The sequence below is a fragment of the Cellulomonas sp. EB106-03-03-XG116 genome, from assembly GCF_058792015.1.
Map to the genome: position 1 here is coordinate 1 of NZ_JBYTEP010000027.1, position 53,264 is coordinate 53,264.

General features: G+C 75.1%; 46 protein-coding genes, 1 tRNA gene, 4 pseudogenes and 1 riboswitch. Of the genes and pseudogenes, 20 read left to right on the top strand and 31 right to left on the bottom strand.

What is annotated here, in order from left to right; genetic code table 11:
• The first annotated feature begins 90 nt into the window (after nt 1–90).
• Genes AC3WUG_RS11405 through AC3WUG_RS11415 form a run of 3 tightly spaced genes read left to right on the top strand, consistent with a single transcriptional unit; the run spans nt 91 to nt 3,339 of the window.
• Nucleotides 91–1,011 carry an ABC transporter permease gene (locus AC3WUG_RS11405; RefSeq protein ID WP_492327764.1) on the top strand — a complete coding sequence of 307 codons (921 nt, stop codon included), beginning with the start codon at nt 91–93 and terminating at the stop codon, nt 1,009–1,011.
• A gap of 31 nt (nt 1,012–1,042) precedes the next feature.
• On the top strand, nt 1,043–1,858 hold the full coding sequence (locus AC3WUG_RS11410) for an ABC transporter ATP-binding protein (RefSeq protein WP_492327765.1): 816 nt from the start codon (nt 1,043–1,045) through the stop codon (nt 1,856–1,858).
• A 50-nt stretch (nt 1,859–1,908) separates the two neighbouring features.
• Nucleotides 1,909–3,339, top strand: a complete 1,431-nt coding sequence (locus AC3WUG_RS11415) for an AAA family ATPase (RefSeq protein WP_492327766.1) — start codon at nt 1,909–1,911, stop codon at nt 3,337–3,339.
• Here AC3WUG_RS11415 and bla read toward each other — a convergent pair.
• The 10 genes and pseudogenes from bla to AC3WUG_RS11465 form a co-directional block, all read right to left on the bottom strand.
• Nucleotides 3,327–4,352, bottom strand: coding sequence for a class A beta-lactamase (gene bla / locus AC3WUG_RS11420; RefSeq protein ID WP_492327767.1), 1,026 nt, complete (start codon nt 4,350–4,352; stop codon nt 3,327–3,329). The two genes, AC3WUG_RS11415 and bla, sit on opposite strands and share 13 nt — an antisense overlap.
• On the bottom strand, nt 4,342–4,791 hold the full coding sequence (locus tag AC3WUG_RS11425) for a heat shock protein transcriptional repressor HspR (protein WP_158370677.1): 450 nt from the start codon (nt 4,789–4,791) through the stop codon (nt 4,342–4,344). Before AC3WUG_RS11425 ends, bla begins: the two co-directional genes overlap by 11 nt.
• Before the next feature lie 69 nt (nt 4,792–4,860).
• A complete protein-coding gene (locus tag AC3WUG_RS11430) occupies nt 4,861–5,871 on the bottom strand; it encodes a DnaJ C-terminal domain-containing protein (RefSeq protein ID WP_147795252.1) in 1,011 nt (336 codons plus the stop codon).
• 127 nt (nt 5,872–5,998) lie between these two features.
• A complete protein-coding gene (locus AC3WUG_RS11435) occupies nt 5,999–6,628 on the bottom strand; it encodes a nucleotide exchange factor GrpE (protein ID WP_147795251.1) in 630 nt (209 codons plus the stop codon).
• Nucleotides 6,625–8,487 (bottom strand): molecular chaperone DnaK, encoded by a 1,863-nt coding sequence (dnaK, locus tag AC3WUG_RS11440; protein WP_492327768.1) that lies wholly within the window; start codon nt 8,485–8,487, stop codon nt 6,625–6,627. Before dnaK ends, AC3WUG_RS11435 begins: the two co-directional genes overlap by 4 nt.
• Nucleotides 8,488–8,852: 365 nt before the next feature.
• Nucleotides 8,853–9,431 carry a GNAT family N-acetyltransferase gene (locus AC3WUG_RS11445; RefSeq protein WP_492327769.1) on the bottom strand — a complete coding sequence of 193 codons (579 nt, stop codon included), beginning with the start codon at nt 9,429–9,431 and terminating at the stop codon, nt 8,853–8,855.
• Nucleotides 9,432–9,489: 58 nt separating this feature from the next.
• Complete coding sequence (locus tag AC3WUG_RS11450) at nt 9,490–9,792, bottom strand: cold-shock protein (RefSeq protein ID WP_374225992.1); 303 nt, start codon at nt 9,790–9,792, stop codon at nt 9,490–9,492.
• Nucleotides 9,781–9,987, bottom strand: a pseudogene (locus tag AC3WUG_RS11455) (cold-shock protein); the annotation flags it as partial. The pseudogene AC3WUG_RS11455 and the gene AC3WUG_RS11450, both read right to left, overlap by 12 nt.
• 57 nt (nt 9,988–10,044) lie before the next feature.
• Nucleotides 10,045–10,239: pseudogene (locus AC3WUG_RS11460) on the bottom strand (cold-shock protein); the annotation flags it as partial.
• Nucleotides 10,240–10,245: 6 nt separating this feature from the next.
• A pseudogene (locus AC3WUG_RS11465) lies at nt 10,246–10,449 on the bottom strand (cold-shock protein); the annotation flags it as partial.
• 101 nt (nt 10,450–10,550) lie between these two features.
• Between AC3WUG_RS11465 and AC3WUG_RS11470 the strand changes: the two are divergent.
• The 3 genes from AC3WUG_RS11470 (at nt 10,551) to AC3WUG_RS11480 (ending at nt 13,660) form a co-directional block, all read left to right on the top strand.
• The gene (locus tag AC3WUG_RS11470; protein WP_147795247.1) at nt 10,551–10,934 is read left to right on the top strand and encodes an HNH endonuclease; all 384 of its coding nucleotides are present in this window, start codon (nt 10,551–10,553) and stop codon (nt 10,932–10,934) included.
• 40 nt (nt 10,935–10,974) lie between these two features.
• Nucleotides 10,975–12,009 carry a hypothetical protein gene (locus AC3WUG_RS11475; RefSeq protein WP_492327770.1) on the top strand — a complete coding sequence of 345 codons (1,035 nt, stop codon included), beginning with the start codon at nt 10,975–10,977 and terminating at the stop codon, nt 12,007–12,009.
• 112 nt (nt 12,010–12,121) lie between these two features.
• Nucleotides 12,122–13,660: an SDR family NAD(P)-dependent oxidoreductase gene (locus AC3WUG_RS11480; protein WP_492327771.1), complete on the top strand. Its 1,539-nt coding sequence runs from the start codon at nt 12,122–12,124 to the stop codon at nt 13,658–13,660.
• Nucleotides 13,661–13,670: 10 nt separating this feature from the next.
• Here AC3WUG_RS11480 and AC3WUG_RS11485 read toward each other — a convergent pair whose 3' ends face one another.
• Nucleotides 13,671–14,540, bottom strand: a complete 870-nt coding sequence (locus AC3WUG_RS11485) for an AraC family transcriptional regulator (protein ID WP_492327772.1) — start codon at nt 14,538–14,540, stop codon at nt 13,671–13,673.
• A gap of 162 nt (nt 14,541–14,702) precedes the next feature.
• On the opposite strand from AC3WUG_RS11485, the gene AC3WUG_RS11490 reads away from it, so the two are divergent.
• From AC3WUG_RS11490 to AC3WUG_RS11505, 4 genes are read left to right on the top strand one after another with little or no spacing between them, the layout of a single operon-like run.
• A complete protein-coding gene (locus tag AC3WUG_RS11490; RefSeq protein WP_492327773.1) occupies nt 14,703–15,116 on the top strand; it encodes a PadR family transcriptional regulator in 414 nt (137 codons plus the stop codon).
• A gap of 1 nt (nt 15,117) precedes the next feature.
• Nucleotides 15,118–15,483 (top strand): DUF1048 domain-containing protein, encoded by a 366-nt coding sequence (locus AC3WUG_RS11495; protein ID WP_492327774.1) that lies wholly within the window; start codon nt 15,118–15,120, stop codon nt 15,481–15,483.
• On the top strand, nt 15,480–16,271 hold the full coding sequence (locus tag AC3WUG_RS11500) for an ABC transporter ATP-binding protein (protein ID WP_492327775.1): 792 nt from the start codon (nt 15,480–15,482) through the stop codon (nt 16,269–16,271). Before AC3WUG_RS11495 ends, AC3WUG_RS11500 begins: the two co-directional genes overlap by 4 nt.
• On the top strand, nt 16,268–17,044 hold the full coding sequence (locus AC3WUG_RS11505) for an ABC transporter permease (RefSeq protein ID WP_147795241.1): 777 nt from the start codon (nt 16,268–16,270) through the stop codon (nt 17,042–17,044). Before AC3WUG_RS11500 ends, AC3WUG_RS11505 begins: the two co-directional genes overlap by 4 nt.
• 14 nt (nt 17,045–17,058) lie before the next feature.
• Here AC3WUG_RS11505 and AC3WUG_RS11510 read toward each other — a convergent pair whose 3' ends face one another.
• The 4 genes from AC3WUG_RS11510 to AC3WUG_RS11525 all read right to left on the bottom strand — a co-directional run bounded on the left by AC3WUG_RS11510 (nt 17,059) and on the right by AC3WUG_RS11525 (nt 20,832).
• Entirely contained in the window at nt 17,059–17,898 is an 840-nt protein-coding gene (locus tag AC3WUG_RS11510) for a class II glutamine amidotransferase (RefSeq protein ID WP_492327776.1), read from the bottom strand.
• A gap of 86 nt (nt 17,899–17,984) precedes the next feature.
• Complete coding sequence (locus tag AC3WUG_RS11515; protein WP_492327777.1) at nt 17,985–18,653, bottom strand: TetR/AcrR family transcriptional regulator; 669 nt, start codon at nt 18,651–18,653, stop codon at nt 17,985–17,987.
• A 223-nt stretch (nt 18,654–18,876) separates the two neighbouring features.
• A complete protein-coding gene (locus AC3WUG_RS11520; RefSeq protein ID WP_492327778.1) occupies nt 18,877–20,136 on the bottom strand; it encodes an Nramp family divalent metal transporter in 1,260 nt (419 codons plus the stop codon).
• 54 nt (nt 20,137–20,190) lie between these two features.
• Nucleotides 20,191–20,832, bottom strand: a complete 642-nt coding sequence (locus tag AC3WUG_RS11525; protein WP_492327779.1) for a hypothetical protein — start codon at nt 20,830–20,832, stop codon at nt 20,191–20,193.
• A 127-nt stretch (nt 20,833–20,959) separates the two neighbouring features.
• Here AC3WUG_RS11525 and AC3WUG_RS11530 point away from each other — a divergent pair, with 127 nt between their 5' ends.
• Nucleotides 20,960–22,087: a GNAT family N-acetyltransferase gene (locus tag AC3WUG_RS11530; protein ID WP_492327780.1), complete on the top strand. Its 1,128-nt coding sequence runs from the start codon at nt 20,960–20,962 to the stop codon at nt 22,085–22,087.
• A gap of 101 nt (nt 22,088–22,188) precedes the next feature.
• Here AC3WUG_RS11530 and AC3WUG_RS11535 read toward each other — a convergent pair whose 3' ends face one another.
• From AC3WUG_RS11535 to AC3WUG_RS11545, 3 genes are read right to left on the bottom strand one after another with little or no spacing between them, the layout of a single operon-like run.
• The gene (locus AC3WUG_RS11535; protein WP_492327781.1) at nt 22,189–23,244 is read right to left on the bottom strand and encodes an ABC transporter ATP-binding protein; all 1,056 of its coding nucleotides are present in this window, start codon (nt 23,242–23,244) and stop codon (nt 22,189–22,191) included.
• Complete coding sequence (locus AC3WUG_RS11540; protein ID WP_492327782.1) at nt 23,241–25,013, bottom strand: ABC transporter permease; 1,773 nt, start codon at nt 25,011–25,013, stop codon at nt 23,241–23,243. Before AC3WUG_RS11540 ends, AC3WUG_RS11535 begins: the two co-directional genes overlap by 4 nt.
• A 15-nt stretch (nt 25,014–25,028) precedes the next feature.
• Nucleotides 25,029–26,141, bottom strand: a complete 1,113-nt coding sequence (locus AC3WUG_RS11545; protein WP_492327783.1) for a thiamine ABC transporter substrate-binding protein — start codon at nt 26,139–26,141, stop codon at nt 25,029–25,031.
• Between the two features lie 73 nt (nt 26,142–26,214).
• A riboswitch (TPP riboswitch) is annotated at nt 26,215–26,348 on the bottom strand.
• A 113-nt stretch (nt 26,349–26,461) separates the two neighbouring features.
• On the opposite strand from AC3WUG_RS11545, the gene AC3WUG_RS11550 reads away from it, so the two are divergent.
• Nucleotides 26,462–26,746, top strand: coding sequence for a DUF4235 domain-containing protein (locus tag AC3WUG_RS11550; protein ID WP_154728452.1), 285 nt, complete (start codon nt 26,462–26,464; stop codon nt 26,744–26,746).
• 105 nt (nt 26,747–26,851) lie between these two features.
• Nucleotides 26,852–27,634, top strand: a complete 783-nt coding sequence (locus AC3WUG_RS11555) for a class I SAM-dependent methyltransferase (protein WP_492327784.1) — start codon at nt 26,852–26,854, stop codon at nt 27,632–27,634.
• A 7-nt stretch (nt 27,635–27,641) separates the two neighbouring features.
• On the opposite strand, the gene mnhG is transcribed toward AC3WUG_RS11555, so the two are convergent.
• From mnhG to AC3WUG_RS11585, 6 genes are read right to left on the bottom strand one after another with little or no spacing between them, the layout of a single operon-like run.
• A complete protein-coding gene (gene mnhG / locus AC3WUG_RS11560; protein WP_492327785.1) occupies nt 27,642–28,046 on the bottom strand; it encodes a monovalent cation/H(+) antiporter subunit G in 405 nt (134 codons plus the stop codon).
• Nucleotides 28,043–28,666, bottom strand: coding sequence for an MrpF/PhaF family protein (locus AC3WUG_RS11565; RefSeq protein WP_492327786.1), 624 nt, complete (start codon nt 28,664–28,666; stop codon nt 28,043–28,045). Before AC3WUG_RS11565 ends, mnhG begins: the two co-directional genes overlap by 4 nt.
• Complete coding sequence (locus AC3WUG_RS11570) at nt 28,663–29,244, bottom strand: Na+/H+ antiporter subunit E (protein ID WP_492327787.1); 582 nt, start codon at nt 29,242–29,244, stop codon at nt 28,663–28,665. Before AC3WUG_RS11570 ends, AC3WUG_RS11565 begins: the two co-directional genes overlap by 4 nt.
• Nucleotides 29,241–30,791 carry a Na+/H+ antiporter subunit D gene (locus tag AC3WUG_RS11575; protein ID WP_147795228.1) on the bottom strand — a complete coding sequence of 517 codons (1,551 nt, stop codon included), beginning with the start codon at nt 30,789–30,791 and terminating at the stop codon, nt 29,241–29,243. Before AC3WUG_RS11575 ends, AC3WUG_RS11570 begins: the two co-directional genes overlap by 4 nt.
• A complete protein-coding gene (locus AC3WUG_RS11580) occupies nt 30,788–31,330 on the bottom strand; it encodes a Na(+)/H(+) antiporter subunit C (RefSeq protein ID WP_147795227.1) in 543 nt (180 codons plus the stop codon). Before AC3WUG_RS11580 ends, AC3WUG_RS11575 begins: the two co-directional genes overlap by 4 nt.
• The gene (locus AC3WUG_RS11585; protein ID WP_492327788.1) at nt 31,327–34,428 is read right to left on the bottom strand and encodes a Na+/H+ antiporter subunit A; all 3,102 of its coding nucleotides are present in this window, start codon (nt 34,426–34,428) and stop codon (nt 31,327–31,329) included. Before AC3WUG_RS11585 ends, AC3WUG_RS11580 begins: the two co-directional genes overlap by 4 nt.
• A gap of 309 nt (nt 34,429–34,737) precedes the next feature.
• Between AC3WUG_RS11585 and AC3WUG_RS11590 the strand changes: the two genes are divergently transcribed.
• Nucleotides 34,738–37,017, top strand: a complete 2,280-nt coding sequence (locus AC3WUG_RS11590) for a heterodisulfide reductase-related iron-sulfur binding cluster (protein ID WP_492327799.1) — start codon at nt 34,738–34,740, stop codon at nt 37,015–37,017.
• 134 nt (nt 37,018–37,151) lie between these two features.
• On the opposite strand, the gene AC3WUG_RS11595 is transcribed toward AC3WUG_RS11590, so the two are convergent.
• Nucleotides 37,152–38,702, bottom strand: a complete 1,551-nt coding sequence (locus tag AC3WUG_RS11595) for an MFS transporter (protein WP_492327789.1) — start codon at nt 38,700–38,702, stop codon at nt 37,152–37,154.
• A gap of 83 nt (nt 38,703–38,785) precedes the next feature.
• Here AC3WUG_RS11595 and AC3WUG_RS11600 point away from each other — a divergent pair, with 83 nt between their 5' ends.
• The 3 genes and pseudogenes from AC3WUG_RS11600 (at nt 38,786) to AC3WUG_RS11610 (ending at nt 43,294) form a co-directional block, all read left to right on the top strand.
• Nucleotides 38,786–39,304 (top strand): TetR/AcrR family transcriptional regulator, encoded by a 519-nt coding sequence (locus tag AC3WUG_RS11600; protein WP_492327790.1) that lies wholly within the window; start codon nt 38,786–38,788, stop codon nt 39,302–39,304.
• Between the two features lie 483 nt (nt 39,305–39,787).
• Nucleotides 39,788–42,523 (top strand): annotated as a pseudogene (locus AC3WUG_RS11605) (cation-translocating P-type ATPase); the annotation flags it as partial.
• Nucleotides 42,515–43,294, top strand: coding sequence for a type II toxin-antitoxin system Phd/YefM family antitoxin (locus tag AC3WUG_RS11610; RefSeq protein WP_492327800.1), 780 nt, complete (start codon nt 42,515–42,517; stop codon nt 43,292–43,294). The pseudogene AC3WUG_RS11605 and the gene AC3WUG_RS11610, both read left to right, overlap by 9 nt.
• A 49-nt stretch (nt 43,295–43,343) precedes the next feature.
• Here the strand turns inward: AC3WUG_RS11610 and AC3WUG_RS11615 are convergent, their stop codons facing one another.
• The 6 genes from AC3WUG_RS11615 to AC3WUG_RS11640 all read right to left on the bottom strand — a co-directional run bounded on the left by AC3WUG_RS11615 (nt 43,344) and on the right by AC3WUG_RS11640 (nt 49,536).
• The gene (locus tag AC3WUG_RS11615) at nt 43,344–44,144 is read right to left on the bottom strand and encodes an SDR family NAD(P)-dependent oxidoreductase (RefSeq protein ID WP_492327791.1); all 801 of its coding nucleotides are present in this window, start codon (nt 44,142–44,144) and stop codon (nt 43,344–43,346) included.
• Between the two features lie 70 nt (nt 44,145–44,214).
• Nucleotides 44,215–46,110, bottom strand: coding sequence for a glycoside hydrolase family 15 protein (locus tag AC3WUG_RS11620; protein ID WP_492327792.1), 1,896 nt, complete (start codon nt 46,108–46,110; stop codon nt 44,215–44,217).
• Between the two features lie 13 nt (nt 46,111–46,123).
• Nucleotides 46,124–47,017 carry an SDR family oxidoreductase gene (locus AC3WUG_RS11625; protein WP_492327793.1) on the bottom strand — a complete coding sequence of 298 codons (894 nt, stop codon included), beginning with the start codon at nt 47,015–47,017 and terminating at the stop codon, nt 46,124–46,126.
• A 147-nt stretch (nt 47,018–47,164) separates the two neighbouring features.
• The gene (locus tag AC3WUG_RS11630) at nt 47,165–48,262 is read right to left on the bottom strand and encodes a hypothetical protein (protein ID WP_492327794.1); all 1,098 of its coding nucleotides are present in this window, start codon (nt 48,260–48,262) and stop codon (nt 47,165–47,167) included.
• Between the two features lie 7 nt (nt 48,263–48,269).
• On the bottom strand, nt 48,270–48,845 hold the full coding sequence (gene dcd / locus AC3WUG_RS11635; RefSeq protein ID WP_492327795.1) for a dCTP deaminase: 576 nt from the start codon (nt 48,843–48,845) through the stop codon (nt 48,270–48,272).
• 160 nt (nt 48,846–49,005) lie between these two features.
• Complete coding sequence (locus tag AC3WUG_RS11640) at nt 49,006–49,536, bottom strand: hypothetical protein (RefSeq protein ID WP_492327796.1); 531 nt, start codon at nt 49,534–49,536, stop codon at nt 49,006–49,008.
• A gap of 209 nt (nt 49,537–49,745) precedes the next feature.
• Between AC3WUG_RS11640 and AC3WUG_RS11645 the strand changes: the two genes are divergently transcribed.
• The 3 genes from AC3WUG_RS11645 to AC3WUG_RS11655 all read left to right on the top strand — a co-directional run.
• Nucleotides 49,746–52,238 carry a glycoside hydrolase family 94 protein gene (locus tag AC3WUG_RS11645; protein WP_492327797.1) on the top strand — a complete coding sequence of 831 codons (2,493 nt, stop codon included), beginning with the start codon at nt 49,746–49,748 and terminating at the stop codon, nt 52,236–52,238.
• A 122-nt stretch (nt 52,239–52,360) separates the two neighbouring features.
• A tRNA-Gly gene (locus AC3WUG_RS11650) sits at nt 52,361–52,431 on the top strand.
• A 183-nt stretch (nt 52,432–52,614) separates the two neighbouring features.
• Nucleotides 52,615–53,264, top strand: a 650-nt coding sequence (locus tag AC3WUG_RS11655; protein WP_492327798.1) for a hypothetical protein, incomplete at its 3' end; no start/stop codon positions are given.

The window sequence follows — 53,264 nt, forward strand, 5'->3', positions numbered from 1 at the left end:
CCCCCCCCCCCCCCCCCCCCCCCCCCCCCCCCCCCCCCCCCCCCCCCCCCCCCCCCCCCCCCCCCCCCCCCCGCCCGCGAGGGAGACCCCATGACCAGCACCGAGGCCACCCCGGCCGCCCCGGCGACCGCCGCTGCGCCCGCCCGGGCCGCGCAGGCCCCCGCTCCCGCCGCCCCGGCGCCCGAGCGCCCCGCCCGCGCCGCCCGCCGCCGCCCCCGCGTCGGCCCGCTCCTGCTCGCGCTCCCCGTGCCCGCGCTCGTCCTGGTCCTGTGGACCGTCGGCGTGCAGCAGGCGTGGGAGCTGCCGTTCGGCATCAAGATGGGCTTCCTGCCCACCCCGCTGGAGGTCGGCCGCCGGCTGGTCGACCTGGCGGTCGGGGGCATCGTGGACGACGCGTTCAGCGGCACCCTGCTCGCCCACCTGTGGGCCTCGACGCAGCGCGTGCTCGCCGGCTTCGCCCTGGCGGTCGCCCTGGCGGTGCCGCTCGGCGTCGTGATGGGCCGGTTCTCGCTCGCGTTCCGGATGCTGGAGCCGACGGTCAACCTGGCCCGGCCGATCCCGGTCACCGCGTGGGCGCCGCTGACGCTGCTGATCATCGGGTACGGCGACGGCTCCGCGATCTTCCTGGTGTTCCTCGCGGCGTTCTTCCCGGTGCTGCTCAACACGATCGCCGGCGTGCGCCAGGTGCCGGTGCGGCTCCTGGAGGCGGCCGCGATGCTCGGCACGAAGAAGGCCCAGGTGCTCTACAAGGTGGTGCTGCCCGCCTCGATGCGGTCGATCGCCAGCGGGCTGCGCGTGGCGCTTGGCCTGGCGTGGGTGATCCTCGTGGTCGGCGAGACCGTCGGCATCAACACCGGGCTCGGCGCCATGATCACGCAGGCCCGCGACCAGTCGAAGACCGACCTCATCGTCGCCGGGATGGTCGTCATCGGCCTGTGCGGCTTCGTGGCCGACCGCCTGCTCACCGGCCTCCTCGCGCTCGCGACCCGCGGCCGCCCCACCCTGACCTGACGCGCCCCGCCCGACCCGACAGGAGACGACCATGCCCCGCATCGGCACCGTCCGCCCCCGCCAGCCCGCCGACGTCCGCGTCGCCGGCCTCGGCAAGCAGTACCCCACCCGGTCCGGCGCCTCCGTGGCCGCGATGGCCGACGTCGACCTCGACGTCCCGGCCGGCGAGTTCGTCTGCGTCGTCGGCGCCTCGGGCTGCGGGAAGAGCACGCTGCTGCGGATCCTCGCCGGCTTCGAGGACGCGACGTCCGGCACTGTCGCGGTCGCCGGTGCGCCGGTCACCGGACCGGACCCCGAGCGCGGCGTCGTGTTCCAGGACTACGGCCTGTTCCCGTGGCTGTCCGTCCGGGAGAACATCGCCTACGGCCCGAAGCAGGCCCGGCTGCAGCGCTCCGTCGTCACCGAGCGCACCGACCGGTTCCTCGGGGCCGTCGGGCTGACCCGGTTCGCGGACAAGTACCCGAGCGAGCTGTCCGGCGGCATGCAGCAGCGCGTCGCCATCGCCCGGGTGCTCGCCAACGACCCGTCCCTGCTGCTGATGGACGAGCCGTTCGGGGCCCTTGACGCCCTCACCCGGTCGACGCTGCAGGGCGAGCTGTCCCGGATCCACCGGGAGACCGGCACGACCGTCCTGTTCGTCACGCACTCCATCGAGGAGGCCGTGTTCCTCGCCGACCGCGTCGTGGTGATGGCGGGCGGCGCGTCGCACGGGGTCCCGGGCCACGTGAAGCAGATCGTCCCGATCGACCTCGCGGGCGACCGGGACGTGACCTCCGCGGAGTTCAACGCCCTGAAGCGCCGGATCTCCGCGCTGGTCCACGAGGAGGTCGCGGCCCCGGCGGCGTGAGCCGAGGAAAACGGCCGCGCGCGGGCCGGTCGGGTGGCTAGCGTCGGGCCATGACCGACGGAACCCCGGGGGTCGTGGCCCCCGACCCGGACCCCGCCCGCACCGACGCGTTCCTCGACGCCGTCGGCACGCTGATCGAGCGGGTCAACGACCGCGCGCAGCGCCGGCGGTCCGGCGACGCCACGCCGATCGCCGAGGTGCTCCGCGAGCACCTCGGCACCGACCCGCGCGGGCTGGCCGTCCTGACGGAAGAGGTCGGGGCGCTCCGCGCGGTCGACGCCGACGTGGCGCTCGAGGTCGTGGTCGGCGCGGCCGGTGGCGGGCGGCTCGTCGGGGTCGGCGGCGGCGAGCAGCGCCGGCACTCGTCGTTCTCCGAGATCGTCGAGCACTCCGGCGCGTGGGCGCAGTTCCCCGTCGGCGCCGTCGACTACGTCCGCGTGCCCGTCGGACCCGACGCCGACCGCCGGGTCGTCGCGTTCGGCGTGCACCTGTTCCGGTTCGGGGGCGCCCCGGTCGCCCTGCTGCAGCGGGCGGCCGCGCCCCAGCAGGGGCAGGAGGCGAAGCTCGAGGCGATGTCGCCCGACGAGGACGCGGCGGCGGCCGCGCTGGCCGCGGTCCGGGAGGCGATGCTGAGCCACTCGGTGCTGCGCGGCCAGGTGGTGAGCTTCACGCCCAGCCCGTACGGCCAGTCGGCGGGCGGGGTCACGTTCCTGCCGCGGGTGCGGGTCCCGGCCGAGGACGTCGTGCTGCCCGAGGGCACCCTGGAGCGGGTCGAGCGGCAGGTGCTCGGGGTCGCCCGGCACCGCGACCGCCTGCGGGCCGCCGGCCAGCACCTCAAGCGCGGCGTCCTGCTCTACGGGCCGCCCGGGACGGGCAAGACCCACACGGTCAGGCACCTCCTCGGGGCTGACGCGGGGACCACGGCCATCGTGCTGGCGGGCCAGTCGCTGGGCCTGGTGCGGCTCGCGACCGAGACCGCGCACGCGCTGCAGCCGGCCGTCGTCGTGCTGGAGGACGTCGACCTCATCTCCGAGGACCGGTCGCTGCACGCCGGTCCGCAGCCGCTGCTGTTCGAGGTGCTCGACGCGATGGACGGCCTCGGCGGGGACGCCGACGTCGCGTTCCTGCTCACCACCAACCGCGCCGACCTGCTGGAGCGGGCGCTGGCGCAGCGTCCGGGCCGGGTGGACCTCGCGGTGGAGATCCCGCTGCCCGACGACGAGGCCCGGCTGCGGCTGTTCCGCCTCTACGCCGACGGGCTGCCGCTCACGCCCGGGGCGCTGGGCGACGCGGCCGGGGCCACGGCCGGCGTGACCGCGTCGTTCGTCAAGGAGGTGATCCGGCGGGCCGTGCTGCTCGCCGCCGAGGAGGACCGCACCGTGGACGACGCCGCCCTCGGCGCGGCGGTCGCCGAGCTCACGGACGACACGCAGCGCGTCACCCGGTCCCTGCTGGGGGCGGGTGCGGGTCAGCCGGAGTAGGCGGCGAGCACCGTCCGGGCCGCCGCCGCCAGCACCGCGTCGTCCGGCTCGGCGGCCTCGTCCGGGTGGTCGGTCAGCACCGCCAGCACGAGCGGGGCGCGCCCGGGCGGCCAGAGGACCGCGACGTCGTTGCGGGAGCCGTACCGGCCGGCGGTGCCGGTCTTGTCGCCGACCACCCAGCCGTCCGGCGTCCCCGCGCGGATCGCGTCGAGGCCCGTCGTGCTGGCGGTGAGCCAGCCGACGTACGCCTCGCGCACCGCGGGGTCGAGGGCGTCGCCGACGGCGTAGGTCGCCAGCCCGTCGGCTAGGGCGCGCGGGGTGGAGGTCCGGGCCGGGTCGCCGGGCGTGAACCGGTTCAGCTCCGGCTCGGCCGCGTCGACCCGGGTCGTGGTGTCGCCGCGCGCCGCGAGCGCCGCCTGCAGGGCGGCGGGCCCGCCCAGGTGCCGGAGCAGCACGTTGAGCGCGCCGTTGTCGCTGTCGGTGACCGCCGCCGCGCCGAGCGCGCCGATCGTGAGGTCCGTGCCCGCCGCGCCGGCGGTGACCGGGGCGTGGCCCACGTCCGCGACGTCCTCGGCGGTCACGGTCAGCGGCCGGTCGAGCACCGACGCCGGCTGCCCCGCCAGCACCTCGCCGGCGGCCAGCGCCTTGAGCGTCGACGCGTAGCCGAACCGCTCGTCGGCCCGGTACGCCACCGTGTCGCCGGTGCCGGTGTCGTGGGCGTACACGCCGACCCGGCGGCCGGTCGACCGCTCGAGCGCCGCGAGGTCGGCCTCGACGGCGGCGGTGAGGTCGGCGGGCGCGGCGGCGGTGGGAGCCCCGGTCGGTGTCGGTGCGGGGACCTCGGCCGCCCGTCCGTCGCGCCCGCCGGGCGGGTCGGGCGCGCACGCCGCGGCGGTCAGCGTGAGGGCCATCGCGAGCGCCGCACGGGCCAGCGCCGCCGCGGGCAGCCCGGCACCAGCCCGGCGCTCGGCGCGCACCCAGCGCCCACCGCGCACCCGGCGCTCAGCGCGCACCCGGCCGCCAGAGCACGATCGCCCCGCGCGCGCCCACGGCCCGCGGATCCTCCGAGGGCGCCCCGCCGTCCGCGGCCCCGCGCCGGCGCTGGCCGCGGCCCATCGCCACGACGTCGCCGGACGGGTGCGCCGTGAACACGCGCCGCCCGGGCTCCGCGAACGCGCGCAGGTACTCCACCTGGCGGCGCAGCCGCTCGACCTCGGACTCGAGCTCGAGGATCCGCTTGATGCCGGCGAGGTTCACGCCCTCCTCCTGGGAGAGGCGCTGCACCTCGCGCAGCGTCGCGATGTCGCGCAGCGAGTACCGGCGGCCGCGCCCGCGGGTGCGGCCGGGCTGCACCAGCCCGAGCCGGTCGTACTGCCGCAGGGTCTGCGGGTGCATGCCCGCGAGCTCGGCGGCGACCGAGATCACGTACACCTGCGCGTCCTCCGAGACCATCCCCGCCACCTCCTCCGGTCGGTCGGTCGGTCGGCGCGCGCGGGGCGGTGCCCCGAGCGCGCCGGCCCGTCAGTCCTTGGCCCGCGCCAGCAGGTCGGCGCGCGGGTCCTCGCCGGACGTCGCGATGCCGAACGCCTGCACGGCCTCCTTCGCGGCGGCGCTGAGCCGCTGCGGGACGACGACCTGCACCGTGACCAGGAGGTCCCCGGTGCCGCTCGCCGTGGTGACGCCGCGGCCCTTGACCCGGAGCGTCCGGCCCGACGGGGTACCCGCCGGGATCTTCAGGCGCACCTGCCCGCCGTCGAGGGTCGGCACGGGCACCTCGGCGCCCAGCGCGGCCTCGTCGAAGGCGACCGGCAGGGTCACCCGTAGGTTGTTGCCGTCCAGCGCGAACACCGGGTGCGGCGTCACGCGCACGGTGACCTCGAGGTCGCCCGCGGGCGCGCCGTTCTCCCCGGGGCGGCCCTTGCCGCGCAGCCGGATCTTCTGGCCGTCCCGGACGCCGGCGGGGATGCGGGCCTTGACGGTCCGCCCCTCGACGCCGAGCGCGACGGTCGAGCCCTCGACCGCCTGCCGGAACGGCAGCGTGGTCACGGCCGCCAGGTCGGCGCCGCGCCGGGCGGTGCGGCCCTGGCCGAAGCCGCCGCCCCCGCCGAACAGGCCGCCCAGCAGGTCCTCGAACCCGCCGTTGCCGCCCGCGGTACCGCCGCCCGCGCCCTGCGGGAACCGCACGCGGGTGCCGCCGGCGCCGCCGCCGAACACCCCGCCGAACAGGTCCTCGAAGCCGCCGTTCGCGCCGCCGGCACCACCCGGGCCGCCCGCGCCCGCGCGGAACCGCGCGCCGCCGGCCATCGCCCGGAGCTGGTCGTACTGCTGCCGCTGCTCGGGGTCGGAGAGCACCGCGTAGGCCTCGCCGACCTCCTTGAACTTCGCCTCGGCCGCCGCGTCCCCCGGGTTGTGGTCGGGGTGCATGGTGCGGGCGAGCTTGCGGTACGCCTTCTTGATCGTGGCCGCGTCCGCGTCCTTGGCGACGCCGAGCACGGCGTAGAAGTCCTTCTCCAGCCAGTCCTGACCGCTCACGACGCCTCCTTCCGCTCTCTCGTCCGGTTCCCCGGGGCCCGCGTCCGGCCCCGGACCGGGGTGGACCCCACGGCCGGGGCCGCGCCGTGACGACGCGGCCCCTGCCGGTGGGTCCTGATGATGCCCGTCACGCCTCCGGGTCGACGACCGCCACCCGGGCGGCGCGGATCACGCGCTCGCCCATGCGGTAGCCGGGCTGCAGCACCTGCTGCACCGTCGGCTCCGTGACGTCGGCCGAGTGCCCGTGCATGAGCGCCTCGTGCACCTGCGGGTCGAACGGCTCGCCGGCGGCGCCGTAGCGCTCGATGCCGAACCGCCCCAGGGTGCCCTCGAGCTTCTCCGCGATCGACGCGAACGGGCCGACCAGGTCGCCGTGCTGGCGGGCCAGCTCGATGTCGTCGAGGACGCTGATGAGCGCCTCGGCGACGGACGCGACGCCCTGGTCCCGGGCGGTGACCGCCTCGGACTTGGACCGCTTCACGTACGCGGAGTACTGCTGCTCGAGGTTGAAGTAGTCGGCGTTCCGCCTCTGCAGCTCGTCGAGCCGCTCGGCGGCGAGCTTCTGCGCCTCGACCAGGCCCTCCAGCACCACGGCCTCCTCGGCGGCGGTCGCCGCCGCCTCGGCCTCGGCCAGGACCTGCTCCTCGGCGGTCGGCTCGCGCAGCTGCCCCGTCTCCGGGTCGATGCGCCGCTTGTCGGTCACGCGCGGGGCCTCCTCCTCGGGATCGCGCCCCTGCGGGTTCGGCTGGTCGGTCACTTCTTGTCGCCCTCGTCGTCGACGATCTCGGCGTCCACCACGTCGTCGTCCTGCGCGGACGACGCGTCCGCGGCGGGCTGCTCGCCGGCCGGGGCGCCCTCGGGCTGCTGGTTCGCCGAGTACAGCGCCTCGCCGATCTTCTGCGACGCGGTGACCAGCGCGGTCTGCTTCGCGGTGACCTCGGCCAGGTCCTCGCCCTCGAGCGCCTTCTTCAGGTCGTCGACGGCAGAGCGGACCTCGGACTTCACGTCGTCGGACAGCTTGTCGTCGTTGTCGGTGAGCAGCTTCTCCGTGGAGTAGACCAGCTGCTCGGCGGAGTTGCGGGTCTCCGCCTCCTCGCGACGCTTCTTGTCCTCGGCGGCGTGCGCCTCGGCCTCCTTGACCATGCGGTCGATCTCGTCCTTCGGCAGGCCGGAGCCGCCGGAGATCGTCATCGACTGCTCCTTGCCCGTGCCGCGGTCCTTGGCGGACACGTGCACGATGCCGTTCGCGTCGATGTCGAAGGTGACCTCGATCTGCGGGACGCCGCGCGGGGCCGGCGCGATGCCGGTCAGCTCGAACGTGCCCAGCGGCTTGTTGTCCCGCGCGAACTCGCGCTCGCCCTGGAACACCTGGATCAGCACCGACGGCTGGTTGTCCTCGGCCGTCGAGAAGATCTCGCTGCGCTTGGTCGGGATGGCCGTGTTGCGCTCGATGAGCTTGGTCATCACGCCGCCCTTGGTCTCGATGCCCAGGGACAGCGGGGTCACGTCGATCAGCAGGACGTCCTTGCGGTCGCCCTTGATGACACCGGCCTGGAGCGCGGCACCCACGGCCACGACCTCGTCCGGGTTGACGCCCTTGTTCGGCTCCTTGCCGCCGGTCAGCTCGCGCACGACGTCGGCCACGGCCGGCATGCGGGTCGAGCCGCCGACGAGCACCACGTGGTCGATGTCGGCCAGCTTGATGCCCGCGTCGCGGATGACCGCGTTGAACGGCGCCTTGGTCCGCTCGAGCAGGTCGGCCGTCATCTGCTGGAACTGCGCCCGGGTGAGCTTCTCGTCCAGGTGGATCGGGCCGTTCTCGGACATCGAGAGGTACTGCAGGCTGATGTTGGTGCTGGTCGCGGACGACAGCTCCTTCTTGGCCTGCTCCGCCGCCTCGCGCAGCCGCTGCAGGGCGATCTTGTCCTTCGAGAGGTCGACGCCGGTGGAGTTCTTCACCTGGCCGACCAGCCACTCGACGATCCGGTTGTCCCAGTCGTCGCCGCCGAGGCGGTTGTCGCCGGAGGTCGCGCGGACCTCGATGGTCGAGAAGTCGTCGTCCTTGCCCACCTCGAGCAGGGAGACGTCGAACGTGCCGCCGCCGAGGTCGAAGACGAGGATGAGCTCGTCCTCCTTGCCGCGCTCCAGCCCGTAGGCGAGGGCGGCCGCGGTCGGCTCGTTCACGATGCGCAGGACGTTGAGGCCGGCCACCTGGCCGGCGTCCTTGGTCGCCTGGCGCTCGGCGTCGTTGAAGTACGCCGGGACGGTGATGACCGCGTCGGTGACGGGCTCGCCCAGGTACTCCTCGGCGTCGCGCTTCAGCTTGCCGAGCACGCGGGCCGAGATCTCCTGCGCGGTGTACTTCTTGTCGTCGATCTCGACGGACCAGTCCGTGCCCATGTGGCGCTTGACGGACGAGATCGTGCGGTCGACGTTGGTGACGGCCTGGCGCTTGGCCACCTCGCCGACGAGCACCTCGCCGGTCTTGGAGAACGCGACGACCGACGGGGTCGTCCGCGAGCCCTCCGCGTTGGCGATGACGGTGGGCTCCCCGCCCTCGAGGACGGCGACCACGGAGTTCGTGGTGCCCAGGTCGATGCCGACTGCTCGTGCCATGTCTGTGCTCCTTCGTTCGTGCTGCGTGGTCGGGCGCTGCGGCCGTCCCGAGCCGGGGCGGTGGCGCCTTGAGCCTGCTGCGCTCAAGTCTGCGCCGCGGTCGGTCGCGGTGCAACTCCGCGGCTGCGAACTTGAGTCTGCTTGGCTCAACTCCTCGCCCGCGCGGAATGTTCCCGGCCCTTACCCCTCCCCTGCCCCGCCCCTGCCCGCCCCACACCCGCCCCACACCCGCCCCTCCCCCTGCCCCGCGCCCCACCTCGGGCACGCCGGCGCCGAGATTGCAGAAGATGCGGGGTTCGACGTGCGCGAACCCCGCATCTTCTGCGATCTCGGCGAGGCTTGATCCCCGAGCCCCAGGGGTGACGTCAGGCGCCGGCGGCAGCACGCTGCTGCCACTGCTCCCGGGTGATCTCGTACCGGTAGCCGCCGAGGTCTGCACCCTCGACCGCGAGCATGTCGTCGGGCGTCGGCAGCGGCTGCGTCACGGCCATGCCGACCTTTTCCATGACGCGCTGGGACGCGTGGTTCAGCGCCATCGTGGCGCCCCACACGACGCGGACGCCGAGGTCGGTGAACGCGCGCTCGACCAGCGCGGCGGACACCTCCGTCGCGTAGCCGCGGCCCCACGCGGCGCGACGGAGCCGGTAGCCGAGCTCGACCTCGTCCAGCGGCCCGTCGCGCTCCGGGCGCAGGCAGAACCACCCGAGGAACGCGCCGTCGGCCGTGTCGTGGGCGGCGAACAGCCCGAACCGCCCGGCCCACCGGTCGTAGCCGGCGAGGACGCTCGGCAGGTCGCGCTCGCGGACCAGCTCAGGCGCGGTCGGCTCGCCGCCGGACAGGTAGCGCATCACCGCGGGGTCGCTGTCGAGCTCGATCAGCAGGTCCGCCTCGTCCGGACCGAAGGGCCGCAGCGTCACGCGCTCGGTGCGCAGGTACGTGTCCACGGCGGCCAGCATGCCGGAACGGCCGGCCGGGGCGGCGGTGCCCCGGCCGGGCACGACGTCAGATCAGCTCGACGCGGTCCGCCTGCGGGCCGCGGTCGCTCTGCCGCACCTGGTACCGGACGCGGTCGCCCTCGTAGAGCGCCTCCTCGCGCTGGAGGACCGACACGTGGACGAACAGATCCGGCCCGCCGTCGTCGGGTGCGATGAACCCGAAGCCGCGCTCCGCGTCGTAGCGCGCGACGACGCCCTGGCCGCCGCGCTGCGGGGTGCGGGACGAGCGGTCCTGGCCGCCGTGCGACGGGCGGTCGCCGCGGGACGGCGCGCCGCGCCCGCCGCGCCCGGAGCCGCCGACCAGGCGCACGCCCTGGGCCTGCAGGCCCTTCTCGCCCTCCGAGGCGCGGTAGCTCACCCGGTCGCCCTCGGCCAGCTCGGTCAGCCCGCCGGTGAGCGTGCGGGCGTGGACGAAGACGTCCTGGTCGCCGGAGTCGGGGGTGATGAAGCCGAAGCCCTTGCCGGCGTCGTACCAGGTCACGGTGCCGTCGGCGCCGTCGTTCAGCGCGGCGCCCCGGGGCGCGCCCGCGCCGGCGCCGGCCGCGAGCGGCAGCACGTGGTCGGCCTGCGGGCCCTTCTCGCCGTCGACGACCAGGAACGCGACCGGCTGGCCGTCGGTGAGCACGCCGCCACCGACGACCGCCGAGCTGTGCACGAAGATCTCCTGGCCGTCCTCGCGGGTGAGGAAGCCGTAGCCCTTGGCCGGCTCGTACCAGTTGACGGTGCCGAGCACGCCGAGCGCGGCGTCCGCCGGCACGTCGCCCGTGACGCGGACCTGGCGCGCCTGCGGGCCGCGGTCGCCCTCGCCGACCTCGAACTCGACGGACTGCCCCTCGCGCAGCGACGTCGGACCCTCCTGGCCGACGATCTCGGACGCGTGGACGAACAGGTCCTCGGCGTCGTCGCCGAGCGCGATGAAGCCGAACCCTCGCTCGGTGTCGAACCAGCGGACGGTTCCCTGCGGCACGGTGGTACTCCTCGTGGTGATGGCGGTTGCTGCCCCCAGTGTCCCCCCGACGCCCGCGCGGGACGAACTGCCCCGGGGTGGCGGGGCGGTAGCGTCGCGGCGTGGTCCGCCGTCGCAAGGTCTCGTCCGGGGCGTCGCCGTCGACCCGCGCGCGCTACGCGAAGCGCCGCCGGCGCCGGGTCGCGCTCGCCGACAACGACCTGACCGCGACCGACTGGGCGGACCTCGTCGCCGCGTGGGGCGGCGCGTGCGCGTACTGCGGGGCCCCCGGCCCGGCGCTGCAGCGCGACTGCGTCCTGCCGATCTCCCGAGGGGGCCGCTACACGCTCGAGAACGTCGTGCCGGCGTGCGCGTCCTGCAACGCGAGCAAGCACAACGACGAGGTCACCGGCTGGTTGCGGCGCAAGAAGCTCGACGAGCGGGCGTTCCTGGTCCGGCACGCGACCGTCCTGCGCACCCTCGCGGGGTCGTCCGACCCGGCCTGAGCGGTCGCCGCCCGGGCGACCCGCGGATACGTTGACGCGGGTGGACCCGATCCGCGTCGGCCTGGTGGCCGATCCCGCGTCACCCACCGAGATCGCCCAGCAGATGGGCGACCTCGACCCGCCGCGCGGACCGGACCGCGCGAGCTGGGACGTCGACGTGGTGAGCGAGCCGTTCACCGTGGGCTCCGAGGAGGTCGGCACCGCGATCGACCGGCTGGCCGAGCACGCGAGCCGGCACGGCTGGGACCTCGTGGTCGGCCTCACCGAGCTGCCGCTGCGCGACGACGACGGCCGGTACCTGCTGACCAAGGTGGACCCGGGCGGCCGGGCGGCGGTCCTGTCGCTGCCCGCCCTCGGCGGCCTCCGGATGCACGCGCGCGCCCGGCACGCGGTCCGGGAGCTCGTCGGCGGCATGGCGGACGCCACCTCGTCCGACGACGAGCGGGTGCCCCTGCCGCGCGTCCGGGGCCGCGGGCGGCTCCTCGTGGGCATGGTGCTCGCCAACCGGCCGTGGCTGCTCGTGCCCGGCCTGAAGTCCGCGCTCGTCGCGGCGCTCGCGACCGGTGCCGTCGCCACGATCAACTCCACGGTGTGGCTCCTCGCCGGGTCCCTGTCGACGTGGCGCCTCGCGGTGGCGACGGTCGCCTCCGTGGCGCTCGTCGTCGGGTGGCTCGTGGTCGACGGGCAGCTGTGGGACCGGCCGGAGGACTCCTCCCCGGAGGCCCGCGAGCGGTCCCGCCTCTACAACACCTCGACGCTGGTGACCCTCGTCATCGGGGTGGTCGTGTGCTACCTCATGCTCTACGTGGTCAACCTGGCCTGGGCGCTGTTCGTCCTCGACCCCGCCGTGATGGGCGGCTACCTCGGCACCACGCTGGGGTACGGAGACCTGTTCCTGCTGTCCTGGTTCGTGGCCTCCGCGGCCACCGTCGGCGGCGGCCTCGGGTCGGGGCTCGAGTCGGACGACGCGATCCGCGCGGCCACGTACTCGAAGCGCGAGGAGGAGCGCCGGGCGCGGCTCGCGGGCGACAGGCGCGGGCGGCGGGGTCGGCGGAGTCGCGAGCGCCAGGGCTGATCCGACGGCGGTGTGACCAGACGCACCGTGGGCTCGCGGCGGTCCGCGCCGTAGGATCCTCCGGGCCCCGCGCGACCGCGGCGCCTTCTCCCCACCCCAGGACGGACGGCGCATGAGCGCGCAGACGACCACGCCCGCGCAGCACCCGGACGGGCCCGCCGACGAGGACCTCGACCTCGTCGCGGCGGCCGACGTGCCCGGCGTCGACCCCGCCGAGTTCGCCACCTTCCTGCGCGTCGCCGACCAGGTCGCCGCCCTGCCGCAGACGCACCCGCAGCACGCCGCCGCCCGCCGCGCCGCGTCCGCGATGTTCAAGGCCGCGAAGAAGCACCGCCGCGGGGAGAAGCGCCGGCTGGTCGCCGAGGCCGACGCCGCGGTCGTCGCCGCCACCGCGACCGGCAGCCCCGGCCGCATCGACGACGAGACCGCCGGCATCCAGATCACCTCGTCGGCGACCGGCGCCATCGCGGGGACGCTCATCCGCCCGCGCGCCTGCTACGTCTGCAAGCAGGACTACACGGTCGTCGACGCCTTCTACCACCAGCTCTGCCCCGACTGCGCGGCGCTGCACCACGCCAAGCGCGACGCCCGCACCGACCTCACGGGCCGCCGCGCGCTGCTCACCGGCGGCCGCGCGAAGATCGGCATGTACATCGCGCTGCGACTGCTCCGCGACGGCGCCGACCTGACGATCACCACCCGGTTCCCCAAGGACGCGGTCCGCCGGTTCAGCGCGATGGACGACTCGGCCGACTGGATCGACCGGCTGCACGTCGTCGGCATCGACCTGCGCGACCCGGCGCAGGTCGTGTCGCTGGCGGACCACGTCGCCGCCCAGGGCCCGCTGGACATCCTGATCAACAACGCCGCGCAGACGGTGCGGCGGTCGCCGGGCGCGTACGCGCGGATCGCGGACGCCGAGGACGCCCCGCTGGACGCGGACGCCGCGCGGATGATCACCACCTTCGGCCGCACCAGCGACGCGCACCCGCGCGCGCTCGCCGGGTCGGTGAGCGACCTGACCAGCCCCGCGCTGGCGATCGAGCGGGCCGGGCGCGCCGCCGCGGAGGAGCTCACCGCGCTGTCGCTGACCGCCGAGGCGGCCAGCCTGGAGCGGCTGGTCGCGGGGACGTCGATCGACGCCGGCGGCCTCATCCCCGACGTCGCCGAGACCAACTCGTGGGTCGCGACGGTCGACGGCGTGGACCCGATGGAGCTGCTCGAGGTGCAGCTCTGCAACCAGACGGCCCCGTTCATCCTGGTCAGCCGGCTGCGCGCCGCCATGGCCGCGTCGTCGGCGCGGCGGACCTACATCGTGAACGTGTCGGCGATGGAGGGCGTGTTCGCCCGCGGGTACAAGGGCCCCGGCCACCCGCACACGAACATGAGCAAGGCCGCGCTCAACATGCTCACCCGGACGAGCGCCGGCGAGATGTTCGCCGACGGCATCCTCATGACCGCGGTCGACACCGGGTGGATCACCGACGAGCGCCCGCACCCGACCAAGGTGCGGCTCGCCGAGGAGGGGTTCCACGCGCCGCTCGACCTGGTCGACGGGGCCGCCCGGGTGTACGACCCGATCGTCCGCGGCGAGGCCGGCGAGGACCTGTACGGCTGCTTCCTCAAGGACTACGCGCGCTCGCAGTGGTGACCTGTGCCCGTCAGGCCGGCTCGACCGGGAGCCAGAGCTCGACGGTCGCGGTGCTGAGGTCGTCGGCGCGCTCGAGGACCGCCACGACCTCCGGGCCCGGGCGCAGGCGCCAGGGGTTGGACGGGAACCACTCGGTCGCGGTCGCGGCCCACAGGCGCTGCAGCGTCTCCGGGTAGGGCCCGGCAGCGCGGAAGACCGCCCACGACCCCGCCGGCACCGGGAGGACGTCGAGGTCGTCCGGCACCTCGACCGCGTCCGAGACGGCGACGCCGTGCAGGTAGGTCAGCTCCGTGCCCTCGCGGCGGTCGGGGTCGAGGTCGGCGCTCACGGCGAGCAGCCCGGCCGGCTCGGCGTCGCCCAGCACCTTCAGCCGTGCGTGCTCCTCGGCGGGGAGCGAGGCGACGTGCCGCTGGATCGCGGGGTTGACCCCCTCGTGCACGAGGGGGACGCGGGCGGCGTGGCCTGCGAGGCGGAAGTCGGGGCGGGAGACGAGTCGGACGTCCATGGGTGCTGCTCCTTCGACGGTCAGGCGGAACCTGAGGCGGGGTTGGGTCCGGAGGGGGCCGCCATCGCGCCGGGCCTGCCCCGGGCTCACGCCGTGCACCGCGCGGAACGCCCGGCCGAACGCCTCGGCCGAGCCGTAGCCGTGCCGCACGGCGATGCCGAGCAGGTCGCCGCGGCCGTCGACGACCTCCGCCGCAGCGACGGTCATCCGGCGGCGGCGCACGTAGTCCGACAGCGGCATCCCGGCCAGCGACGAGAACAGGCGCCGCAGGTGGTACTCGGTCGTGCCGAGCGTCCCTGCGAGGTCGGCGACGTCGAGGTCGTCGGTGAGACGGTCCTCCACCACGTCGACGAGCCGGTTGAGCGAGGCGATCACGGTGCTCCCTTCCGCGGCCCAGCCTGCCGACCGCGCGCACGACGCCGCCCGACCATCCTGGCCCGATCCGATCAGGACTCGTGGGTATTCAGTGTTGCCAAGTACCGGTACCTAGCGTTACGTTGTACCGGTAGTCAGCGACACCGAGTACAGGAGCCCACGATGGCCAACCAGATGACCGAGATGCTCAAGGGCACGCTCGAGGGCATCGTCCTCGCGATCCTCGAGGCGCGGCCCGCGTACGGCTACGAGATCACCGCGCAGCTCCGCGACGAGGGGTTCGCGGACCTGGCCGAGGGCACCGTGTACGCGCTCCTGGTCCGGATCGAGCAGCGCGGTTTCGTCGACGTCGAGAAGGTCCCGTCCGAGAAGGGCCCGCCGCGCAAGGTCTACTCGCTCAACGCCGCGGGCCGGGACCAGCTCGACGAGTTCTGGGCCACCTGGGCCTTCCTCACCGGGCGGATCGAGCACCTCCGCGCCGCGCACGCCGACCGCACCGGTTCCACCAACACCGACTCCGGCACCACCCACCGCACCACCGACCGCACCACCGACCGCACCGAAGGGGACGACTGACATGGTCGCGAAGTGGATCGAGGCCCTCACCGGCTCGCTCGAGCAGAAGAAGCAGTACCGGCAGGACATGGCCCGCATCAAGGCGCTGCCGGAGCCCTACCGCACCGCCGCGAAGGCCACGCACCGGTACCTCATGTACTCCGGCGGCGTCACGGACGGCGACACCATGATCACGATGTTCACCGATCTCGCGGACCTGTGGGAGCGCGCGGCCACCGACGGGACCCCCGTCCGCGACGTCGTGGGCGACGACCCGGTCGAGTTCGCGGAGACGTTCGCCCAGGCGTACGTCGGCGAGCGGTGGATCGACAAGGAGCGCGCCCGCCTGACGAAGGCGATCGACGAGGCCGAAGGGGACGTCCGGTGACCGCCGGGTCAGCGGCGCCCGCCGTCGCCGTCCGCGGCGTCGAGAAGTCGTTCGGCGACCTGCGCGTGCTCCGCGGCGTCGACCTCGAGGTGGCACCCGGGACGATCGTCGCCCTGCTCGGCTCCAACGGGGCGGGCAAGACGACCCTCGTCCGGATCCTGTCGACCCTGCTGAAGCCCGACGCGGGCACGGCGACGGTCCACGGCTTCGACGTCGTGGGCCAGGCCGCCGAGGTCCGCCAGTCCATCAGCCTCACCGGCCAGTTCGCGGCCGTCGACGGGATGCTCACCGGGCGGGAGAACCTCCGGCTGGTCGCCCGGCTCCGGCACCTGCCCGACCCGGGCGCGGTGGCGGACCGGCTGCTCGACCGGTTCGCGCTCACCGAGGCGGGCGGGCGCCGGGCGTCGACCTACTCGGGCGGCATGCGGCGCCGGCTGGACATCGCGATGAGCCTGATCGGCGACCCGCCGGTGATCTTCCTCGACGAGCCGACGACCGGGCTCGACCCGCAGGCCCGCACCGAGGTGTGGCGGACCGTCGAGGAGCTCGCCGGCGGCGGCACCACCGTCCTGCTCACCACGCAGTACCTGGACGAGGCGGAGCGCCTCGCCGACCGGATCGCGATCCTGCACGAGGGGACGATCATCCAGGACGGCACGCTCGCCGAGCTCAAGCGGCTGCTCCCGCCCGCCCGGGTGGAGTACGTCGAGAAGCAGCCCACGCTCGAGGACGTCTTCCTCGCCCTCGTCGGTGCCGGCAGCACGCCGACCGGGAAGGACCCGCGATGAGCGCCACCGCCACCACCCACGTCGTCGGCGACACCGTCGCCCTCACCGACCGGTCGCTGCGGCACATCCTGCGCAGCCCCGACACGATCATCACGACCGCGGTCACCCCGGTCGCCCTCATGCTGCTGTTCGTCTACGTGTTCGGCGGGGCGATCCACGGCGGGTCCACCGCGTCGTACGTCGACTACCTGCTGCCCGGCATCCTGCTCATCACGGTCGCGTCCGGCGTCGCGTACACCGCCTACCGGCTGTTCCTCGACCTGCAGGGCGGCATCGTGGAGCGGTTCCAGTCCATGCCGATCGCCCGGCCGAGCGTCCTGTGGGCGCACGTGCTGACGTCGATGGCGGCCAACCTGACGTCGGTCGTCCTGGTCGTCGGGATCGCGCTGCTCATGGGGTTCCGCACCGGGACGACCGTCCTCGCGTGGCTCGCCGTGGCCGGCATCCTGGTCCTGTTCACGCTCACGCTGACCTGGATCGCCGTCCTCGCCGGGCTGTCCGCGAAGACCGTCGACGGGGCGAGCGCGTTCTCCTACCCCCTGATCTTCCTGCCGTTCATCAGCTCGGCGTTCGTGCCGACGGACTCGATGCCGACCGCAGTCGCGTGGTTCGCCGAGCACCAGCCGGTCACCGCCGTGGTCGACTCGATCCGGGCGCTGTTCGCCCAGGAGCCGGTCGGCGGCGACCTGTGGGTGGCGCTGGCGTGGCTGGTCGGGATCCTGGTGCTCGCGTACGCGCTGTCGGTGCGGGCGTACCGGCGCAAGGTGGGCTGACCCCGGGCGGGGGGTCAGGCCGTCGCCAGGACGGGCGCGAAGGGCACCAGCTCCTCGCGCCCGTCCTCGACGACCAGGCAGGTGCTCTCCGGGACCTCCAGCCAGGCGCCCTTGAGGTCGCCCAGCGGCTCCGAGACCACGATCCGGGTGTCGTCCGACAGGCCGTGCAGCACCGGGTTGTCCGGGTACTGCGCCCGGAGCACCGCGACGTCCCGGTTCCGGAACAGCGACCGCGACCGGCCCTCGGAGGAGTACCGGAACGTCCACAGCCGCTGGCCGTCCGTCGTCGCGAACGTCCCCTGCACCGGGAACGCCACGCCGTGCCGGAGGGCCACGTCCTCGATCAGGCCGACCGCCCGGGCCACGGCGGCCGGCGGGTCGTCGGTCAGGCCGAAGGTCAGCGCCAGGTAGAACAGCGTCTCCGAGTCGGTCGAGCCCTCGATCAGCGGGTAGAGGGTCGGGTCGACGGCCATCCGCAGGTCCCGCTTGAGGGTGCTGAACCCGTTGATCACGCCGTTGTGCGCGAACAGCCACTGCCCGTGCCGGAACGGGTGGCAGTTGGTCTGCTGCACGGCGGTCCCGGTCGTGGCGCGGATGTGGGCGATGACCATGCCGGAGCGGATGTGCTGCGACAGCTCGCGCAGGTTCCGGTCGCTCCACGCCGGCTCGATGCTGCGGAACAGCCCGGGGATCGGCGAGTGGTCGTCGTACCAGCCGACGCCGAACCCGTCGCCGTTCATCGGCTCGACGCCCAGCCGGCTGTGCCGGCTCTGCATGACGAGCGAGTTCTCCGGCTTGTAGAGCAGCTCGTCGAGCGTCACCGGCGAACCCGTGTACGCGAGCCAACGGCACATGGCGGCCTCCCCCTCCGGGTGGGGCCGGCGCCGTCGCGGGCCCTCGGGGCCACTGTGCACCGGGGCCTCGCAGGGAGCGGTCGGGCCTACGCCTCGGGGTCCCAGCGCGACGGGACCAGGTCGGCCAGCAGGGTGCGGTGCGCCCACCGGGCCCACGCGAGCGCGCTCCACCCGCCCCGCCGCACCAGCGCGTTCCACGTCTCGGGCCCGAGGACGAGCGCCACCACGTCGGTCGCCCGCTCGACGTCGAGCCCCGGCCGCAGGACCCCGTCCCGGTCGCACGCCTCGACGAGCAGCCGGTGCACGGAGCGCCGGCGGGCCTCGTCCCGCTCCCACGCCGCGTGCAGCACCGGGTCGCCGACGGCGTGCGCACGCACCAGGTCCTGCACCCCGGCGGCGCGGCCGAGCAGCTCGGCGGACCCGCGCGCGTGCAGGAAGACCCGGCGGGCGGGGTCCGGCTCGGCGACGACGGCGCGCACCCACGGCTGGTCGGCGAGGTCGGGCGCCGCGTCCCGGCGGTCGGCGCCGTCGACGGCGTGGTCCAGGCAGCCGACGAGGATGTCGGACTTGGACGGGTAGGAGTAGTAGACGGTCTGCACCCCGAGGCCGGCGGCGCGGCCGACGGCCGTGATCGTCGTCGGGCCGTACCCGTCGGTGAGGAACAGCCGGGTGGCGGCCTCGGCGATCCGCGCCCGCGAGGCGGCGGCCCGGGCGGCGCGCCCGTCCCGGGGTATCGCGGTGTCGCTGCTGGTCACGCGGGTAACCGTAGCAGCACTACGCATACCTTCCCGTAGCGCCGCTCCGACAACCACCGCCCGGCCCGGCGCCGACCCGCGCGCCTCGACGCCACCCCGCCACGGATCGTCCGCCGAGATGGCGACTTTCGGCTGTGATCAGGGCGTTCACGGCAGCCGAGAGTTGCCGTCTCGGCGATGGTCAGCCCGCGGGGTTGTGGGAGTTGCGCTACGGAAAGCGCGGTCAGTGGCCCGTCGCCAGGAGCAGCAGCAGGGCCAGGTTGAGGGCCACGACCAGGGCGACCACGACCACCAGCACCGCCTGCAGCCGCGGGCCGTTCGCGTGCCCGCCCATCAGCGACCGGTCCCGGTTCAGCCGGACCAGCGGGATGACGGCGAACGGGATGCCGAAGCTCAGCACGACCTGGCTCACCACCAGCGTCCAGGTCGGGTCCGCGCCGACGCCGAGCAGCACCAGCGCCGGGACCAGCGTGATCGCCCGGCGGACCAGCAGCGGGATGCGCTTGTGGATCAGGCCCTCCATCACGGCGGCCCCGGCGTAGCAGCCGACCGATGTGGACGCGAGGCCGGACGCGAGAAGCCCGATCGCGAACACCACGCCGACGACCGGGCCCAGGGCCCCGCTGATCGCCGCGTGCGCGCCCTCGATGGTGTCGGTGCCCTCGACGCCGCGGAGGTTCGCGGCCGCGAGCAGCAGCAGGCCGATGTTCACGGTGCCGGCGAGCGTCAGCGCCGCGCCGACGTCCCACCGGGTCGCCCGCAGCAGCCCGGACCGCGCCGACTCGTCCGGCACCCGGCCGAACCGGTCCCGGCTCAGAGCGGAGTGCACGTAGATGGCGTGCGGCATGACCGTGGCGCCGAGCATCGAGGCCGCGAGCAGCACCGAGTCCGTGCCGGCGAACCGCGGGACCAGCCCGCCGAGCATCTCGCCCGGGTCGGGCGGGCCCACCAGCAGGCCGGCGAGGAACCCGACCACGATCACGAGCAGCAGGCCGACGATCACCGTCTCGAACCGCCGCTGCCCGTACCGGTTCTGCGTCGCCAGGAGCAGCATCGAGACGCCGCCGACGATCAGACCGCCGACCACCAGCGGGAGCCCGAACAGCAGGTTCAGCGCGATCGCGCCGCCGACCACCTCGGCGATGTCGGTGGCCGCCGCGACGACCTCGGCCTGCGCCCAGTACGCCAGCCGCGACCGGCGCCGCAGCCGCTGCCCCAGCACGCCGGGCAGCGAGTCTCCGGTGACGATGCCGAGCTTGGCGGACTGGTACTGCACCAGGACCGCCATCACGTTCGCACCGACCAGCACCCACAGCAGCAGGTAGCCGTAGCGCGCGCCGGCAGTGAGGTTCGCCGCGACGTTCCCCGGGTCCACGTAGGCGATCGCCGCCACGAAGGCAGGGCCCAGCAGGGGCAGCACGCGGCCGCGCCGCACGGCCTGCCGATCGGTCGTGGTGGTCACCGCACCTCCAAGTTCGGACATCCGAACTCAGTGTAGGCACACGAGTTCGGCTGTCCGAACTCTCCGTCCGGCGGGTCAGGCCGCGGCGGCCTCGACCTCCCGGCGCCACCGGCCGTCGACCCGCGCGAACCCGACGCGCTCGAGGTACGGCCCCGTGTCCCGCGCGTCCTCGGCGACGACGAGCGACCGCAGCCCCGTCCCGGCGAACACCCCCGACCGCCGGTAGACGAACTCGCCCGGCGCGAAGTCCCGGAACCGCGGGGTGACCCAGTCCAGCTCGACCTCGCCGATCCCGTCGCCGGCGTCCCGGACGACCACGACGCCGACGGTCTCGTCGCCCCGCAGGACCAGGTACGCCCATCGCGAGTCACCCGCAGCATCACCCGGAAGGCCGAACGACGGGTAGTAGCGGGCGATGTCGTCCGCGTGCACCCCGAGCACGTGCCGCAGGTAGTGGTCGCCCGCGCCGACCGGCACGACCTCGTACACGTCGGCGTCGTGCCGCTCCAGCGTCAGCCGCCACAGCCAGTACGCGTCGATCACCGCGATCACGCCGTTCATCGCGGCGAACGGCCAGATGCCGACGATCGTGTTGTACGCGGTCGCGATGACGGATCCGGCGAAGTTGAGCCACCGGAACCGCAGGACGCGGGCCTGCATCAGCGACACGACGACGAGGACGGACCCGACCCACCCGATGATCTCCAGGACTGGCATGGCGCGAACCGTACCGGTCGGCGGGGCGCCCGGCCCCGGACCTGGTTCTCGTAGCGGCGCTCCGGGAACCGCGAGCCGACCCGGAAATCCGTGGCCCGCCGCGACCGCCCCGACGACCATGGGCGCCATGACCGCCTCCGCCGCCACCCGGCCGCACCTGGTCCCGCTCCCGGTGCCCGCCGGACTCGACGCCCCGGACGCCTGGCTGCTGCACGGCCTGGTGGAGGCCGCGAACGCCTCCGTGCTCGACGCCTGGGGCGACCTCGACCACGCGCGCACGCCCGGCGAGGTCCTGGCGGGCCTGCGGCACCAGGAGTACGACGAGAAGCTGCGGTTCGTCGCGCTCGACGCCCCGGTCGGGGACGGGCCCGCGGACCCCCGCCGGGTCCTCGGCTACGTCGCGCTGAACCTGCCCCGGCAGGCCAACACCCACACCGGGACGCTGCAGCTCGACGTCCGGCCGGAGCACCGCGGGCGCGGGATCGGCTCGGCGCTGCACGAGCTCGCCGTGGGCACGGCCCGCGATCACGGGCGGAGCACGCTGATGGCGTCGACCGACCACGCGGCGGAGCCGGCCGCCGAGGCCGACGCGCTCGTCCCCAGCACCGGGACCGGCCGCGTCCCGGCCGCGCACCCGGGCGTGACGTTCCTCGTCCGGCGGGGCTGGGACCTCGAGCAGGTCACCCGCCGGTCCGTGCTCGACGTCCCGCTCCCGGCGGACCGCCTGGCGGCGCACGCGGCGGGGGCGGCCGCGGCGGCCGGTCCCGGCTACCGGGTCGCGCTGTGGGAGGGCCGGTGCCCCGACGAGCTGCTCGACCGGTTCGCCCTGCTGCAGACCCGGATGAGCACCGACGCCCCCGCGGGCGGCCTCGACCTGCGCGAGGACGTCTGGGACGGCGCGCGCGTGCGGGACGCCGAGCGGGCGTTCGTGGAGCGCGGGATGACGTACCGGGTCGCGGCGGCGCTGCACGAGCCGACGGGCGCGCTCGCCGCCTTCACCGCACTCGTCAGCCGGCCGGACACCGACGCGTACGTGTTCCAGGACGACACCCTGGTGCTCCGCGACCACCGCGGGCACCGGCTCGGGATGCTGGTCAAGACGGCGAACCTCGCCCGGCTGGCCGAGGTGCAGCCGGGCGCGCGCCGGGTCGGCACCTGGAACGCCGAGGAGAACGCGCACATGCTGGCGATCAACGTCGCACTGGGCTTCCGGCCGGCCGGCGGCGCCGGCGAGTGGCAGCTCCGGCTGGGGTGACCCGCGCGCCCGCCTGACAGTGGAAGGTTCTGCCGGACACGCCGTCGGCGTGTCCGGCAGAACCTTCCACTCGAGACGGACCGACCCCGGACCGACCCGGGTCAGCCGCCGACGACCGCGACCGCGCCCTCCTCGGCCGCGAGCCGCACCCGGTCCCCCGGCTCCGGCGCCCCGGCCCCGCCCGCGGGCAGCGCCGCCGTGACCCGGGCGTCCTCGGCTTCCAGCACCGCGACGACCTCGGCCCGGCCGCGCCGGGTCCGGCGCTCCGCGACGACAGCCGCGCGGACGGGGGTCGCGGACGCGGGCTCGGCGTCGGTGGGGCCGAGCACCCGCCAGCCGCCGGCGGCCACCGCGAGCGCCGCGCCGTCGCTCGCCGCGTCGCCCGCGGACAGGAACGTCCGGTACCCCAGGAACTCCGCCACCTCGCGCGACGCCGGCCGCCGCCACAGCGTCTCCGGCGCGTCGACCTGCAGCAGCCGCCCCGCCGACATCACCGCGACCCGGTCGGCGACCGTCGCCGCCTCGTCCTGGTCGTGCGTCACGAACAGCGCGGTCGTGCCGGTGGCGACGAGCGCCCGGCGCAGGTCGTCGGCCAGCCGCTCGCGCAGCGACCGGTCGAGCGCGGACAGCGGCTCGTCGAGCAGCAGCAGCCGGGGCCGGGGCGCGAGCGACCGGGCGAGCGCCACCCGCTGCTGCTCGCCGCCGGACAGCGTCGCGACGGGGCGCCGGTCGTAGCCGGGCAGGCCGACGAGGTCCAGCAGCTCCGCGATCCGCGCGGCGCGGTCGGCCCGCGGCAGGCCGCGCAGCCCGTAGGCCACGTTCCCCGCGACGTCCCGGTGCGGGAACAGCTGGCCGTCCTGGAACACCAGCCCGAACCCGCGCCGGTGCACCGGGACCGCGGCGAGGTCGAGGCCGTCCCAGGTCACCGCACCGGAGGTCGGCGGCTCGAGGCCGGCGACGGCGCGCAGCAGCGAGGACTTGCCGCAGCCCGACGGGCCGAGCAGCGCGAGCACCTCGCCGACGGGGACGTCGAGCGCGACCCCGTCGACGGCGGTCACCGCCGGGGCGCCCCGGCCCGCCCCGGGGTAGCGCACGACCAGGTCGCGCACCGCCAGCCCGCGACCCGCCGGACCCGCACCGGACCCCGTCCCCGTCACAGCTCTCCTCCCGCCGGCCCGCGGAACCGCTCCGCGAGCGCCATCACCCCGGCCGTCAGCGCCGCGAGCACGACGCTCGCCGCGAGGGCCATCCCGTAGTTGTCCGCGCCGGGCTGCCCGATCAGCCGGAAGACCACCACCGGCAGCGTCGGCAGGTCGGGCCGGGCGAGGAACGACGTCGCGCCGAACTCCCCCAGCGACACCGCGAACGCGAACCCGACGGCCAGCCCGATCGACCGCGCGGCGAGCGCACCGTCGACGCCGAGCAGCACCCGGCCCGGACCCGCGCCGAGCGTGCCGGCCGCCTCGCGCAGCCGCGGGTCGATCGCCCGGAGCACCGGCAGCACGGTCCGCACCACGAGGGGCACGGCCACCACGGCCTGCACGATCGGCACCAGGATGCCGCTGCTGCGCAGGTCGGTCTGGATGCCGAACGGGTGGCCGAGGGTGAGCAGCGCGCCGAACCCGACGGTCACCGCCGACACCCCGAGCGGCAGCATGAACGCCCCGTCCAGCACGCCGACCGCGCGTCGCGCGGCGCGGGCTCGGGGCCTGCGGGACACCACGAGCGCGACCAGGCAGCCGACGAGCAGGGCCAGCAGCGTCGCGTCGACCGCGATCCGCAGCGAGTTCCCCAGCGCCTCCCACACGGTGACGGTCAGCGCGTTCCGCCCGCCGGTGGTGCCGAGGGCCCGGTAGTGGTCCAGCCCCCAGCCGTCGCCGGTGCGCAGCGACCCGAGCAGCAGCGCGCCGAGCGGCAGCGCCAGCAGCACCAGCACGATCCCGGTCACGACCGCGGGCACCGCGTGCGGCCGGGTCGGGCCCGCGCCGGAGGACCCCGGCGCCACCAGGGACAGCGCCCGCTCCCGCCGCGCCCGCGCCCGCCCGGCCACCGCCAGCGCGGCCACGACCACGACCACCTGCACGACCGAGAGCACCGCGGCGGCCCGGAGGTCGAGGAACTGGGTGGTCTGGATCCAGATCTCGGTCTCGACGGTGCCGTACCGCATCCCGCCCAGCACCAGCACGGTGCCGAACGCGGTCGCGCAGAACAGGAACACCAGCGACGCCGCCGACACGATCGCGGGCGTCAGCGCCGGCAGCGTCACCGTCCAGAAGGCCCGGGCGGGCGACGCCCCGAGGGACCGCGCGGCCTGCTCGGGGCGCGGGTCGAGCCGCTGCCACAGCCCGCCGACCGTCCGCACCACGACGGCGTAGTTGAAGAACACCAGCGCGGCGACGATCGCCGCGAACGTGCCGTCCAGGTGCAGGAAGCCGAGCGGTCCGTTCTCCCGGAGCAGCGCGCGGAACGCCACGCCGACCACCACGGTCGGCAGCACGAACGGCACGGTCACGAACGCCCGGAGGGCGCCCACCCCGCGGAACCGGCACCGGTACAGCACGTACGCGCCGGGCACGCCGAGCAGCACGGACAGCACCGTACCGATCGCGCCCTGGGCCAGGGTCAGCCCGACGATCCGCCACGTGCGCGGGCGGGAGAACACGTCCGCGAACCCGGACAGGTCCAGCGCGCCGTCCGGCAGGAAGCCCCGCCCGACCAGCGACAGCACGGGCCACGCGAAGAACGTGCCGAGGAACACCAGGGGCACGGCGGCGGCGAGCGCCCACGCCCCGGCCCGGCCGAGCGCCCAGGCGCGGGAGGGCGCGCGCAGCGGCGGCCGAGCCGGCGCACCGCCGGCGGCACCCGGGCGCGCGGGCACCCCCGGCCGGCCGGTGCCGGTCGGGGGCGTCCGCGTCGCGGTGCTCATCGGGTCAGCCGCGCCTCAGCCGGCGACCAGGTCGGTCCACTCGCGGACCCAGGTGTCGCGGTTCGCCGCGATGTCGTCGAGCGGCACCTCGTACGGCGCGTCCGACAGCGGGGCCCACTGCGCCCACGACTCCGGCAGGTCGACGGCCGTGCTCACCGGGTACATGTACATCGACCCGGGGATGTCGGCCTGGACCGCGTCGGACAGCAGCCAGTCGACCAGCTGCTGCGCGCCCTCGGGGTTCTGCGCCCCGGCCAGCACGCCCGCGTACTCGACCTGCCGGAAGCAGGTGCCGAGCAGCGCGCCGGTGGTCGGCTCGCCGCCGCCCTCCGGGATCGTCTCGGGCGGGCTCGACGCGTAGGACAGGGCGATCGGCCGCGGACCGCCGCCCCCGCCGCCGGAGAAGTCGGTGTAGTACGCGTCCGACCAGCCCTCGGCGACCTTCAGCCCGTTGGCCGTCAGGTCGGTCCAGTACTGCTGCCAGCCGTCCTCGCCGAACGCGCCGACCGTCGCGAGCAGGAACGCGAGGCCCGGGCTGCTGGTCGCCGCGTTGGTGACGACCGTCAGGTCCTTGTACCGCGGGTCCGTGAGGTCCTCGAGCGACGTCGGCTCCGCGATCCCCCGCTCGGCGAACCAGGCGTGGTCGACGTTGAGGCAGACGTCGCCCATGTCGACCGCGGTGAGCGAGTGCGAGGCGTCGGGCGCGTACTGCTCGGCGTCGGCCGCGGCGGGGGCCTGCGACTCGTACGGCTCCAGCACGCCCTCGTCGATCGCCCGCGACGCGAAGGTGTTGTCGATGCCGTAGACCACGTCGCCGAGCGGGGCGTCCTTGGTCAGGATCAGCTGGTTGACCAGGGCCCCGCCGTCGCCCGGCGCGACCTGCTTCACGGTCAGGCCGGTGTCGGCCTCGAACTGCTCCAGCAGCCCGTCGCTGACGTGGAACGAGTCGTGCGTGACCAGCGTGACGGTCCCGGCGGACCCGTCCGTGCCGGAGCCCGAGGCCGCGTCGGAGCCCGAGCCCGACCCCGTGACGGAGCAGGCCGTCAGCGCCAGGACGCCGGCGAGCGCGGCCAGCCCGGCGGTGGTGGTCCGCCGGGGTGCCCGGCGGCGTGCGCGCGTGCGCGCCATGGTGGTTCCTCCTCGATGTGCACCGAGGGGGCCGCACCGCACCGGCGCGCCCCGGGGAGCACGACGGCACGGGGCGACTGAGATCCCGACTCCCTACGCCGGTGCTAACCGGATCAGGTGCGAGGGTCTGCGGATTCCGTCCGCACTCTCAGCGTCGGTCGGGCCGCGGTGTCACGCACGGCCCGGGACGCTCCCCTGTCGTTCGGGGCCGACCCTACACCGGCGCGGCGCGGCCCCCGCCCGGCACCGGCTGACCTGCGGTGCGGCACCGGCGGCGCTAGCGTGGGGCGGAGCACAGCCGTCCCGACGCAGGAGGTCCCGTGGCCGACGAAGAGACCCAGTCCACGTTCGCGAAGATCACCGGCCTGGTGGTCGCGGGCGCCGTCGCGTGGATCGCCGGCAAGGCGGTGGACGCGGCGTGGAAGGCGGCGTCCGGGCACAAGCCGCCGAAGCCCGAGGACGACGACGACCCGCGCATCGCCGAGGTCGTCGCGGCCGCCGCGATCACCGCCGCCGCCGTCACGGTGGCCCGGGTGTTCGCGACCCGGGGGACCAAGAAGTTCGTCGAGCGCGTCGACAAGAACCGCCGCCTGCCGAAGGCCTGACCCCGGGCTCGCCGACGCGCGCCGTCGACGGCCGGAGGTCCCGCCCGCGGGGCCCCGGTGCGCCCTAGCCTGAGCACCCCGTCCAGACGAAGGTGCAGGTCAGCCGTGTCTCAGCCCTCCCTCCGGCCCCCCGTCGGCGCCGGCCGCTCCGTGCACACCGTCGACGACGTCCTCGCCCTCATGGACCTGCTGTTCGCCGAGCGCGCCGACCGCTGGACGGACCGGGGCGGCGCCGACTTCTGGGACCGGTTCTACGCCGACCGCGACCGCCCGGTCCCGTTCTTCCGCTGGGCGCCCGACGAGAGCCTGGCCGCCTGGGCCGCCGACGGCCGGCTGCCGGTCGGCCCCGGCACCCGCGTGCTCGAGCTCGGCTGCGGCCCCGGCCGGAACGCCGTCTGGCTCGCGCAGCAGGGGTGCGCCGTCGACGCGCTGGACCTGTCCGCGACGGCCGTCGCGTGGGGCCGGGAGCGGGCTGCCGAGGCCGGGGTGGACGTGCGGTTCGCCCGCGCCGACATCTTCCGGTGGCAGCCGCCTGCCGAGCCCTACGACCTGGTCTACGACTCCGGCTGCTTCCACCACCTGCCCCCGCACCGCCGGGTGTCCTACCGCGCGCTGCTGGAGCGCACCGTGCGGCCGGGCGGCCGGTTCGGGATCGCGTGCTTCGCGGCGGGCGACGACGGCCACGACGACCGCGGCGGCACCGGGGCCGACGACGTCGACCTGTACCGCGAGGGCGGTCTGGGCGGCGGGCTCGCCTACGGCGCCGACGACCTGCGCCGGGCGTTCGGCTGGCTCGAGGAGGTCGAGCTGCGCCGGATGCGCGCGGCCACGGGACCCGGGGACGCGTTCGGCGAGGACTTCCTCTGGGCGGGGCTGTTCCGCCGCTGACGCTCCGTCAGCCCCGGTCGCCCGAGCCCGGCGCGTCCTCGGGCGGCGTGCCGCGCCGCGTGGCCACGTCCTGGGCCTCGGTCAGCTCGTCGACGACCAGCAGGTCCCGGCGCACCTTGCCCGTGCGGTAGCCCGCCCGGCCGACCAGGTGCGCCGCCACCGGCGCGGTCAGCATCTGGAACAGGGCCACCAGCACCAGCGCCCACACCGCCCCGCCGGAGCGCAGCCGGAGCGACAGCCCGATCAGCACCAGGATCAGCCCGAGCACCTGCGGCTTCGTCCCCGCGTGCATCCTCGACAGCAGGTCGGGGAACCGCAGGACGCCCACGCCGGCGGCGAGGGCGAGCAGCGCCCCGCCGATCAGGCAGATCGAGGCCACGACGTCGGCGACCACGTCCCAGTCCCAGCTCATCGGTCGCTCCCCTCGTCGCGCGCGCCGCGGGCGGCGGCGTCCTGGTCGACGGCCGCGTCGTCGGCCTCGAGGTCGTCCCGCCGGTGCTCGCCCGGCCCGTGCTCGTCCACGTGCGGCTCGTCGCCGTGGTCGCGCCGGTCCTCGTCGGCGACCACCTCGGCACGACGGGCCTCGTCGCCGTGCGCGGCGTGCTCGGCGCGCACCTCCTCCGGGTCCGACGCGGGGCGCGGCGCGTCGGTCGCGGCCCCCTCGGCCTCGCGGGCCCGGCGCGCGCGGCGGGCCTGCTCGGCCTCCTCCTCGGCGCGGATCCGCTCGGCCTCCTCGGCGGCGATCTCCTCCCGGGTGCGCACCCGGCCCTCGCCGGCGGGCTCGACGGACGCGAACCGCGCGATGGTGGTCGAGCCGACGAAGCCGACCAGGGACAGCACCACGAGGATCGGCACCACGTCGGTGCGCCGCTCGGCCGAGGCGTAGAGCGCGACCGCCGCGACCACGACCGTCACGATGATGTCGAGCGCCACCGTCCGGTCCAGCATCGACGGCCCGCGCTCGGCGCGGATCAGGGCGAGCACGCCGGCGGCGGTCAGCAGCGCGGCGCAGATCAGCAGGACCGCGGTCACGCGCGCACCTCCTGGCGTCGGGACGACCGGCCACCGGGCAGCAGGCCCGCCTCGCGGAGCTCGTCGTCGGAGGCGAACGCGCGCAGCACCCGCTCCTCCTGGTCGAGCACGTTCTGCCGGGCGCGCTCGACGCCGCCCGACTGCTCGACGTCGAGGACGTGCAGGTAGAGCATGCCCGTCAGCCGGTGCGCCTCGACGACCAGCGAGCCGGGCACCAGCGAGCACAGCTCGGCCGTCATGGTCAGGTAGAGGTCGGAGTGGTTCCGCAGCTGGACGCCGATCACGGCGCCGCGCGGGGTGTGCCGGGGCCGCAGGGCGACCCAGGACACCTCGACGGACGCGTGCAGCAGGTCCCAGGCGAACCGCCCGACCAGCACGAGCAGCGGCCAGGGGCGCACGGTGCCGTGGAAGTCGATCGGCGTCATCCGGAGCAGCCCGGTGACGGCGACCGCGATCACGGCCCCGGCCAGGACGTTGCCGAGCGACAGGTCGCCCCACAGCAGCACCCAGACCACGACCAGCCAGACCATCGTCGGCCACTGGGTCGCCAGCTTCTTCCGGCGCGGGTGCAGGCTCACGCGTCGTCACCCCCGTGCGCCACGTCGACGGACTCCCCGGAGCCGCGGCCGCCCTCGGGCAGCACCGACTGGATGTACACGGACCGGTCGGCCAGCGCCCCGGCGGCGCGCTCGGCGTAGCCGTACAGCGGGCCGGCCCCGACGGTCAGCGCGAGGCCGAGCACGACGAGCGCGGCGGCGGAGCCGACCATGCCCTTGGGCAGCGTGGCGTCCGGCAGGGGCTCGGGCGGCGTCTGCCAGAACGCCTTGTTCCACGCCTTGATGAGCGCGTAGAGCGTCAGCAGCGAGGTCGCCACGCCGCCGACCACCAGGGTCAGCGCGAGCCAGGACCCGTCGGCGACGCCGGCCTGCAGCAGCCCGACCTTGCCGAGGAACCCGGACAGCGGCGGGATGCCGCCGAGGTTCATCGCGGGGATGAAGAACAGGATGGCCAGCACCGGCGCGAGCTTGGCCAGGCCGCCGAGCGAGTCGAGCGACGTGGACCCGCCCCGGCGTTCGATGAGCCCCGCGACCAGGAACAACCCGGTCTGCACGATGATGTGGTGCGCGACGTAGTAGATCGACGCGGACCAGCCGGCCTCCGAGGCCAGCGCGATGCCGAACAGCATGTAGCCGATGTGGCTGACCAGCGTGAACGACAGCAGTCGCTTCAGGTCGTCCTGCGCCACCGCGCCGAGGATGCCGACCACCATCGTGGCGAGCGCCGCCCACATGAGGACGTCGTCCATCCGGCCCTCGGGGAACAGCAGGGTCTGCGTGCGGATGATCGCGTAGACGCCGACCTTGGTGAGCAGGCCGGCGAACACGGCCGTCACCGGCGCGGGCGCCGTCGGGTAGGAGTCGGGCAGCCAGGCGGACAGCGGGAAGATCGCCGCCTTGATGCCGAACGCGAGCAGCAGCAGCACCTGGAGCAGCAGCCGCACCCCGGGGTCGATCTCCGGCAGCCGCTCGGCGAGCTGCGCCAGGTTGACCGTGCCCGCGGCCGCGTAGGTGAGGGCGATCGCGATGAGGAACAGCAGCGACGACAGCAGCGCCACGACCACGTAGATGCTGCCGGCGCGGATGCGCTCGCCGGTGCCGCCGAGGGTCAGCAGCACGTACGAGGCGGCCAGCAGGATCTCGAAGCCGACGTAGATGTTGAACAGGTCGCCGCTGAGGAACGCGTTGGCGACGCCCGCGGCGAGGATCAGGTACGTCGGGTGGTAGATCGAGACCGGCGCGGCCTCGTCGCCGTCGGCCTCGCCCTGGGCCAGCGAGTACAGCTGGACGCAGAGCGTCACCGCGGCGGAGACCGTGAGCATGAGGGCCGACAGCCGGTCCGCGACGAGGTCGATGCCGACCGGGGCGGCCCAGCCGCCGATGTCGACCACCAGCGGGCCGTCGTCGGCGAGGACCAGGAGCGTGGCGGCGACGACCAGCACGATGCTGAGCGCGATGACGCTGATGATCCGCTGCAGCCGCGGCCGCCGGTACAGGGCGAGCGCGAGGCCGGCGCCGAACAGCGGGACGACGACGGGCAGCGGCACGAGCCAGGTGTACTCGGTCATCGGCTGCCCTCCCCGCGGTCGTCGGTCGGTCGGTCGTGCTCGCCGGCGGCGCCCCCGACGCCGGCCGGCGAGGGTTCGCCCTCGTCCGTCTCGTCGCGGGTCTCGGCGGCCTCCTCGTCGAGGGTGGTCGTCGACTCCTCGGTGTCGTCGTCCTCGAAGGCGCGCTCGTCGCGGGCGGCGAGCCGGGCGATGCGGCGGTCCTCGACGTCGTCCTGCACCTCGTCGTGCCGGTGCAGCTGCCACGAGCGGTACGCCATCGCGAGGAGGAACGCCGTCATGCCGAGGGTGATGACGATGGCGGTCAGCACCATCGCCTGCGGCAGCGGGTCGGCCATGTCGCGCTCGAGCTCCAGCCCGACGATCGGTGGCCGGCCGGCGGCGCCGCCCGCCACGAGGAACAGCAGGTTCGCGCCGTTGCCGATCAGGACGACCCCGATCAGCACCCGGGACAGGCTGCGCTCCAGGAGCAGGTACACGCCGGCGGTCACCAGGACGACGATCAGGCCGACCAGGACCAGGTTCGGGCTCATGTCGATCATCGCGGGCCCTCCCGGTCGTCGTGGTGCTGCGGGGCGACGCGGCCGGCGGCCACCGCGTCCACCCGGACCTCCTCGGCGGGCTCGGCGTCGCCGCCGACCGCCTCGGGGTCGCCGTCCTGCTCGGCCTGGCGGTCGATCTCGGCGCCGAGGCTGCGCAGGATGTCGAGCACGAGGCCGACGACCACGAGGTAGACGCCGACGTCGAAGAACAGCGACGTCACCAGGTGGAGGTCGCCGATCAGCGGCAGCGAGACGTCGATGATCCAGGACTGCAGCACGGTGCCGCCGAAGATCAGCGCGCCCAGGCCGACGCCCGCCGACAGGAACAGGCCGCTGCCCAGCAGCAGACCCGGCTGCACCGGGGCCGCCTCGCCGAGCTCGTACCGGCCGCCCGCCAGGTAGCGCACGATCAGCGCGATGCCCGTGACGAGGCCGGCCGCGAACCCGCCGCCCGGGGCGTTGTGCCCGGAGAACAGCAGGAACAGCGAGTACACGATCATCGTGTGGAACAGCAGCCGGACCACGACCTCGAACACCACGGACCGGCGGCGCGGGGCCAGGGTCCGGCCCGCGCGCAGCCACTCGCGCGGCTGGTAGCCGGCGCGCGCCTCGACGGGCCTGCGCAGCGCGGCCTGGGGGTCGTCCTCGCTGCCCCACACCGCGCGGTGCTCGGGCGCGTCGCCGGCGCGGAAGATCGCGCCCGACCGCTTGCGGAGGAACACGAGCGACGCGACGCCGGTGGCCGCGACCAGCAGCACCGAGATCTCGCCCATCGTGTCCCAGGCGCGGATGTCGACCAGCGTCACGTTGACGATGTTCTTGCCGCCGCCGAAGGAGTAGGCCTCCTCGGCGAAGTCGACCGACACCGGGATGTGGATGCGCGCGCTCGGCACGATCAGCGCGAGCGCGCCGACCGTCAGGCCCACGGACAGCGCCACGACGAGCCGGACCCAGCGGGACGCCACCAGCGGCCGGTCGGAGAAGTACGGGGGCAGCCGGCGCATGACGAGCACGAACACCACGAGGGTGACGGTCTCGACCAGCACCTGGGTCAGCGCGAGGTCCGGGGCGCCCTGGAGCAGGAACAGCGCGGCGATGCCGTAGCCGGAGACGCCGAGCAGGATCACGGCCTTCAGCCGGCGGCGCGCGCGGGCGACCAGCACGGCGGCCACCGCGACGAACGCGCCGATGACGAGCTGCGCCGGGCGGTCCCAGGCGCGGGTCTCCGTCGGCAGCGAGGTGAACCGGATCAGCGGGACGCCCACCGTCACGACGAACACCACGAGGATGCCGCCCAGGTAGAACGGCAGCGAACCGCGCTGGGTGATCGCGGTGACGTCGGCGGCCACGTCGTCCAGCCGGCGCATGAACCGGCGGTACATCCGGTCGGCCTCGGGGACGTGCGGCACCGCGGCCTGCGCGGCCTCGACGGGCGCGCGGAAGAGGAACAGCAGCACGCCGACCGCGAGCACGGCGACCGTGATCGCCAGCGTCGGCGTGAACCCGCCCCACAGGAGCAGGTGGCCCGGCTCGCCCTCGGGGTACAGGTCGGCCTGGGGCGCGAGCAGCTCCTCGCCGAAGGACGGCACCAGCGCGACGGCCAGGCCGAGCACCGCGAGCAGCAGCGCGGGCCAGACGAGCAGCAGCGACGGGCGGCCGACGGCGGCGGGCACCGCCCGGTCGTCCTCCGCGGGGGCGTCGAGCTCGGGGACGCTGCGCTCGTCGCGCGCGCCCGGCTCGCCCTTCGCGGCCCGGGCCTCGCGGGCGAGCGTGAGCGCCTTCACCGCGGCGGGCGACAGCACGGGCTTGGTGGCGAACGCGCCCCACCAGAGCCGCAGACCGTACGCGACCGTGAGGGCCGAGCCGACCGCGACGAGCACGAGGACGACCAGGTCGAGCGGGTGGCCGCCGTGGCCCAGCGCCTCGAGCGCGGCCTCCTTGGCGACGTACCCGGCGAACGGCGGCGCGCCGATCATCGACAGCGTGGCGAGGCCGCCGGCGACCGCGGTGATCGGCAGCGCGCGCCCGACGCCGGACAGCCGGCGCAGGTCGCGGGTGCCCGTCGCGGCGTCGACGACGCCGACCACGAGGAACAGGGCGGCCTTGAACATCGCGTGGGCGCCGACCAGGGCGAGCCCCGCGAGCGCGGTCGCCTTCGTGCCGTAGCCGACCAGCAGCACGATGAGGCCGAGCTGGCTGACCGTGCCGAACGCGAGGATCAGCTTGAGGTCGTGCTGGCGCAGGGCGCGGTAGCCGCCGAGCAGCAGCGTGCCGCCGCCGAGGACCACGACCATCCAGCGCCAGGCCGGCAGCTCGGAGTACGCCGGGGCGAACCGCGCGACGAGGTACACGCCGGCCTTCACCATCGCGGCGGCGTGCAGGTACGCGGACACCGGCGTCGGAGCGGCCATGGCGGCCGGCAGCCAGAAGTGCGTCGGGACGAGCGCGGCCTTGCTGATCGCGCCGACCAGCAGGCAGACGACCGCGGCGGTCACCATCGCGCCGTGCGGCGGGTTCGCGAGGGTCTCGGAGATCCGGTACGTGCCCGCGGCCTCGCCCAGCAGGATCACGCCGACGAGCATCGTCAGGCCGCCCGCGGTGGTGACGACGATGGCCTGCATCGCCGCCCGGCGGCTGGCCTTGCGCTCGTGGTAGTGCCCGATGAGCAGGTAGGAGAAGACCGTCGTCAGCTCCCAGAACACGAACAGCAGCAGCGTGTCGTCGGCCGTGACCAGGCCGAGCATCGCGCCGGCGAACGCGACCAGCACCCCGCTGAAGCGCCCGAGCCCGCTCGCGCCCGCCTTGAAGTACGCGGAGCAGTAGACCAGGACGATCGCGCCGACCCCGCCGACCAGGAGCGTCATCAGCCAGGACAGCGTGTCCAGCCGGAACGAGAGCTCCATGCTGAGGCCGGGGATCCACTGCACGACCTGCGTGGGCCCGTCGCCGTCGAGCACACGGCCGGTGAGGGAGAGCGCCCACACCGCCACCGCGGCGGGGGCGAGCGCGAGCACCCAGAACGCCTTGCGGCCGATCCACGCGACGAGCGCGGGCGCGACCAGGGCAGCGACGAGGTGCACCGCGAGGAGCTGCAGCACGTCCGCTCCGTCCTGTCGTGGGCGGGTGGTCGGTCGGTCGGTCGCGCCGACCCGGGGCCCACGGTGGCCCTGAGGCTCGCCCGCGGCGGTTCGACGACTGTGGTGTTGTCAGCGGGCAGGTACAGGGACGCACGGCGACGCGGCGCACGCAAGCGTGCGGAGGCCGACCGTGGTCGAGGGATTACCTGGACTCTATCAAGTGATGGCTCAGCACGACGGGGCGCACAGGGGCTGGGACCTCACCCGGGACCTCCGGTCGCGGGCCCCGGCGGCCGGGACGATTAGCGTGATCGCGTGGACCTGCTGCGGATGACCTGCCTCGTCGTGGTGCTCGTCGCCACCGTCGTCGGGGTCGCGACGTTCGCTCTCGGCGCACGGCGGCTCACCCGCACCATCCGGGTCGGGCGCCCGGCGCCCGGTCGGCTCCGGCCGGCGGGCCGGCGGGCGTGGCTCGTCGTGCGGGAGATGGTCGGGCACGGCCGGTTCCAGCACACCCCGGTGGTGCGCGCCGCGCACTGGGTCGTCATGGTGTCGTTCCCCGTCCTGTTCTTCACGCTGGTGGCCGGGTACGCGCAGGTGGTCGACCCGCGGTGGGCGCTGCCCCTGCTGGGGCACCTGGCGCCGTGGGAGTGGCTCACCGAGGGGATCGCCTGGCTCTCGCTGGCCGGGATCCTCGCGCTGATCGCGGTGCGGGTGCGCCGGACGCCGCGGGGGCTGCCGGCGACGCCCGCGCGGGCCGTGGCCGCCGTGGGAGCGGGGACCGGCGACGGGTCCGGGCCGGTCGCCGAGCCGCACGCGCTCCCGCAGCGGCGGTCCCGGTTCTTCGGGTCGAGCACGGCGCAGGCCGTCGTCGTCGAGGCGACCGTGCTGCTCGTCGTGCTCGCCGTGCTGCTGCTCCGCGGCCTGGAGCACGAGCTCGCGGTGCGCGACGGCTCGGCCCTCGCGAGCGCCTGGCACTTCCCCACCACCGCGTGGATCGGCGGGCTGTGGTCCGGGGCGTCGACCGCGGCCGTCGAGGCGGCCGTGGTGCTGTGCGCCACCGTGAAGATCCTCGTGTCGACGGCGTGGTTCGTCGTGGTCGGCCTGCAGCCCACGATGGGCGTCGCCTGGCACCGGTTCCTGGCCGTGCTGAACGTCTACGCGCGCCGCTCGGCGACGGGCGCGCCGGCGCTCGGTCCGCTGGAGCCGGTGCGGGTCGGCGGCGTCGCGCTGGACGTGGCGGCGCTGGAGGACCTGCCGGACGACGCCCGGCTCGGCGCCCGCGCCGTCGAGGACCTGACCTGGAAGCAGCTGCTCGACGTCTCGACCTGCACCGAGTGCGGGCGGTGCCAGGACCAGTGCCCGGCGTGGGCCACGGGCAAGCCGCTGTCCCCCAAGCTGCTGACGCTGGCGCTGCGGGACCACGCGGCCGCGACCGCGCCGTACCTGCGGGCCGCGCGCGCCGGCGCCGAGGTCGAGCCCGGGCACGTCGACGTCGACCTGGTCGCCTCGGGCGTGATCGACGCGGACGCGCTCTGGGCGTGCACCACGTGCGGCGCCTGCGTGCAGCAGTGCCCCGTCGACATCGAGCACGTCGACACCATCGTCGACATCCGGCGGTACCAGACCCTCATGGAGTCGGCGTTCCCCGCGGAGCTCGGCGGGACGTTCACGAAGCTCGAGCGGCGCGGCAACCCGTGGGGGCTGCCGGCGCGGCAGCGGCTGGACTGGGCCAAGGGGCTGCCGTTCGACGTGCCGGTGGTCGGGGCCGACGTCGCCACGGCCGCCGACGTCGACTACCTGTTCTGGGTCGGCTGCGCGGGGGCGTACGAGGAGAAGGCCAAGCGCACGACGCGCGCCGTCGCCGAGCTGCTGCACACCGCGGGCGTGACGTTCGCGGTGCTCGGCGACGGCGAGGGCTGCACCGGCGACCCGGCCCGGCGCGCGGGCAACGAGGTGCTGTACCAGATGCTCGCCTCGGCGAACGTGGAGACGCTGGCCGCCGCCGAGGCGCGCGCCGTGGTCGTCACCTGCGCGCACTGCTTCAACACGCTGTCCCGCGAGTACCCGCAGCTCGGCGGGCGGTACGACGTCGTGCACCACACCGAGCTGCTGGACCGGCTGGTGGGCGAGGGCCGGCTGACGCCGGTGGCGGCGCCGGACGCCGGGGACGCCCAGCAGCGGGTCACCTACCACGACCCCTGCTACCTCGGCCGGCACAACGAGGTCTACGAGCCGCCGCGCGAGCTGCTCGCCGCGCTGCCCGGCGTCGAGGCCGTCGAGATGCCGCGCAACCGGGAGCGGTCGTTCTGCTGCGGCGCCGGCGGGGCGCGGATGTGGGTGGAGGAGTCGATCGGCACCCGGATCGGGACCGCGCGGGCGGAGGAGGCGATCGCGACCGGCGCGGACGTCGTGGCGACCGCGTGCCCCTACTGCACGGTGATGCTGACCGACGGCGTGGCGGCGGCCGGGGCCGCGGCGGCGGGCGCGGGGGCGGCGGGAGCGGGAGCGGGCGGCACGCCGGGCGACGTCGACCGCGCGGCGGTCGGCGTCCCGGAGGTCACCGACATCGCCCTGCTCCTCCTGGACCGCGTCCGCGCCGCCCGCTGACGCCCCGCGCACCCCTCCGCCGAGTCTCCACGACGCGTCTGCGCGAGGGCGTGCGGGCAGAGGCGAGGTTCGGAGACTCGACGAGGGTGCGCGGGCGGGCGGGCGCGTGCGAGAGCGTGCGGGCGGGACGGGCGTCAGAGCGCCGTCGCGCGGCGGAGGGTGACGAACGAGACGACCGCCGCGCCCACCGCCACCACCGCGCCGACCGCGGCGGCGTGCTGCGTGCCCGCGTCGAACGCCAGCCGCGCGGACTCGAGCAGCGCCTCGCCGGCACCGCCGCCGACCTCGCCGGCCACGCGGGACGCGCCGCCCAGGGTCTCGCCCGCGGCGTGCGCCTGGTCGGCGGTGAGCGTGTCGGGCAGCGCGACCCGCGCGCGGTACGTCGCGTTGAGCACCGAGCCCAGGATCGCGACGCCGAGCGTGGTGCCGAGCTCGTAGGCGGTCTCGGAGATGGCGGACGCCGCACCGGCCTTCTCCGGCGGGACGGCCGTGGTGATCTGGTCGTTGGTCAGCGTCTCCGCCAGGCCGACGCCCAGGCCCATGATCACGAACGTCACCGCGACGGTCACGGGCGTCGGCACGTCGCCGACCAGCGTCAGCACGCCGTACCCGACGGCGGCCAGCAGGAAGCTGGACCCGATGAGCACGCCGGGGCGGACGTACCGCACCAGCCGGACGGCCAGCAGCCCCGCGGTCACCGACGCGGCGAGCCCCGGCACCAGCACCAGGCCCGCGTCCATCGGGCTGAGCCCGGCGGCGAGCTGCAGGAACTGCGACACGATGACCAGCAGGCCGGAGAACCCGAGCACCGACAGCAGGTTCGCGGACACGGCCCCCGAGAACACCGGGTTGGTGAACAGCCGGACGTCGAGCATCGGCGACGGCAGCCGCCGCTGCCGGCGGACGAACGCCCACCCGGCGACCAGGCCCACGAGCACCGCGCCCGCGGTCGTCGGCGTCGGGCCGTGCTCGCCGGACGCGATGATCGCGTAGACCAGCGGCAGCATCGTGGCGAGCGCGAGCACGCTGCTCCACGGGTCGAGGGGGCCCGGCGCGGGGTCCTTCGACTCGGGCACCAGCGCGACGGCGAGCGGCAGCAGCACGAGCAGCACCGGCACGTTGAGCAGGAAGACCGAGCCCCACCAGAAGTGCGTGAGCAGCGCGCCACCCACGATCGGGCCGAGCGCCGCGCCACCGGCGAACCCCGATGCCCAGATGGCGATGGCCAGCCGGCGCTGCGCGCGGTCGAGGAACACGTTCCGGATCAGCGACAGCGTCGAGGGCATCAGCGTCGCGCCGAACAGGCCGAGGGCGGCGCGCGCGGCGATCAGCATCGCCGGGCTCGTCGACCACGCGGCGAGCAGCGAGACGACCGCGAACCCGGTCGCGCCGATCATCAGGAGGCGCTTGCGCCCGACGCGGTCCCCGAGGCTGCCCATCGGGACCAGCAGGCCCGCGAGCACGAGCGGGTACGCGTCGACGATCCACAGCAGCTCCGACCCCGAGGCGCCGAGCGCGGCGGTGATCGAGGGCAGCGCGAAGCTCAGCACCGTGTTGTCCACGGAGATGAGCAGCACGGGGAGCATGAGCACGACCAGCACGGCCCAGGGGCGGACCGGGCGACCGCGGTGCAGGAGCGCCGCCGGGACGGCGGCGGTGGGACCGGTGGTGACCGGGGCGGACATGACGCGACCTCGTTCGTTCGGGGAAACCGACGGCTACTGTACCGTCTGGACGGTAAAGCGTCACGGCCGGTACGGTCATTCCCATGTCCGCGACCCGCGACCGCCTCCTCGACGCGTTCGAGGGCCTGCTGATCGCGCACGGGCCCCGCGCCGCCACCCTGGACGCCGTCGCCGCCGCGGCCGAGGTGTCGAAGGGCGGGCTGCTCTACCACTTCCCCAGCAAGGCGGCGCTGGTCCAGGGCCAGCGCGAGCGCCTGGCGGAGCTCGGCCAGGCGGACGTCGCCGCGATGCGCGCCGCCCCCGAGGGCGCGGCGGAGTACTACCTGCGCGAGTCGCAGCAGTCCGGCGGCCCGCTCGACCGCGCGCTGATCGCGTCCGCGCGGCTCGCCGACGAGGCCGGGGACGACGCGACCGCGGTGCTCGACGAGCTGCGGCGGCACTGGTTCGAGGCGCTGGCGGACGAGCTCGGCGACCCGGCGCTCGCGCACGTGGTCCAGCTGGTCGGCGACGGCATGTACTACAACGCGGTCACCGGGGTGCGGGACGACACCGCGCTCGCCGACGCCCGGGCCGTGCTCGGCCGGCTGCGCGCCCGCGCCTGACCCGTCAGGCGCGCCGGCTCACGCCCCGAGCACGACGACGGCCCCGCGGCGGGAGCCACGGGGCCGTCGGAAGCGGTGTGCCGCCCCGTGCGGAGGACACGGGGCGGGACGGGTCCGGCGCGTCAGATCCGCACGCGCCGGGGGTTGCTCACGCTCGTCCAGCGCACCTCGTCGAACTCGGTGTCCGACGCCTGCTGGTCGTTCGTCGTCATCTCCATGACTACCCCCTCGATCCGTTCCGGAGTGCCATCCTGCGGTCTCGGGCCGCGCAGCGCACCCCCGCCGGGTGAACTCCGCGTTAAACCTCGCGCGGCCGCCTCACCCGCCCGCGCCGTGGGACCCACGTCCCGACGGAGCCGCTCGACGGCCGTGGCATCACGCGCGCGATCCGGTGCCGCAGCCGCTCGCGGCCCGCCCGTCGGCTCGGTGGACGGGGACGCGGCGTGCCACCATGACTCGGACGCCGATCGGTCAGGTGGTGACATGACGACCTCAGCCCCCACGACGCCCTCGCCCGCGAGCCCAGCCGCCGCGAGCGCACCCGCTGGTGCCCGGCCCTATGCCGAGGCCCCGGACGCGGTGCTCGCCGAGCTGCGCAGCGCGCCGGCCGGGCTGCACGACGCCGAAGCCGCACGCCGGCTCGAGGAGCACGGTCCCAACCGGCTCCCCGCGCCGCAGGGCAAGAGCTGGCTGCGCCGGCTGCTCGGGCACTTCGACGACATCCTCATCTACATCCTGCTCGCGTCGGCCGTGCTCAAGGCGCTGCTCGGCGACTGGGTCGACTTCACCGTCATCCTCGCGGTGGCCGTGATCAGCGCCGCCCTCGGCTTCCTCCAGGAGGGGCAGGCGGAGCGCGCGCTGAACGGCATCCGCACGATGCTGTCGCTCGACGCGCAGGTCCGCCGGGACGGGGAGTGGCAGGAGGTGGACGCCGAGACGCTCGTGCCCGGCGACGTCGTCCGGGTGCGCTCGGGCGACCGGGTGCCCGCCGACCTGCGCCTGCTCGAGGCGACCAACCTGCAGGTGGAGGAGGCGGCGCTGACCGGCGAGTCGGTGCCCGCCGCCAAGCACGTCGAGGCCGTCGGCGCGGACGCCGGCGTCGGCGACCGGGCGTCCATGCTGTTCTCCAGCACGATCGTCGCGGTCGGTACCGGCGTCGGCGTGGTCACCGCGACCGGCGCCGGTACCGAGATCGGGCGGATCCAGTCGCTGATCGCCGAGGTGGACGACCTCGAGACCCCGCTGTCCCGCAAGCTCGCGGCCTTCGGCAGGACGCTGTCGCTGGGCATCCTGGGGATGGCGGCGTTCATGCTGGTCATCGGCCGGGTCATCCACGACTGGGACGTGCCGGAGCTCATCTCGGCGGCCATCGGGTTCGCCGTCGCGGCGGTGCCCGAGGGCCTGCCCGCGCTGGTCACCGTGACGCTCGCGCTGGGCGTGCAGCAGATGGCGCGGCGCAACGCGATCACCCGCAAGCTCACCGCCGTCGAGGCGCTCGGCTCGGTGACCACGATCTGCTCCGACAAGACCGGGACGCTCACCAAGAACGAGATGACGACCCGCACCGTCGTCACCGCCGCCGGGACCTACCAGGTCGAGGGCCTGGGCTACGCGCCCGAGGGCCGCATCACGCTCGACGGCCGGCACGCGCCGGTCACCGCGCACGGCGACCTCGCCGCCCTGCTGACCGCCGCGGCGGCGGCGAACGACGCCCGCGTCGTGCAGGACGCCGGGCAGTGGCGGGTCGTCGGCCAGCCGACGGAGGGCGCGATCGCGACCGTGGCGCTCAAGGCGGAGGTCGACGTCCGCGACGTCGAGCGCGTCGCGGCCCTGCCCTTCGAGTCGGCCACCAAGTACATGGCCACGCTCGACCGGGTGCCCGGTGCCGGCACGCGGATCCACGTGGTCGGGGCGCCCGACCGCCTGCTCGAGCGGTGCAGCCACCAGCGCGCCGCCGACGGCAGCACCGTCCCGCTCGACCTCGCCCGGTGGGAGGCCGTCATCGACGAGCTCGCCGGGCAGGGGCTGCGGACCCTCGCGGCCGCCGAGCGACCGGTCGCCGACGGCACCACGGCGCTCGACGCGGACGACGTCGAGGGCGGCCTGGTGTTCCTCGGCCTGTTCGGCATCGTCGACCCGCCGCGGCCCGAGGCGGTCAAGGCGATCGCCGACTGCCACCGCGCCGGCATCCGGGTCAAGATGATCACCGGCGACCACGTCGGCACCGCGACCGCCATCGCCCGCGAGCTCGGCATCGCCGCCCCGGAGGGCGACGTCCCGGCGCTGACGGGGGCGGAGCTCGAGGCGATGACGCAGGAGCAGCTCCGCTCCCGGGTCCGCGACGTCGACGTCTACGCGCGCACCAGCCCGGAGCACAAGATCCGCATCGTGCGGGCGCTGCAGTCCCACGGCGAGGTCGTCGCCATGACCGGCGACGGCGTGAACGACGCGCCGGCGCTGACCCGCGCCGACGTCGGCATCGCCATGGGCATCAAGGGCACGGAGGCCACCAAGGAGGCCGCCGAGATCGTCCTCGCGGACGACAACTTCGCCACCATCGAGCGGGCGGTCGAGGAGGGGCGGCGGATCTACGACAACATCGCGAAGTCCGTCGTGTTCCTGCTGCCGACCAACGGTGCGCAGTCGCTGGTCATCCTGGTCGCGGTGCTGTTCGGCCTCACCCTGCCGCTGTCGCCGGTGCAGATCCTGTGGGTCAACCTCGTCACCGCCGTGACGCTGTCCCTGGCGCTCGCCTACGAGCCCGCGGAGCCCGGCGTGATGTCCCGGCCGCCGCGCGCACCCGGGGGGTCCGTCATCTCCGGCCGGTCGCTGCGGCAGGTGGTGATCGTGTCGCTGATCATCGGCGGCGCGACCCTCGCCGTGTTCTTCATCGAGCGGGCCCGCGGCACCGACTACGCGGTGGCGCAGACGACGGCGGTCACGATGCTCGCCCTCGGGCAGCTCGCGTACCTCTTCAACTGCCGGTTCCTGGGCGAGTCCAGCCTGACGCTGCGCGTGCTCCGCGGGAACCGGGTGGTGTGGATCGCGACCGGCGCGCTGATCGCGCTGCAGCTGGTGTTCACCTACGTGCCGTTCATGAACACCTGGTTCGACTCCGCGCCGATCGGTCCGCGCGAGTGGGCGCTGACCCTCGGCTTCGCGGTGCTCGTGTTCCTGCTCGCCGAGGGCATGAAGGCCGTCAGCCGGACGGTGGACGCGCGGCGCGCCGCCCGACCGGGCGCCGACGACGGGACGGGCGGGGACGGCGCGGCCGAGGGCGAGCCGGTCGACGTCGACGCCGCCCCGGTCCCGGGCGGGGTCGCGCTGGACGACGCCGCCGGCCGGCTCCCCGAGCTGGTGCACGCCGTGGAGCACGGCGACGAGGTCACGCTCACCCGCGACGGGCGCCCGGTGGCGCGGATCGTGGCGGTCGCGGGCGTGGCGCGACGGACCAGCGGGCGCGGGGCCGCCGCGGGCGCCACGGTCGCTGCGAACGTCAGCACGACGGCGATCCAGCTGACGCCGCCCGGGGAGCCGGGCGCGCCGATCGCGGGGGCGGCGCCGGGCGGTCAGGACGCGCTCGGCGCGCCGCTCGGGGTCACCGGGGAGGCGCCCGGCGACGGGCGGCACGCGGCGACGGACGTCCCCGTGCCGGACGTCCCCGCGCCCGACGCCCCGGGACCGGCCGCGGACGTCGCCGAGACCCCCGGCGCGCCCGCGACGCCACCGACGTCCTGGCCGACGCCCGGGGCACGGCCCGAGCCCGAGCCCGTGCCCGGACCAGGACCCGAGCCCACGGTGCCGACGCGCGTCAGCACCCGCCCGACCGAGCCCGAGCCGCCGGCGGCCACGGACGCGACGATCGTGCTCGACCCGGTGCCCGCCGAGGACGAGCCGGCCGCGGGCCCGGCGGACCCGCCCCGGCGTCGCTCCCGCCGCGCCCCGGCGGACCCGACGGAGCAGCTCGGCACCGTCGACCGGGAGGCGTGACCCCGGGCCGGGCGGCTCCGCGCGGAGCTGCCCGGCCCGGGTCGCCCGGTCAGATCGTGGCGACCGAGCCCGAGTCGACCCGGTAGTTCGAGCCCGTCACGAAGGTGGCGCGGTCGGAGACCAGGAACGCGATGACCGACGCGACCTCCTCCGGCTCGCCGCGCCGCTTCAGCACCATGCCCGGGCGCTCCTCGTCCAGGAACGACGCGATGGCCTCGTCCCGGTCCGTGCCGCGCTCCTCGGCGCGCTTCGCCATCATCGCGTCGGTCATGGGCGTGGCGATGAACGCGGGGGACACCGCGTTCACCAGCACCCCCTCGGCGCCGTAGGACTTCGACAGCCCCTTCGCCAGCGAGAGCACGCCGGCCTTGGCCGCGCAGTAGGGCAGCTCGTCGACGTAGGGCTGCACGCCGTCCTCCGAGGCGAGCAGCACGATCCGGCCGCGGCCCGCCTCCCGCATCGGGCCGAGCACGGCGCGCACGACGCGGACGGCGGCGAGCAGGTCGACCTCGATCGTGCGGGCCCAGCCCGCGTCGTCGATCTCGTGGAACAGGCCCTGCGCGCCCGTGACCCCGGCGGCGTGCACCAGGATCTCCGGGGCGCCGAACGCGTCCCGCGCCCGGGCGACCAGCGCCTCGACCTCGGCCGGCACCGTCAGGTCGGCCAGCACCGGCACCAACCGGTCCGGCCCGGCGCCGAGGTCGGCGACCGCCCGCTCCAGCGCGGACGCGTCCTGGTCGGTGAGCACGACGCGGGCGCCCTCGTCGAGCAGCAGGCGGGCGGTGGCGAGGCCGATGCCGGAGTCGCCGCCGGTGACGAGCGCGACGCGGCCGGTGATGCCCAGGTCCATGGGGTCCTCCTCGGGTGCGGGGCGGCGCCGGCCGGTCGGCCGACGCCGGTGGTGCGGGGCGGCGGTGCGGTCAGCCCGCCGCGTCGTGGTCGTCTCGCGGCGGGTCGTCGCGCAGCGCGGGGGCCAGGGTCAGGGCGGCCTGCACGAGCGCGAGGTGGCTGAGGGCCTGCGGCAGGTTGCCGAGGAAGTCGCCGGTCGCCGGGTCGACCATCTCGGGCCACACGCCGACGTCGTTCGCGAGGTCGAGCAGCTCGGCCATCCACCGCGCCGCCTCGTCGGTCCGCCCCACCAGCGCCAGCGCGGACACGCCCCAGAACGCGCACGCGACGAAGGCGCCCTCCTCCTCGGGCATGCCGGTGTACCGGTGCAGCAGCGGCCCGGAGCCCAGCTCGGCGCGCAGGGCGTCGACGGTGCGGCTCATGCGCTCACCGGTGTCGAAGCCGCTGCGCGCGTGCAGCAGCACGGAGGCGTCCAGCGCGTCGGAGCCGGGGTGCATCAGGTACGCCCCGCGCTCCTCGGACCAGCAGTGCTCGCCGACCCAGCGCGCGATCCGGTCGGCCTCGGCGCGCCAGCGGTCGGGCTCGCCGGGGATCTGCCCGAGCTCCGCCAGGTGCACCGCGCACCGCAGCGCCTGCCAGCAGCCGAGCTTGGACGAGGTGTAGTGGCGCTCCTCGGTGAGCTCCCACATGCCGGCGTCGGGGCGGTGCCAGGCGTCCGCGGCCTCGTCGGCGACCCCGGCCAGCAGCCGGCCGGTCTCCGCGTCCAGCAGGTTGCCCGCGTCGACGTACCCGCGCACCACGGCGAGCACGTCGCCGTAGACGCCGAGCTGCAGCTGGCCGTCCGCGCGGTTCCCGGCGACGACCGGGCCGATCCCCCGCCAGCCCGGCACGTGGTGCCGCTCCGGCTCGGGCGGCAGCGAGCCGTCGAGCCCGAAGAAGATCTGCACCCCGTGCTCGCGCAGGGTGCGCAGCGTCCACGAGATGGCGGCGTGCACCTCCTCGCGCAGGCCGAAGCCGATCCACGCGTCGAGGGTGTACGCGGCGTCCCGGACCCACGCGTACCGGTAGTCCCAGTTCTTGCCGCCGGCCAGGCTCTCGGGCAGCGACGTCGTGCCCGCCGCGGCGATGGCCCCGGTCGGCTCGTGCAGCAGCAGCTTGAGCGCGAGCGCGCTGCGCTGCACCGCCTTGCCCCACGGCCCGTCGTAGTGGAACTCCCGGGTCCAGGCGCGCCAGTTGTCGACCGTCCGGTCGATGCCGCGGTCGACGTCCTCGGGATCGGGCAGCATCACCGGCTCGCGTTCGGTGCCGGCGACCGCGACGAGGTGCCGCGACCCGGCGGTCGCCTCGAACGCACCCGTGCACGCCTGGTCGTCGACGACCGTCGTCATCTCGCCGAGCGTGCGCACGGTCAGCGTCACGCCGTCGACCCGGAGCACCGGGCCCTGGACCGTCCGCTGCACCCACGGCGACGCCGTGCCGAGCACGGTGCCCGGTGCCACGCGCCAGGCCATCGGCACCGAGCCGGACAGGCCCTCCACCCGCGCGGCGAGCTCGCTCCACGGGAGGCGCCCGGCCACGCCGGTGTTCATCGCCTGCGTGACCCGCGCCCGGCCGTCGTCGGTGTCGTAGGTCGTGACCAGCACGTTCGTCCCGACGACGTACTGCCGGCGCAGCCGGTACGGCACCGTGGGCGCGAGCTCGACGTAGCCGCCGCCCTCCGCGTCCAGCAGCGCGGCGAACGCGGGCGGCGTGTCCAGGTCGGGGACCGGGAACCAGTCCACCCGGCCGTCGTCCGCGACCAGCGCGACGGTCCGCCCGTCCCCCAGCACCGCGTACGCGCGCAGGTCGACGTAGCCGCCGGTGCGGGGGGTCGGGTCGCGCGGCTCGTCCGCGGCCGCGTGACCCGACCCCTCCGTGCGCGTGCCGGCGTCGCCGTCCAGGTTCTCGAGGCCCGGCTGCTCCGTCATCCGCGGGTCGCCGTCACGGGGTCGGCATCCCCCCGTTGACGTTCAGCGTCTCGCCGCTGACGTAGCTCGACTCCTGGGAGGCCAGGTAGACGTACGCCGGGGCGAGCTCGGCCGGCTGGCCCGCGCGGCCGTACGGCGTCTGCTGCCCGAACTCGGGCAGCGCCGACGGCGGCTGGCCGCCCGCGGTCTGCAGCGGCGTCCAGATCGGGCCCGGCGCCACGACGTTGACCCGGATGCCCTTCGGCGCGAGCTGGCCGGCGAGCGCCTTCGAGATCGTGTTGATGGCGGCCTTCGTCGTGGCGTAGTCGACCAGGATCGGGGCCGGCTGGTACGCCTGGATCGAGGACGTCGTGATGATGCTGGAGCCCTTCGGCAGGTGCGGCACCGCCTCCTGGACCAGCCAGTACAGGGCGTAGACGTTCGTCTTGAAGGTCTCGTCGAACGACTCCGGGGTCAGCTCGGTGATGTCCTCGACGTACTGCTGGCGCCCGGCGATGATCGCGAGCGTGTCCAGGCCGCCGAGCTCGTCGAGCGCGGTGCGCACCAGCGACCGGGTGTAGTCCTGGTCCACGACGTCGCCGGGGGCGAGGACGATCTTCCGGCCGGCCTCCCGCACGAGCTCCGCGACGCGGTCGGCGTCCTCCTGCTCCTCCGGCAGGTACGACAGCACGATGTCGGCGCCCTCGCGGGCGAACGCGATGGCGACGGCGCGGCCGATGCCGGAGTCGCCGCCGGTGATGATCGCCTTCCGGCCCTCGAGGCGGCCGGAACCGCGGTAGGTGTCCTGGCCGTGGTCCGCCTGCGGCTGCAGGTCGGCGTCGAGGCCGGGACCGTCCTGGCTCTGCTCCGGCGGCTCGGGCATCGGGTACTGCGCGATCGGGTCCTGGAACGTGTACTGGTCGGCCATGCGGCGTCCTCCGTCCTGGGCGGTGAATACGAAAGACGACGCCCGCCTGGCGTGGAGACCGGCGGGCGTCGACCCGCACTCATCGTGGGACGGGGTGGGGAGGGTCGCAACAGGAGCGCTTCCCGCGCGGTCGCGTCGGCCCCGGGGCTAGAGGTCCGCCGGGTCCACGAGGAAGCCCGCCATGTCGGCGATCTCACCGCCCACCTCGGCGTGCACCTCGCGCGCGATCCCGCGCACCACCCGCGCCGCGCGCCCGCGAGCGACCCGGTGCGGCAGCGACGGGCGCTCGGACTCCAGCTGCTCGACGTCCGGCGCCTCCCAACGCACCCGGTACGCCACGACCTCGCCCTGCGCCCAGTCGACCCCGGCGAGCACCTGCGGCACCTCGACCTCGGCGGCCACCTCGACGACCACGATGCCGTCGACCCCGAGGTCGACCTGCAGGCCGAACGCCTCGGCGGGCGGCGGGTTCTCGCGCATGTGCGCGTCGAAGGCGTCGGCCTCGGCGTGCAGCCGGCGGCGCTCCTCGGCGTCGGCGACGCCCGCCCCCACCCGGTCCCGGGCGGCGAGCGCCGCGCCCGCCTGCTGCGGCGAGGCGGTCCGGGGGTCGGGGTCCCGGGGCGCGTCCAGCGCGGCGCGCGACGACACGCGGTGCGCGGCGGCGAGCACCGTCCCGGGCTCCACCCAGCGGTCGCTGAGCACGGTGAGGTCGAGCGCCGCGTCCATGTCCGGCTCCAGCACCACGCCGGTGTCCACGCGGAGCGCGCCGCCGAGCCGGCGGGCGACCGCGACGAGCCACAGCACGACGCGCTGCTCCTCCCGCACCGGGCCGGCGGTCCCGAACGCGCGGCGCAGGCCGTCCCGGTCTCCGCCGAACGCGGGCTGCTCGGCGCGCTCCCGCGGGCAGTCGACGACCCAGGCGACCCGCGCGTCGGAGGGCAGCCCCCAGCGGGCGAGCTGCGCGGGCTCCAGCGCGAACGGCCCCGTCAGGGTCGACAGCCGCCCGAGCCTCAGCACCCCGGGGGTGGCCGCGGGGGCCGCCGTGCGGCTCGCGCCGGACGCGCGCCGGCCCGAGGGCACCCGCGGCGGGCGCTCCCAGCGCGCGGCCGGGAACCGGCTGGTGGCCAGCACGTCGACCTCGTCCGGCGCGACCCCCTCGGGCAGCACCAGCAGGTGCCTCCCGGGCGGCGGCGTCACGCCCGCGGCGGCGGGCACCTCGGGCAGCGGCGGCAGCGACGCGGTCACGACGGGGTCAGACCCGGGTGCGGTGGAAGTGCTGCCACGAGCGCGAGGCGGTCGGGCCGCGCTGGCCCTGGTACCGGGAGCCGGTGGCGCCCGAGCCGTACGGGGCGAGCGCGGGCGACGACAGCCGGAAGAAGCACATCTGGCCGATCTTCATGCCGGGCCACAGGGTGATCGGCAGCGTCGCGACGTTCGACAGCTCCAGCGTCACGTGCCCGGAGAAGCCCGGGTCGATGAACCCCGCCGTCGAGTGCGTGAGCAGGCCGAGCCGGCCCAGCGACGACTTGCCCTCCAGGCGCGCCGCGATGTCGTCCGGCAGGGTCACCTGCTCGAACGTGGAGCCCAGCACGAACTCGCCCGGGTGCAGCACGAACGGCTCGTCGCCGTCGACCTCCACCAGCCGCGTGAGGTCGGGCTGGTCCTGCGACGGGTCGATGACCGCGTACTTGTGGTTGTCGAACAGCCGGAAGAACCGGTCGAGGCGGACGTCGACGCTCGACGGCTGCACCATCGCGGGGTCGTGGGGGTCGAGGACCACCCGGCCGGCGTCGAGCTCGGCGGTGATGTCGCGGTCGGAGAGCAGCACGGGACCACGGTACCGGGGTCGGCGGGGCCGGTGAGATCGGGCTTCCGTCCCCGGACGCGGCTTCGCTAGAGTGCGGCTATCGCCCGGGGAGCTGATCCTCGTGGAAGTCGAGGGCCCGAGACCCTGTCCGGAGGACGGAGCGCTCGGGCCCTACGCACGCCTAGACGTCCACGACGTCGGCGACGAGCGCGGACGCGCGACGGCGCCACTCCCCGCCACGCGCCCAGGACCAGGCCACGACGTCCGGAACCGACAGCAGCGGCTCCTGCGCCGCACGGAGGTGCTCGTATCGCAGGGAGTGTCGGCATCCCGCTTCGCGTGTGAGGGCGACGAGATCGCGGCGGTCGCGTGCGTCCTGGGACTCGTCGGACTCGAGCACCAGCCGGTCGCACCGCCCGGCGATGTCGCGGACCAGGCGCGCGAGGCAGGCCCGGCGGCGCGCGACCTGGGTCGCGGCACGGGACGGCGAGGCGCGGTAGAGGACCGTCGTGGCCTCGACGTCGAGCAGCGCCGCCAGGATCAGCCGGCGCCGGCGGTCAGGCTCGCCGCGCATGTGCAGGCGGGACTGCCGCGGAGGGACCAGCGCCCGCACGGCCGCGCGTCCGGCAGCGGCGCGCGCCGGCACCACGAGCGTCGCCGCGAGGAGGTAGTCGTGCGCCTTCGACTCGTCGACGTACGCGTGGGACGTCACGGCCGGCCCCGCTGGTGTCCTCGCATCCCGGGACCGTAGACGCCCGTCACCGGCGGTGAGTGGGACCTCCGCTCCGGGTCCGCAGGGTGCTCGGCCGGCGTGGGACCAGGGCCTGCCGGAAGCGTTTCGACCGTGCGCTACGCTGACCGACGCACGCCGCGTGGGAGCGCTCCCGCAGCGGCCCCCACAGACGACCGGAAGGCGCGACGATGCGGTACGGCCACTTCGACGACGAGGCACGCGAGTACGTCATCACGACGCCGCGCACCCCGTACCCGTGGATCAACTACCTCGGCTCGGAGGAGTTCTTCTCGCTGCTGTCGCACACCGGCGGCGGCTACTCCTTCTACCGGGACGCGAAGATGCGCCGGCTCACCCGCTACCGGTACAACAACATCCCCGCCGACGAGGGCGGCCGGTACTTCTACGTGCACGACGGCGGCGACGTGTGGACGCCGGGCTGGCTGCCGGTCAAGGCCGAGCTCGACCACTACGAGGCGCGGCACGGCCTGGGCTACTCGCGCATCACGGGCGAGCGCGGCGGCCTGCGCGTCGAGACGCTGTTCTTCGTCCCGCTCGGCGAGACCGCCGAGGTCCAGCACGTGACGCTGACCAACACCTCCGACGCGGAGAAGACGGTCTCGCTGTTCTCGTTCGTCGAGTTCTGCCTGTGGAACGCCCAGGACGACCAGACGAACTACCAGCGCAACCTGTCGCTGGCCGAGGTCGAGGTGGAGCTGGACGGCCCGCACGGCTCGGCGATCTTCCACAAGACCGAGTACCGCGAGCGCCGCGACCACTACGCCGTGTACGGCGTGAACACCCGCGCGGACGGCTTCGACACCGACCGCGACTCCTTCACCGGCCCGTACAACGGGCTCGGCGAGGCGGACGTGCCGCGCGCCGGCCGGTCCACCGGGTCGATCGCGTCCGGCTGGTACCCGATCGGCTCGCACCAGGTCGACGTCACGCTCGCCCCGGGCGAGAGCCGGTCGCTGACCTACGTGCTGGGCTACGTCGAGAACCCGCACGACGAGAAGTGGGCGCCGGCCGACGAGGCCGCCGGGGTGCCGGCGATGCAGCGGGTCAACCGCGAGCGCGCGCACGCCCTGCTGTCCCGGTTCGCCACCACCGAGCAGACGCTCGCCGCCTTCGAGGCGCTGCGGACGTCGTGGACCGACCTGCTGTCCACCTACTCGGTGACGAGCACGGACCCCAAGCTCGACCGGATGGTCAACATCTGGAACCAGTACCAGTGCATGGTCACGTTCAACATGTCCCGGTCGGCGTCGTACTTCGAGACCGGCATCGGCCGCGGCATGGGCTTCCGCGACTCGAACCAGGACCTGCTCGGCTTCGTGCACCTGGTCCCGGAGCGTGCCCGGCAGCGGATCATCGACATCGCGTCGACCCAGTTCCCCGACGGCTCGGCGTACCACCAGTACCAGCCGCTGACGAAGCGCGGGAACAACGACATCGGCTCCGGCTTCAACGACGACCCGCTCTGGCTGATCCTCGGCGTCGCGGCCTACGTCAAGGAGACCGGCGACTGGGGGATCCTCGACGAGCCGGTGCCGTTCGACAACGAGCCCGGCTCCGAGGTCCCGCTGTTCGAGCACCTGACCCGGTCGTTCGAGTTCACGGTCGCGAACCGCGGCCCGCACGGCCTGCCCCTCATCGGCCGCGCCGACTGGAACGACTGCCTCAACCTCAACTGCTTCTCCACCGAGCCGGGCGAGTCGTTCCAGACGACCGAGAACCAGGCCGGGGGCGTGGCCGAGTCGGTGTTCATCGCCGCGATGTTCGTGCACATCGGCCCCGAGTACGCCGAGCTCGCGGAGCGCCGCGGGCTGGCCGACGTCGCCGCCCGCGCACGCACCGAGATCGAGGCCATGCGCACCGCGGTGCTGGAGCACGGCTGGGACGGCGAGTGGTTCCTGCGCGCCTACGACTTCTACGGCAACCCGGTCGGCACCGACGCGTCGCCCGAGGGCAAGATCTGGATCGAGCCGCAGGGATTCGCGGTCATGGCCGGCATCGGCGTCGACGCCCAGAACCCGGCCGACCCCGCCTCCCCCGCGGTGCGGGCGCTCGACTCGGTGCGCGAGCACCTGGCGACGCCGCACGGCATGGTGCTGCAGTCGCCCGCCTACACGAGCTACCAGATCGAGCTCGGCGAGGTCTCCACCTACCCGCCGGGCTACAAGGAGAACGGCGGCATCTTCTGCCACAACAACCCGTGGGTGATCATCGGCGAGACCGTCCTCGGCCGCGGCGAGCGGGCGTTCGACTACTACCGCCGGATCACGCCCGCGTACCGCGAGGACATCTCCGACGTGCACCGGCTCGAGCCGTACGTGTACGCGCAGATGATCGCGGGCAAGGAGGCGGTGCGGCACGGCGAGGCCAAGAACTCCTGGCTCACCGGCACCGCGGCGTGGAACTTCGTGGCGGTCTCCCAGTACCTGCTGGGCGTCCGGCCGGAGCACGACGGCCTCGTGGTCGACCCGCAGATCGGGCCGGACGTGCCGTCGTTCGGCGTCACCCGGGTCGCCCGCGGCGCCCGGTACGAGATCACCGTGACCAACGCCGGCGCCCCGGGCGCGCGCGGGCGGCTGGTCGTCGACGGGGTCCCGGTCGAGGGGTCGACCGTCCCCTACGCGCCCGCGGGGACGACCGTGCGGGTGGAGGTCACCGTCTGAGGACGCGTGACGCGCGCTCCGGGCGTCTGCGTGTGCGGGCGTCCGGAGCCGCTATGCTGGACGCGCGTCCTCCTCCGGGGGGACGCGTCGACCGCCCGGCTCGAGCAGCCGGGGACGGTCACGCGGGTGTAGTTCAATGGTAGAACTTCAGCTTCCCAAGCTGATAGCGCGGGTTCGATTCCCGTCACCCGCTCTCCCGACAGGGCCAGGCCGGCAGCAGCCGTGCCTGGCCCTTCGCCGTTCCCCGCCGGATCCCGGACGCCCTGTCGCGCGTCGCGGGCCTGCACGCACGTCTGAGTGATTCCCCCTACTCAACGACCGGGGGGTCGCTCGGCACCCGCCTACCTTCCCAGGGCCAGCCCGACGGAAGGACCGCATGAAGCACGAGATCTCCCGCATCGACCTGCGGCTGCCCCCGCGGTGGTGCGGGTGGCGACCGGGCGACGCCCCGCGTGTCGCCCGGCGGTTCGCCGCCGACCTCGCCGGTGGGCCGGTCGCCGTGGCGCGGCTGCGCTCGGCCCTCGAGGCCGTGGACCGCGCCGTCGTCGGCCTGAACGCGCGGCACGTCCGCGCCGGCGCGTGGGTGCCGGAGCCCACCGGGGACGTGGTCGCCGGCCTCGCGTGCGAGATCCTGGTCGAGGTGCCGGTCGGGGCGGAGGCGGCCGCCGCCTACCTGCACCGGGTGCAGCGGAAGATCGCGCGCTCGCGGCACACCGCCACCCGGGTCACCTACCACACGGCGTCCCTGCGGGAGCTGCCCGCGGGCCAGGCGGTCGTGGCGCTCCGGAGCCACGGGGTGCTGCGCCACGAGGTGATCTGGACGGTGTTCCCGTCCGGCGCGAGCGAGGCCGTCGAGCTCCGCTTCGACACCCGCTCCTCGGAGCGCTACCAGGACCTGGTGACGCACGCCGAGACGATCGCGCACCGGCTCCGGGTCGGGCTGACCGCGCGGCGCCCACCGGTGCCGCGACCCGCGGCGAGGGCCGCGACGGCGCCGCCGGGGGCCGCCCGGCCACGGACCGCGGC

What these genes read in the sequence shown, in the direction of transcription:
- AC3WUG_RS11405 (WP_492327764.1), top strand. Translation starts at nt 91, where the DNA reads ATGACCAGCACCGAGGCCACCCCGGCCGCCCCGGCGACCGCCGCTGCG.
- AC3WUG_RS11410 (WP_492327765.1), top strand. Translation starts at nt 1,043, where the DNA reads ATGCCCCGCATCGGCACCGTCCGCCCCCGCCAGCCCGCCGACGTCCGC.
- AC3WUG_RS11415 (WP_492327766.1), top strand. Translation starts at nt 1,909, where the DNA reads ATGACCGACGGAACCCCGGGGGTCGTGGCCCCCGACCCGGACCCCGCC.
- AC3WUG_RS11425 (WP_158370677.1), bottom strand. Translation starts at nt 4,791, where the DNA reads ATGGTCTCGGAGGACGCGCAGGTGTACGTGATCTCGGTCGCCGCCGAG.
- dnaK (WP_492327768.1), bottom strand. Translation starts at nt 8,487, where the DNA reads ATGGCACGAGCAGTCGGCATCGACCTGGGCACCACGAACTCCGTGGTC.
- AC3WUG_RS11480 (WP_492327771.1), top strand. Translation starts at nt 12,122, where the DNA reads ATGAGCGCGCAGACGACCACGCCCGCGCAGCACCCGGACGGGCCCGCC.
- AC3WUG_RS11490 (WP_492327773.1), top strand. Translation starts at nt 14,703, where the DNA reads ATGGCCAACCAGATGACCGAGATGCTCAAGGGCACGCTCGAGGGCATC.
- AC3WUG_RS11495 (WP_492327774.1), top strand. Translation starts at nt 15,118, where the DNA reads ATGGTCGCGAAGTGGATCGAGGCCCTCACCGGCTCGCTCGAGCAGAAG.
- AC3WUG_RS11505 (WP_147795241.1), top strand. Translation starts at nt 16,268, where the DNA reads ATGAGCGCCACCGCCACCACCCACGTCGTCGGCGACACCGTCGCCCTC.
- AC3WUG_RS11510 (WP_492327776.1), bottom strand. Translation starts at nt 17,898, where the DNA reads ATGTGCCGTTGGCTCGCGTACACGGGTTCGCCGGTGACGCTCGACGAG.
- AC3WUG_RS11520 (WP_492327778.1), bottom strand. Translation starts at nt 20,136, where the DNA reads ATGTCCGAACTTGGAGGTGCGGTGACCACCACGACCGATCGGCAGGCC.
- AC3WUG_RS11525 (WP_492327779.1), bottom strand. Translation starts at nt 20,832, where the DNA reads ATGCCAGTCCTGGAGATCATCGGGTGGGTCGGGTCCGTCCTCGTCGTC.
- AC3WUG_RS11530 (WP_492327780.1), top strand. Translation starts at nt 20,960, where the DNA reads ATGACCGCCTCCGCCGCCACCCGGCCGCACCTGGTCCCGCTCCCGGTG.
- AC3WUG_RS11540 (WP_492327782.1), bottom strand. Translation starts at nt 25,013, where the DNA reads ATGAGCACCGCGACGCGGACGCCCCCGACCGGCACCGGCCGGCCGGGG.
- AC3WUG_RS11545 (WP_492327783.1), bottom strand. Translation starts at nt 26,141, where the DNA reads ATGGCGCGCACGCGCGCACGCCGCCGGGCACCCCGGCGGACCACCACC.
- mnhG (WP_492327785.1), bottom strand. Translation starts at nt 28,046, where the DNA reads ATGAGCTGGGACTGGGACGTGGTCGCCGACGTCGTGGCCTCGATCTGC.
- AC3WUG_RS11575 (WP_147795228.1), bottom strand. Translation starts at nt 30,791, where the DNA reads ATGACCGAGTACACCTGGCTCGTGCCGCTGCCCGTCGTCGTCCCGCTG.
- AC3WUG_RS11580 (WP_147795227.1), bottom strand. Translation starts at nt 31,330, where the DNA reads ATGATCGACATGAGCCCGAACCTGGTCCTGGTCGGCCTGATCGTCGTC.
- AC3WUG_RS11590 (WP_492327799.1), top strand. Translation starts at nt 34,738, where the DNA reads ATGACCTGCCTCGTCGTGGTGCTCGTCGCCACCGTCGTCGGGGTCGCG.
- AC3WUG_RS11595 (WP_492327789.1), bottom strand. Translation starts at nt 38,702, where the DNA reads ATGTCCGCCCCGGTCACCACCGGTCCCACCGCCGCCGTCCCGGCGGCG.
- AC3WUG_RS11600 (WP_492327790.1), top strand. Translation starts at nt 38,786, where the DNA reads ATGTCCGCGACCCGCGACCGCCTCCTCGACGCGTTCGAGGGCCTGCTG.
- AC3WUG_RS11615 (WP_492327791.1), bottom strand. Translation starts at nt 44,144, where the DNA reads ATGGACCTGGGCATCACCGGCCGCGTCGCGCTCGTCACCGGCGGCGAC.
- AC3WUG_RS11620 (WP_492327792.1), bottom strand. Translation starts at nt 46,110, where the DNA reads ATGACGGAGCAGCCGGGCCTCGAGAACCTGGACGGCGACGCCGGCACG.
- AC3WUG_RS11625 (WP_492327793.1), bottom strand. Translation starts at nt 47,017, where the DNA reads ATGGCCGACCAGTACACGTTCCAGGACCCGATCGCGCAGTACCCGATG.
- AC3WUG_RS11645 (WP_492327797.1), top strand. Translation starts at nt 49,746, where the DNA reads ATGCGGTACGGCCACTTCGACGACGAGGCACGCGAGTACGTCATCACG.